Annotated in this window: 44 protein-coding genes and 4 tRNA genes (1 of these 48 running past the window's edge); 28 read left to right on the top strand and 20 right to left on the bottom strand. The window is 63.4% G+C overall.

Features of this window, described 5'->3' with window-relative positions; genetic code table 11:
• Positions 1–170: 170 nt before the first annotated feature.
• Positions 171–815, top strand: a complete 645-nt coding sequence (gene rnt / locus ACVOMB_RS08855) for a ribonuclease T (RefSeq protein ID WP_481530829.1) — start codon at positions 171–173, stop codon at positions 813–815.
• Between the two features lie 12 nt (positions 816–827).
• On the opposite strand, the gene ACVOMB_RS08860 is transcribed toward rnt, so the two are convergent.
• The 3 genes from ACVOMB_RS08860 to ACVOMB_RS08870 all read right to left on the bottom strand — a co-directional run bounded on the left by ACVOMB_RS08860 (position 828) and on the right by ACVOMB_RS08870 (position 4,154).
• On the bottom strand, positions 828–1,688 hold the full coding sequence (locus ACVOMB_RS08860; RefSeq protein ID WP_481530830.1) for a GGDEF domain-containing protein: 861 nt from the start codon (positions 1,686–1,688) through the stop codon (positions 828–830).
• Between the two features lie 343 nt (positions 1,689–2,031).
• Positions 2,032–3,432, bottom strand: coding sequence for an ATP-binding protein (locus ACVOMB_RS08865; RefSeq protein ID WP_481530831.1), 1,401 nt, complete (start codon positions 3,430–3,432; stop codon positions 2,032–2,034).
• Positions 3,429–4,154, bottom strand: a complete 726-nt coding sequence (locus ACVOMB_RS08870) for a response regulator (protein ID WP_481530832.1) — start codon at positions 4,152–4,154, stop codon at positions 3,429–3,431. Before ACVOMB_RS08870 ends, ACVOMB_RS08865 begins: the two co-directional genes overlap by 4 nt.
• Before the next feature lie 198 nt (positions 4,155–4,352).
• Between ACVOMB_RS08870 and ACVOMB_RS08875 the strand changes: the two genes are divergently transcribed.
• The 3 genes from ACVOMB_RS08875 to ACVOMB_RS08885 are packed head-to-tail and all read left to right on the top strand — an operon-like array spanning position 4,353 to position 9,084.
• A complete protein-coding gene (locus ACVOMB_RS08875; RefSeq protein ID WP_481530888.1) occupies positions 4,353–5,702 on the top strand; it encodes an efflux RND transporter periplasmic adaptor subunit in 1,350 nt (449 codons plus the stop codon).
• Positions 5,699–7,651: a MacB family efflux pump subunit gene (locus ACVOMB_RS08880; RefSeq protein WP_481530833.1), complete on the top strand. Its 1,953-nt coding sequence runs from the start codon at positions 5,699–5,701 to the stop codon at positions 7,649–7,651. The genes ACVOMB_RS08875 and ACVOMB_RS08880 overlap by 4 nt, the downstream gene beginning before the upstream one ends.
• A gap of 8 nt (positions 7,652–7,659) precedes the next feature.
• Complete coding sequence (locus ACVOMB_RS08885; RefSeq protein WP_481530834.1) at positions 7,660–9,084, top strand: efflux transporter outer membrane subunit; 1,425 nt, start codon at positions 7,660–7,662, stop codon at positions 9,082–9,084.
• Between the two features lie 352 nt (positions 9,085–9,436).
• Here the strand turns inward: ACVOMB_RS08885 and ACVOMB_RS08890 are convergent, their stop codons facing one another.
• The gene (locus ACVOMB_RS08890; protein WP_481530835.1) at positions 9,437–10,627 is read right to left on the bottom strand and encodes a DmpA family aminopeptidase; all 1,191 of its coding nucleotides are present in this window, start codon (positions 10,625–10,627) and stop codon (positions 9,437–9,439) included.
• A gap of 8 nt (positions 10,628–10,635) precedes the next feature.
• Entirely contained in the window at positions 10,636–11,379 is a 744-nt protein-coding gene (gene rlmB, locus ACVOMB_RS08895; protein WP_346499637.1) for a 23S rRNA (guanosine(2251)-2'-O)-methyltransferase RlmB, read from the bottom strand.
• Positions 11,380–11,631: 252 nt separating this feature from the next.
• On the opposite strand from rlmB, the gene ACVOMB_RS08900 reads away from it, so the two are divergent.
• Entirely contained in the window at positions 11,632–12,114 is a 483-nt protein-coding gene (locus ACVOMB_RS08900; protein ID WP_481530836.1) for an RcnB family protein, read from the top strand.
• A gap of 91 nt (positions 12,115–12,205) precedes the next feature.
• Here the strand turns inward: ACVOMB_RS08900 and rnr are convergent, their stop codons facing one another.
• Positions 12,206–14,743, bottom strand: a complete 2,538-nt coding sequence (gene rnr, locus ACVOMB_RS08905; protein WP_481530837.1) for a ribonuclease R — start codon at positions 14,741–14,743, stop codon at positions 12,206–12,208.
• A 115-nt stretch (positions 14,744–14,858) separates the two neighbouring features.
• On the opposite strand from rnr, the gene ACVOMB_RS08910 reads away from it, so the two are divergent.
• The 4 genes from ACVOMB_RS08910 (at position 14,859) to ACVOMB_RS08925 (ending at position 15,842) form a co-directional block, all read left to right on the top strand.
• Positions 14,859–14,945: transfer RNA gene (locus tag ACVOMB_RS08910), tRNA-Leu, on the top strand.
• 130 nt (positions 14,946–15,075) lie between these two features.
• Positions 15,076–15,162 (top strand) — tRNA-Leu (locus ACVOMB_RS08915).
• A gap of 253 nt (positions 15,163–15,415) precedes the next feature.
• A tRNA-Leu gene (locus tag ACVOMB_RS08920) sits at positions 15,416–15,502 on the top strand.
• A gap of 253 nt (positions 15,503–15,755) precedes the next feature.
• Positions 15,756–15,842: transfer RNA gene (locus ACVOMB_RS08925), tRNA-Leu, on the top strand.
• A gap of 263 nt (positions 15,843–16,105) precedes the next feature.
• Here the strand turns inward: ACVOMB_RS08925 and ACVOMB_RS08930 are convergent.
• From ACVOMB_RS08930 to ACVOMB_RS08945, 4 genes are read right to left on the bottom strand one after another with little or no spacing between them, the layout of a single operon-like run.
• Positions 16,106–17,668 (bottom strand): DHA2 family efflux MFS transporter permease subunit, encoded by a 1,563-nt coding sequence (locus ACVOMB_RS08930; RefSeq protein WP_481530838.1) that lies wholly within the window; start codon positions 17,666–17,668, stop codon positions 16,106–16,108.
• Between the two features lie 7 nt (positions 17,669–17,675).
• Positions 17,676–18,857, bottom strand: a complete 1,182-nt coding sequence (locus tag ACVOMB_RS08935; protein WP_481530839.1) for a multidrug transporter — start codon at positions 18,855–18,857, stop codon at positions 17,676–17,678.
• Positions 18,858–18,868: 11 nt separating this feature from the next.
• Positions 18,869–20,344, bottom strand: a complete 1,476-nt coding sequence (locus ACVOMB_RS08940; protein ID WP_481530840.1) for an efflux transporter outer membrane subunit — start codon at positions 20,342–20,344, stop codon at positions 18,869–18,871.
• Positions 20,341–20,784 carry a MarR family winged helix-turn-helix transcriptional regulator gene (locus ACVOMB_RS08945; RefSeq protein ID WP_481530841.1) on the bottom strand — a complete coding sequence of 148 codons (444 nt, stop codon included), beginning with the start codon at positions 20,782–20,784 and terminating at the stop codon, positions 20,341–20,343. Before ACVOMB_RS08945 ends, ACVOMB_RS08940 begins: the two co-directional genes overlap by 4 nt.
• Positions 20,785–20,998: 214 nt before the next feature.
• Between ACVOMB_RS08945 and parC the strand changes: the two genes are divergently transcribed.
• Together parC and ACVOMB_RS08955 are read left to right on the top strand one after the other, a co-directional pair.
• Positions 20,999–23,242 (top strand): DNA topoisomerase IV subunit A, encoded by a 2,244-nt coding sequence (parC, locus tag ACVOMB_RS08950; protein WP_481530842.1) that lies wholly within the window; start codon positions 20,999–21,001, stop codon positions 23,240–23,242.
• A 195-nt stretch (positions 23,243–23,437) separates the two neighbouring features.
• Positions 23,438–24,094, top strand: a complete 657-nt coding sequence (locus ACVOMB_RS08955; RefSeq protein WP_481530843.1) for a thiopurine S-methyltransferase — start codon at positions 23,438–23,440, stop codon at positions 24,092–24,094.
• A gap of 134 nt (positions 24,095–24,228) precedes the next feature.
• Here ACVOMB_RS08955 and ACVOMB_RS08960 read toward each other — a convergent pair whose 3' ends face one another.
• Positions 24,229–24,717 carry a bacterioferritin gene (locus ACVOMB_RS08960; RefSeq protein WP_481530844.1) on the bottom strand — a complete coding sequence of 163 codons (489 nt, stop codon included), beginning with the start codon at positions 24,715–24,717 and terminating at the stop codon, positions 24,229–24,231.
• Positions 24,718–24,866: 149 nt separating this feature from the next.
• Here ACVOMB_RS08960 and ACVOMB_RS08965 point away from each other — a divergent pair, with 149 nt between their 5' ends.
• The gene (locus ACVOMB_RS08965) at positions 24,867–27,359 is read left to right on the top strand and encodes a penicillin acylase family protein (RefSeq protein WP_481530845.1); all 2,493 of its coding nucleotides are present in this window, start codon (positions 24,867–24,869) and stop codon (positions 27,357–27,359) included.
• A 213-nt stretch (positions 27,360–27,572) separates the two neighbouring features.
• Here ACVOMB_RS08965 and ACVOMB_RS08970 read toward each other — a convergent pair whose 3' ends face one another.
• Positions 27,573–27,998 (bottom strand): RidA family protein, encoded by a 426-nt coding sequence (locus tag ACVOMB_RS08970; RefSeq protein ID WP_481530846.1) that lies wholly within the window; start codon positions 27,996–27,998, stop codon positions 27,573–27,575.
• 157 nt (positions 27,999–28,155) lie between these two features.
• Complete coding sequence (asnB, locus tag ACVOMB_RS08975; RefSeq protein ID WP_481530847.1) at positions 28,156–29,841, bottom strand: asparagine synthase B; 1,686 nt, start codon at positions 29,839–29,841, stop codon at positions 28,156–28,158.
• 358 nt (positions 29,842–30,199) lie between these two features.
• On the opposite strand from asnB, the gene ACVOMB_RS08980 reads away from it, so the two are divergent.
• Complete coding sequence (locus ACVOMB_RS08980) at positions 30,200–31,096, top strand: tetratricopeptide repeat protein (protein WP_481530848.1); 897 nt, start codon at positions 30,200–30,202, stop codon at positions 31,094–31,096.
• Between the two features lie 97 nt (positions 31,097–31,193).
• Positions 31,194–31,880: a pentapeptide repeat-containing protein gene (locus ACVOMB_RS08985; RefSeq protein ID WP_481530849.1), complete on the top strand. Its 687-nt coding sequence runs from the start codon at positions 31,194–31,196 to the stop codon at positions 31,878–31,880.
• A gap of 34 nt (positions 31,881–31,914) precedes the next feature.
• Here the strand turns inward: ACVOMB_RS08985 and ACVOMB_RS08990 are convergent, their stop codons facing one another.
• The 7 genes from ACVOMB_RS08990 to map form a co-directional block, all read right to left on the bottom strand.
• Positions 31,915–32,376 carry an N-acetyltransferase family protein gene (locus ACVOMB_RS08990; protein WP_481530850.1) on the bottom strand — a complete coding sequence of 154 codons (462 nt, stop codon included), beginning with the start codon at positions 32,374–32,376 and terminating at the stop codon, positions 31,915–31,917.
• A 298-nt stretch (positions 32,377–32,674) separates the two neighbouring features.
• Positions 32,675–35,557, bottom strand: coding sequence for a diguanylate cyclase (locus ACVOMB_RS08995; protein ID WP_481530851.1), 2,883 nt, complete (start codon positions 35,555–35,557; stop codon positions 32,675–32,677).
• Between the two features lie 56 nt (positions 35,558–35,613).
• A complete protein-coding gene (gene dapE, locus ACVOMB_RS09000; RefSeq protein WP_481530852.1) occupies positions 35,614–36,741 on the bottom strand; it encodes a succinyl-diaminopimelate desuccinylase in 1,128 nt (375 codons plus the stop codon).
• A gap of 58 nt (positions 36,742–36,799) precedes the next feature.
• Positions 36,800–37,156 carry a Spx/MgsR family RNA polymerase-binding regulatory protein gene (locus ACVOMB_RS09005; RefSeq protein ID WP_481530853.1) on the bottom strand — a complete coding sequence of 119 codons (357 nt, stop codon included), beginning with the start codon at positions 37,154–37,156 and terminating at the stop codon, positions 36,800–36,802.
• A gap of 198 nt (positions 37,157–37,354) precedes the next feature.
• Positions 37,355–38,440: a 2,3,4,5-tetrahydropyridine-2,6-dicarboxylate N-succinyltransferase gene (dapD, locus tag ACVOMB_RS09010; protein WP_481530854.1), complete on the bottom strand. Its 1,086-nt coding sequence runs from the start codon at positions 38,438–38,440 to the stop codon at positions 37,355–37,357.
• Positions 38,440–41,055 (bottom strand): [protein-PII] uridylyltransferase, encoded by a 2,616-nt coding sequence (locus ACVOMB_RS09015; RefSeq protein ID WP_481530889.1) that lies wholly within the window; start codon positions 41,053–41,055, stop codon positions 38,440–38,442. Before ACVOMB_RS09015 ends, dapD begins: the two co-directional genes overlap by 1 nt.
• 20 nt (positions 41,056–41,075) lie before the next feature.
• A complete protein-coding gene (map, locus tag ACVOMB_RS09020; RefSeq protein WP_481530855.1) occupies positions 41,076–41,852 on the bottom strand; it encodes a type I methionyl aminopeptidase in 777 nt (258 codons plus the stop codon).
• A gap of 359 nt (positions 41,853–42,211) precedes the next feature.
• Between map and ACVOMB_RS09025 the strand changes: the two genes are divergently transcribed.
• The 14 genes from ACVOMB_RS09025 to uppS all read left to right on the top strand — a co-directional run.
• Positions 42,212–42,724 (top strand): Csu type fimbrial protein, encoded by a 513-nt coding sequence (locus ACVOMB_RS09025; RefSeq protein ID WP_481530856.1) that lies wholly within the window; start codon positions 42,212–42,214, stop codon positions 42,722–42,724.
• A gap of 13 nt (positions 42,725–42,737) precedes the next feature.
• Positions 42,738–43,532, top strand: a complete 795-nt coding sequence (locus ACVOMB_RS09030; protein WP_481530857.1) for a fimbrial biogenesis chaperone — start codon at positions 42,738–42,740, stop codon at positions 43,530–43,532.
• Between the two features lie 55 nt (positions 43,533–43,587).
• A complete protein-coding gene (locus tag ACVOMB_RS09035) occupies positions 43,588–45,876 on the top strand; it encodes a fimbria/pilus outer membrane usher protein (RefSeq protein ID WP_481530858.1) in 2,289 nt (762 codons plus the stop codon).
• Positions 45,873–46,901 carry a Csu type fimbrial protein gene (locus tag ACVOMB_RS09040; RefSeq protein ID WP_481530859.1) on the top strand — a complete coding sequence of 343 codons (1,029 nt, stop codon included), beginning with the start codon at positions 45,873–45,875 and terminating at the stop codon, positions 46,899–46,901. Before ACVOMB_RS09035 ends, ACVOMB_RS09040 begins: the two co-directional genes overlap by 4 nt.
• 284 nt (positions 46,902–47,185) lie before the next feature.
• Complete coding sequence (locus ACVOMB_RS09045) at positions 47,186–47,701, top strand: Csu type fimbrial protein (protein ID WP_481530860.1); 516 nt, start codon at positions 47,186–47,188, stop codon at positions 47,699–47,701.
• 11 nt (positions 47,702–47,712) lie between these two features.
• Complete coding sequence (locus tag ACVOMB_RS09050; protein WP_481530861.1) at positions 47,713–48,504, top strand: fimbrial biogenesis chaperone; 792 nt, start codon at positions 47,713–47,715, stop codon at positions 48,502–48,504.
• 13 nt (positions 48,505–48,517) lie between these two features.
• A complete protein-coding gene (locus ACVOMB_RS09055; protein WP_481530862.1) occupies positions 48,518–50,833 on the top strand; it encodes a fimbria/pilus outer membrane usher protein in 2,316 nt (771 codons plus the stop codon).
• Entirely contained in the window at positions 50,830–51,828 is a 999-nt protein-coding gene (locus ACVOMB_RS09060; protein ID WP_481530863.1) for a Csu type fimbrial protein, read from the top strand. Before ACVOMB_RS09055 ends, ACVOMB_RS09060 begins: the two co-directional genes overlap by 4 nt.
• A gap of 303 nt (positions 51,829–52,131) precedes the next feature.
• Positions 52,132–52,941, top strand: coding sequence for a 30S ribosomal protein S2 (gene rpsB / locus ACVOMB_RS09065; RefSeq protein WP_282267380.1), 810 nt, complete (start codon positions 52,132–52,134; stop codon positions 52,939–52,941).
• 134 nt (positions 52,942–53,075) lie between these two features.
• Positions 53,076–53,954, top strand: coding sequence for a translation elongation factor Ts (gene tsf / locus ACVOMB_RS09070; protein ID WP_481530864.1), 879 nt, complete (start codon positions 53,076–53,078; stop codon positions 53,952–53,954).
• A 160-nt stretch (positions 53,955–54,114) separates the two neighbouring features.
• Positions 54,115–55,620, top strand: a complete 1,506-nt coding sequence (locus ACVOMB_RS09075; RefSeq protein WP_481530865.1) for an HDOD domain-containing protein — start codon at positions 54,115–54,117, stop codon at positions 55,618–55,620.
• A 109-nt stretch (positions 55,621–55,729) separates the two neighbouring features.
• On the top strand, positions 55,730–56,458 hold the full coding sequence (gene pyrH / locus ACVOMB_RS09080; protein WP_481530866.1) for a UMP kinase: 729 nt from the start codon (positions 55,730–55,732) through the stop codon (positions 56,456–56,458).
• Between the two features lie 75 nt (positions 56,459–56,533).
• Positions 56,534–57,091, top strand: coding sequence for a ribosome recycling factor (gene frr, locus ACVOMB_RS09085; protein ID WP_481512700.1), 558 nt, complete (start codon positions 56,534–56,536; stop codon positions 57,089–57,091).
• Between the two features lie 3 nt (positions 57,092–57,094).
• Positions 57,095–57,671 carry the 5' portion of a polyprenyl diphosphate synthase gene (gene uppS, locus ACVOMB_RS09090; protein WP_481530867.1) on the top strand. 197 nt of this gene lie beyond the right edge of the window, so the window shows 577 of its 774 coding nt (coding positions 1–577); its start codon is at positions 57,095–57,097; the stop codon falls past the right edge of the window.

Raw genomic sequence — 57,671 nt, forward strand, 5'->3', positions numbered from 1 at the left:
TGGGGGATGGGTTGGGCTTTTTGGTTTATCGGGTTCATGGCCTTGTGCCGCGGCGATTTTGGGGGATTTGGCACTCCGTTAAACCCCCATTGCGTCTTTTGGCTCGGCACTACATCGGTAAAGCCCCCTTGCTGACACGGCCACTTGACCTGCTCTGCTACCCTATTGCGATGAACGAATTTGCTGAACCCTCGGTCCCCCGCCCTGCTTTCACGCCGATGGCGCAACGCTTCCGTGGCTTCCTGCCGGTTGTGGTGGACGTGGAAACGGGCGGCTTTGACTGTAATCGCCATGCCCTGCTCGAGATTGCTGCCGTGCCGGTGGAGATGGACGAGAACGGTCAGCTCTACCCGGGCCAGACCGCCAGTGCACATGTGATCCCGGCCGAAGGCACCGAAATCGACCCCAAGTCGCTGGAAATCACCGGCATTGTGCTCGACCATCCGTTCCGCCTGGCCAAGCCTGAGCGCGACGCGCTGGAACATGTGTTCGCGCCGATCCGCGCGGCAATGAAGAAGTACAACTGCCAGCGCGCGATCCTGGTCGGCCATAACGCCCATTTCGACCTGAACTTCGTCAACGCTACCGTTGCCCGCAGCGGCCACAAGCGCAACCCCTTCCATCCCTTCAGCGTATTCGACACAGTGACGCTGGCAGGCGTGGCCTATGGGCAGACCGTACTTGCCCGCTCAGTGCAGGCGGCTGGCTTTGAATGGGACGCCAGTGAAGCGCATAGCGCGGTGTACGACACCGAGCAGACTGCGCGCCTGTTCTGCAAAATCGTCAACGCCTGGCCGACCGCGCCCGGCCACTGATCCGCACCACTTTCAGGCCGCGCAGGTCCGCGCGCGGCCTTCTTTCTTGGCCTGCGCCAGCGCGTTCTTTGCGCGCTGGTAGAACAGCACCGGCGCCTGGTCGTCTTCACCCAGCTGCACTACGCCGGCACTGAAACTCACCTTGATGTCGCCGGCCTCGTGCCCGCCCCATTCGACATACTGTCCGAACAGGCGTTGCAGCCTTTGACAGGCGATCTCGGCCTCCGGCAGCGCCGTGTCGCTCAACAACACCGCAAACTCCTTGTTGCCCAGCCGTGCCGGCATATCGGAAGCACGCAGGCTGCGCCGCATCAGATCACCTACTTCACACAACACCAGATCGCCAACCGCACGCGACCACTCGGCATTGATCTGCTTGAGGTGATCGATGCTCAGCACCACCAGGCTCAGCGAGCGACCGGTGCGCCGTGCTGCTGCCATATCGCGTGCAAGCACGTCGTCAAACGCACGACGGTTTGGCAGCCCACTGAGATCATCTTCATTGGCCAGCCGTTCGAATGCTTCGGCCTGCTCGCGCAGCCGGTGTTCAAGCTGCGCTTTTTCCAGCAAGGCCGCTTCCAGACGGGCGTTCTGTTGGTGCAGCTGATCTGATCGAGCGTGTTCCTGTGCCGCCAACTGCTGGGCGTGCCCCCGTTGTTGCTTGAGCTGTAGTGCCAACCACAGCACGGCTGCGGTCAACAACAGGCATACGCCGGCAAGCAGGCCAGGAAGCGACAGTACTGCCAGCGATTGCGAGGAACGATCCATTCCGCCCTGCGCCCAGGCAGGTACCGCAGCAACTCCAGCCAGCACGATCAGTGCTGACAGACTTCGATCTGCAAAGACCTTGGCCCTGCCCCAGATCGCGCGCATCCCCACGCTCGATCGGCTTACCGGATTATTCTCTGCTGCCATCGTTCTTGCCCCAAGCTGGTGTTGGGATACTAGCAAACAGGGACCTTGTTGTAGGGTTGTGTGAGGGTTGGCTGCAGGGATTTTCGCCGGAGTGTGATTGGCGGTGTGAAGGCCTGCAGAGGTCAAGACGCAGGAGCCGCCCCCGCTGTTGTGGGAGCGGCGTCAGCCGCGAAGCTGGTTATCTGCCAGATTCCGGTAATGGCTCCATGCGCTCGACATTCCAATGATGGTTTGCCTTCGCTTGTGCCGGATGCATCTGTGACTTCGCGGCTGACGCCGCTCCCACAAAAGTCCACCGTTGCTAGCCGTTTGTTGGCCACTGCGGTGCATCCCAACGCACGATGGCTTCCAAGCCGCCTTCTGCATGATTGCGCAGGGTAAGAGTGGCACCGTCCTTTTCGGCCAGCGCTCGGGCGATGGTCAGGCCAAGGCCGGCACCACCGGTCTCGCGTGAGCGCGAGGTCTCCAAGCGCAGGAACGGGGTGAATACCGCTTCCAGCTCATCCTCGGCAAGGCCCGGTCCGTTGTCACGCACGATTACCTCCACCGCATCACCATCGTGGCGTGCGCTGACATGCGCGGCGCGGCCGTACTTCACCGCGTTGTCGACCAGGTTGGAGAACAAGCGCCGCATCGCCAGCGGGCGCAGCATCAGCACCGTCCCACTGTCCTGCTCCAGCACTGCGTCATGACCGGATTCGGCGGCGTCCTCGACCACGCTTTCCAGCAGCGAGTCCAGATCCAGCGCAGCACGTTGCTCGGCGCTCTCGGCGCTACGAGCCAGTTCCAGTCCTTCACGAATCAAGGCCTGCATCGCGGCGAGGTCGCCGACCAGACGCTCGCGCAACTGCTCGTCCTGCACGTTTTCCAGCCGCAGTCGCAACCGCGTCGATGGCGTCTGCAGGTCATGGGTGATTGCCGCCAACATCTGCGTACGCTCACTCAAGTGCCGCTGCAGACGCTTCTGCATCGCATTGAAGGCTTCGGCAGCACGTTGCACTTCCAACGGTCCGCTGACCGGCAATGGTTCACGCTGCAGGTCGTGACCGAGCTCGGTGGCGTGGTTTGCCAAACGCTGCAGGGGCGAGCTGGCGATGCGCGCAACCACATACGCCAGCAGACCGATCGCCAATGCCAACAACGACAGGAACCACGGATCAAACGCCGACCCGCTGTGCCTTGCCACTGCCGGGTATTCCAGCGCCAGACGCAAGGGCGTGCCATCACTGAGCTTCAGTTCCACCAAACGGCAACGTGGCGGGGTGAACGCGGTATCGCGCTCACGCGTGTGCGTGGACCGCTGACCGCGCCCTGGCGGCGGCAGGAATTCCGGCAGCGGCGGCATGCAGGACCGGAAACTGGTCGCGCGCACCTGCGCATTGGCGACCGCACCACCGCGTGCGGCCAGCACCGCCATCAAGGCCTCATCTACATCGCCAACGCGGAAATCGCCCTTCACCTCGCGCACATTGGGTCCACCCACGGCCAACAAACGGCTGCGCAGCTCCGGGTTGCCGTCCAGCAGATTGACGAAGCCCTGCAGGCGGTCGGCGATACGGGCAAGGTTCTGCCGCTCGAACTCCTGCTGGCGACGGCTCTCGGCCAGCAGCGTCGCGCCTATCGCTGCCACCATCATGCCAACCAGCAGGATGACGAACAGCCGCCCGGCCATTGACGACAAGAACAAGCGCAAGCGCTTCATTCCAGCGTCACCGCGCTGGCGAATACATAACCCTCGTTGCGCACGGTCTTGATCAGACCATCGGTACCGCCATCGCCCAGCTTCTGCCGCAGGCGGCTGATCTGTAGATCGATGGCGCGATCCTGCGATTCGTAGTTACGGCCGCTGCTCAGCGACACCAGCTGCTCGCGCGTCAACACCTTGTTGGCATGCGCCACCAGCACCCGCAGCAGACGGAACTCGGCCCCCGAGAGCATCACCACGCGCTTGGCCGGATCAATCAGGTGACGTTGTTCCAGATCGAATATCCAGCCGGAGAACACCGCCCGGCGCATCGCCAACGGCTCCATGTTGGTCGGCAAGGCCTCGGTCCGGCGCAGCACGTTGCGGATGCGCGCCAACAGCTCGCGTGGCTCGAATGGCTTGGCCAGATAATCATCAGCGCCCATTTCCAATCCCAGCACGCGATCGATCGGCTCGCTGCGCGCGGTCAGCATGATCACCGGCGTGGTCGAACGCACGCGCAGCTCGCGGCATAGCGCCAGGCCGTCTTCGCGCGGCAGGTTCAAGTCCAGCACGATCAGGTCGATGTGCTCGCGCGCCAGCACCTGGCGCATCTCGTTGCCATCGGCCGCCGTGCTCACGGCATAGCCCGCCCGGCCCAATTGCTCGGCCAGCAGGCTGCGGATGTCACTGTCGTCGTCTACCACCAACAAGCGGTGCAAGGTCTGTATGTCCGTCATGGGGCAATGATCCATGCTAGCGGATCGTCGTGCGCGCCCGCATACGTATCAGCGTGTATCAACACCTGCACTTGATACACGCCGATACATGGCTGGCTGAACCTGATACACGCCGACACATACTGTGCCTTGAGGCTGAACAGGGCGCTGACCACACTGGCTTCAACGCCGCACGCTGCGGCCCAGCCTGAGTGCCTGATCACCGTGAAGCTGCTGCCCTCCTCCCGCCGCAACCGCATCCTGCTTGCCGCTGCCATCGTCGCCCTGATCGCCGGCGGCGTGTTCTGGGCCACGCGCAAGCCCGCTGCCCCTTCGATGGCCACCTCGCCGGTCAGCCGTGGCGACCTGGAACAGACCGTCGATGCCACCGGCGTGATCGATGCCTACAAGCTGGTCAGCGTCGGCGCGCAGGCCTCCGGCCAGATCAAGGTGCTGAAGGTGCAACTGGGCGATGTGGTCAAGCAAGGCGACCTGATCGCCGAGATCGACTCGGTCACCCAGGAGAACAGCCTGAAGAACGCCGAAGCGGCACTGGAAAACATCCGTGCCCAGCGTGCAGTACAGACCGCGTCGCTGAAGGAATCGGAGCTGGCCTTTGCCCGCCAGAAGGAAATGCTGGCCGCCGAAGCCACCTCGCGCGCCGACTACGAGTCGGCCGAAGCCAATCTGGCCAGCACACGTGCACAGATCCGCGCACTCGATGCACAGATCCGTCAGCGCGAAACCGAGCTCGGCACCGCCCAGGCCAACCTCGGTTATACCCGCATCACCGCGCCCATCGATGGCACCGTGGTCGCGGTGGTCGCAGAAGAAGGCCGCACCGTCAACGCCAACCAGTCGGCGCCGACCATCGTCAAACTGGCGCGGCTGGATCTGGTCACGGTGAATGCCGAGATCTCCGAAGCCGACGTGGTCAAGGTCAAACCCGGCATGCCGGTGTACTTCACCATCCTCGGCAACCCTGACCACAAGTACCAGGCCACGCTGCGCACGGTGAACCCGGCACCGGCCTCGATCAGCACCGACAGCACCAGCTCCAGCAGCTCGTCCTCGTCCAGCTCCAGCACCGCCGTGTACTACAACGCACTGTTCGACGTTGAAAACCCGGACGGCACCCTGCGCATCGACATGACCGCGCAGGTCTCGGTGATGTTGGCCCAGGCCAAGGATGCGCTGTTGATTCCCACCGTCGCGCTCGGCCCCAAGGTACCGGAAGGTGGTCGCGGCCCCGGCGCGAGTGCCGCCAATGGTGAGCAGCGCGCCGCCCGCAGCAAGCAGGAAGGTCAGCGCCAGCAACGTCGCCAGCCGGATGCCGCTGCACTGGCCAAGAGCAACAGCTACGTGGTGCGGGTGGTCAACAAGGACGGTCAACCGGAGCCGCGCACGATCAAGGTCGGCCTCAACAACGGCTCCAATGTCGAAGTACTGGAAGGCTTGACCGAGGGCGAGCTGGTCGTGGTCGGCGAAGTGACCGACGCCGACAAGGCCGGCGCGCGCAGCAACCAGCGCAGCCCGATGGCGCCGATGATGGGCGGTCCGCGCCGATGAGCCAACCACTACTGCAACTACGCGATCTGCGTCGCGAGTTCCCAGCCGGCGAGGAAACGATCGCCGTGCTCAAGGACGTCAATCTCGACATCCATGCCGGCGAGATGGTCGCCATTGTTGGCCAGTCCGGTTCGGGCAAGTCGACGCTGATGAACATCCTTGGCTGCCTGGACCGCCCCACCGTGGGTTCCTACAAAGTGGCCGGGCGCGAAACCGGGCGCATGCAACCCGATGAGCTGGCCGAACTGCGGCGCGAACATTTCGGTTTCATCTTCCAGCGCTATCACCTGCTGGGTGACCTCGACGCGCGTGGCAATGTGGAGGTGCCGGCGATCTATGCGGGTACGCCGCACGATGCGCGCCGTGAGCGTGCCGAAGCCTTGCTGGCGCGCTTGGGTTTGAGCGACCGCATGGGTCACAAGCCGGGCCAGCTTTCCGGCGGCCAGCAGCAGCGTGTCTCCATCGCGCGTGCGCTGATGAACGGTGGCGAGGTGATCCTGGCCGACGAGCCTACCGGCGCGCTGGACAGCGCTTCGGGCGAAGAAGTGATGAACATCCTCGGCGAACTGCATGCCGAAGGCCAGACCATCATCATCGTCACCCACGACATGCATGTGGCCGAACACGCCCAGCGCATCATCGAGATCCACGATGGCGTGATCGTCGCCGACCGCCGCAACGACAAGGTGCCGGCACTGCAGAAACAGCAACGCCCTGCCCCGGTGCGCACCGGCGGCAGTGCTTTCCAGGCCGCACGTGATCGCTTCATCGAAGCCTTCCGCATGGCCTTGCTGGCAATGAACGCGCACCGCCTGCGCACCTTCCTGACCATGCTCGGCATCATCATTGGCATCGCCTCGGTGGTTTCGGTGGTGGCGATGGGCAATGGCTCGCAGCAGCAGATTCTGCAGAACATCTCTTCGTTGGGCACCAATACCATCGACGTGTATCCGGGTCGTGGCTTCGGTGACATGCGCTCCGGTCGCGTGCAGACCCTGAAAAGCAGCGATGCCGAGGCACTGGCCACGCAGAGCTATATCGACAGCGTCACCCCCAGCGTATCCAGCTCGGTGACCGCGCGAGTCGGCAACAAGGCTGCCTCGGCGCAGGTTGCAGGTATTGGCGATCAGTACTTCCGGGTCAAGGGCATGACCTTGGTCAGCGGTCGCTACTTCGATGAAAGTGAAGTAAAAGGCTTGGCCCAGGTGGTGGTGATCGACGAGAACACCCGCAGCCAGCTGTTCGGCAGTGATGATCCGCTCGGCAAGGTGGTGCTGTTGGGCAATGTGCCGGCGCGGGTGATCGGTGTGGCCAAGCGCCAGTCGATGGGCTTTGGTGGCAGCACCAATCTCAGCGTCTGGGTGCCCTACACCACGGTGATGGCGCGCATGCTGGGGCAGACCTACCTGAGCAGCATCACCTTGCGGGTCAAGGACGACACGCCGATGGATGCGGCGCAATCAGCCATCACCAAACTGCTGACCTTGCGCCACGGCACCGAGGATTTCTTCCTAAGCAACACTGCCGAGATCCGCGAGACCATCGAGTCCACCACCAAGACCATGACCTTGCTGATCGGCGCGATCGCCGCGATTGCCTTGGTGGTTGGCGGCATCGGCGTGATGAACATCATGCTGGTATCGGTGACCGAGCGTACCCGCGAGATCGGCGTGCGCATGGCAGTGGGGGCGCGGCAAAGCGACATCCGCCAACAGTTCCTGATCGAAGCGGTACTGGTCTGCCTGCTTGGCGGCGTGCTCGGCATCGCGTTGGCGCTATCCATCGGCTGGGCCTTCCAGACCTTCGGTGCCAGCTTCACCCTGCTGTTCTCCACCGGCTCGATCGTTGCCGCCTTCGCCTGCTCGACCCTGATCGGCGTGGCGTTCGGCTTCCTGCCGGCCCGCAATGCCGCTCAGCTCGACCCGGTCGAGGCCTTGGCCCGCGAATGAAGATGACCATGAAATCACTGCGTCCCGTACTGCTCTCCGCCGCCTTGACTGCTGCACTGGTCGGCTGCGCCACCACACCCAGCGCCGATCCTGCCGCCGACCTGCGCGTGCCCAACGTCTACGGACGTGGCGATGCCGCTGCCAATGCACCGGTGCAAGGCGTCGCGCATGAAGTGACCGCACCGGTTACCGATGTACATGCCGATGCCTGGTGGCAGGGCTTCGCCGATCCGAACCTGGACCAGCTGATCGAGCGCGTGCTGGCCAGCAATACCGACATGACCTCGGCTGGCTTGAAGCTCGAACGCGCCCGCGCCCAAGCCGGACTGGCCAGCGCCGACCTGTGGCCGCAGGCAAACGGCTCGGTCAGCGCCAGTGGCAGCCGCAGCATCGACAGCAGCGATGACTGGTCACGCAACAACAGCGCAAGCGTATCGCTGGGCTGGGAGCTGGACCTGTGGGGCAAGCTGCGTGGTCAGCGCGATATCGCCCGATGGGAAGCGCAGGCCACCGCGCAGGATCTGCAGAGCACGGCGCTGAGCCTAGTCGGTCAAAGCACCGAGTTGTACTGGCAGTTGGGTTACCTCAACCAAGCCATCGCTACCGGCCAGGCCAATCTTGAGCGCCTGCAGCGCACTGCATCGCTGGTGCAGACCCAGTTCGATGCCGGCGGTGTATCGCGGCTGGAAGTGCGTCAGGCGCAGCAGAACATCGAAAGCCAGAAGGCTGCGCAATCACAGTTGGAACAGCAGCGGGTGGAAACCCGCAATGCACTGACGGTGCTGCTCGATGGCCAACCGTGGCCGCTGGAGAACGAACCGCAGAACCTGGATGTCGCGCAGAGCCCGTCCTTGGTCGAAGGCATGCCAGCCGAGTTGCTGGCACGCCGACCGGACCTGCGCGCTGCCGAGCTGCGCCTGCGGCAGTCGTTGAAGAGCATCAAGGTGACGGCTACCAGCTATTACCCCAGCTTGAGCTTGAGTGGCTCGGCAGGCAGTTCTGCCACTTCGCTGGGTGATGTGCTGACCAATCCGGTGGCGACCTTGGGCGCGGGCTTGAGCCTGCCGTTTTTGAAGTTCCGGCAGATGCAACTGGATATCAAGTCAGCGGATCTTTCCTACCAGATCGCCGCCAATGATTTCCGCCGCACGCTGTATACCGCACTGTCGGAAGCGGATAACGCCTTGTCCGCGCGCATGCGCCTGGCTGAGCAGGTGGCTGCGGCGCAGGCTTCGCATGACGAGGCGGTGGAGATCGCGCGTTTGTATGAGGTGCGTTATCGCGCTGGTGCTACGGATCTGCGTACATGGCTGGAAGCGGAGCAGACCCGTCGCAATGCAGAGCTGTCGCTGGCGCAGACCAAGCGCAGCCAGCTGGTGAACGATGTGACGCTTTACAAGGCGTTGGGTGGTGGGGCCCAACAGCCGCAGTGAAGCTGCTCAAGCCCCTCTCCCGTTTGTGGGGCGAAAAGAGGCGCTTGCGAACCATTGGTTCGCGACTCTTGGAGCGCCCTCGCGGCGACGCGAGGGCCGGGGCGCGGAGCGGGGGTTGGGGTGAGGGGAAGCTCCTGGCAAGAAAAAGCAGAGCAACGCGCACTTCCGCCTTTCGCACTCCCCCGCCTTCGCAGGGCAGGTTCTTGAGACACCTTTTCCCGCATGCGGGAAAAGAAACAGCCTCAAGCAAAGTCAAAAGCTCCCCTCATCCGGTGCTTCGCACCACCTTCTCCCGCTCGCGGGAGAAGGGACTTCGTCCAGCTTTGCCGCAATCTGCAACGCCCCGCGTTACCTAACGCTCCGGCGGCGCAACCCCATGCCGCTGCAGAACCTCCCGCACCTTGTCCAGCGGAATCGCCTCAACCGTCTGCCCGTTGCCACTGACCGTGGTCGCCATGAACAAGGCGTTGTAGACCGACTCCTCCACCGCATCCACGCTGGCCTGGAACACCGCGCTCATCTGCTCGTTTGCCAGCTCGGTAGTGTGCAACTGCGCCGCATCAAACCCACGCCGCACCGATTCGGCCGTCGAAAACGCCAGCACATAGTCGCCGCTGCCGTTGGATGCCGAACTACCAGTACGCCCCAAACCCATCATCCCGCGCGAGGCCAAGCGCCGCAGGTTGCGATCCGACAACGGCGCATCGGTCGCTACCACGATGATCACCGAACCATCGCCGCGATCATCGGCAAGCCCACGTACATTGCCCTGCGCAGCTACTGCATTCTGGAACGCATAACGGTCCAGCTCGCGCCCAACCGGCGCACCTTCCACCTGCAACACGCCGCCGAAGTTGGCCTGCACCAGCACGCCCACGGTCCAGCCGCCCAGGCTCTCCGGCAGCTTGCGCGATGACGTACCAATGCCGCCCTTCCAGCCGAATGCCACCGTACCGGTGCCCGCACCAACGCTGCCTTCCTGCACCGGCCCACTCTTGGCACTTTCCAATGCCCGACGCACCGCATCAGCGGTGACCGGCCGGGCGCGGATGTCATTGAGACCGCCATCGTTGGTCTCACCTACAACGACATTGAGCGAACGCACCTGCTTCATGTCCGGCTGCGCCAGCATCCACTCGGCCATCGCATCGGCCGCCTTCCACACGCATAGCGTGCAGGTCAGCAGGATCGGGGTTTCCAGTTCGCCCAATTCATTGACCTGGGTACTGCCGACAAATTTGCCGAAGCCGTTGCCCACATGCAGCGCCGCCGGCACCCGCGAACGGTAGGTATTGCCAGGATGCGGCAGGATCGCGGTAACGCCGGTGCGCACCGTGTTGCCGGTACTCAGCGTCACCTGGCCAACGCGGACGCCGGCCACGTCGGTAATCGCGTTGTTGCTGCCGGGGCTGAAGATGCCGGGCGCGACGCCCAGCTCACGCGCGCGTACGCGAGGTGCGTCCTGGGCGGCGGCGCCCAGGACGCAAAGCCCCGCCAGCGCCACAGTCAATCGGAGGAAAAGACGATGCGGCGTGCGGGGCATGGTGTTCCTTACAGGCGTTGGCGGACAGCCTCGAACAATGCCACACCCGTCGCCACGGATACATTGAGGCTCTCAATGTCGCCCGGCATCGGGATGCGCACCAGCTGGTCGCAGGTTTCGCGGGTCAGGCGGCGCATGCCGTCGGCTTCGCCGCCCATCACCAGCGCCACGTTGCCGCGCAGGTCGAGCTTGTGGATGGTGGTGTCCGACTCACCGGCCAGGCCGTACACCCATACGCCCAGCTTCTGCATGTCCTTGATGCAACGGACCAGGTTGGTCACCGACACCACCGGAATGCTGTCAGCCGCGCCGGCGCTGACCTTGCGCACGGTCGCATTGACCGGGGCGCTCTTGTCCTTGGGGATGACTACAGCGGTGACGCCAGCGGCAGCCGCGCTGCGCAGGCAGGCGCCAAGGTTGTGCGGGTCCTGCACCTCGTCCAGCACCAGCACCAGTGCCTTGCCTTCGGCCGCTTCGATCAAGCCCTTGAGCTCGTTTTCGTCCCACAGCTTGGGCGCGGCATAGCGCGCGACCACGCCCTGGTGGCGGACCTGGCCGGCCACGCCGCCCAACGCCTGGGCGTTGACCTTGCGTACGTCGATGCCCTTGCGCAGGGCTTCTTCCTCGATTTCAACGAGGCGGGGGTTCTTGGCGCCGGCCTCGATCAGGACCTCGCGGACGTTTTCCGGGTCCTTTTCAATTGACGAAGCCACGGCGTTGACGCCGACGATCCATTGGTTCTGCTTGCTCATTGCAACCGGCGTGCGGGATAGAAGACGCGCAATGGTAGTCCATCGGGCCACGCGGCATCAGTAACGCCCGCCGAAAACTGCCGGCACAGGGCCTCGAAACTGAACCCATGCCGACGCCCGTGACCAGATTAATCTTTCTTAATCAGATCCTTGGCAGCCGATAACACTCCCCCGCCTACGCTGAGCTCACTGGAGTTCAACCGACGGACACTCCGCCCGCAACGGCCCACTCCTCCTTCAGGAGAACGGATCATGATCGGCAATCGCACCCCAATCGTACTGGCCTCCGTGCTGCTGCTTGGCAGCTTGGCTGGCGCCGCCAGCGCCGAAGAGCCCCATCGCATGCAGCCCCACCAAGGCCAGTCAATGCAACGGCGGGCGCCGGAAGCCTTCCGCGCACCACGCGCCTACCGTCCGGTTTCGCCACCACAAGGCTGGGACCGCCGCCCACCCAACATCGACCGCGGCCAGTTCAACCACAACTTCCGTGCCCACCGCACCTACAGCATCGGCCCCTACCGGGCACCCCGCGGCTGGGTGGACCGCAGCTGGTACTTCGGCGACATCCTGCCTGCACCGTTCTTTGCGCCGGAATACCGCTTGGCCGACTACTGGCTGTTCGACCTGGAAACGCCACCAATCGGCTTTGAGTGGGTGCGCTATGGCCACGATGCCTTGCTGATCGACCTGGCCAGCGGTCGTGTCGAACAGACCATGTACGGCATCTTTGGCTGAGCGGTCCGTTGATGCTCGCCCTGCTGTTCGGGCATGAACAAAGAAGGCCGACGCAATGCGCCGGCCTTCTCTTCTGTGCAGCAGCGTCGGATCAATACTTCTGCTTGGTGCGTTTGGCTGGCTTGCCGCGTTCGGCCTGCGGTGCAGGTGACGGCGGCTCTACCTTGCCGTCCTTGTCCTCGACCAGGCGGAAATCGATCTTGCGCTCTTCCATGCTGGCCTTGAGTACCAGGATGCGGACCCGGTCGCCGAGACGGAATTCACTGCCACGACGGTCGCCGCTCAGCGTCTTGCGGATCGGGTCGAACTGGTAATAGTCGTGCGGCAACTGGGTCACGTGGACCAGACCATTGACCTTGGACTCGTACAGTTCGACGAACAGGCCGAAGCTGGTCACGCCGCTGATCACGCCATCGAACTGGCTGCCAACGTGCTTTTCCATCCATGCCGCGCGGAAACGCTCATCAACCTCGCGCTCGGCCTCATCGGCACGACGCTCACGCTCGGAGCACTGCAGCGACAAGGCCGCCATTTCGCGCGGGGTATAGGTGTACTTGTCGAGCGGACCGCCAGTCAGCGCGTACTTGATGGCACGGTGCACCAGCAAGTCGGGGTAGCGACGGATCGGCGAGGTGAAGTGCGCATACGCCTCCAACGCCAGACCGAAGTGACCGTTGTTGTCCGGCGAATACACCGCCAGCGACTGGCTGCGCAGCAGCACCGACTCCAGCAGGGCAGCATCCGGGCGTTCGCGTACCTTTTTCAGCAGCTTGGTGTAATCACCCGGCTGCACCTTGCTCCACGGCGGCAGACTCAGCTTGAATTCCTTGAGGAACTCCAGCAGGTCGGCGAACTTGGACTCCGGCGGCCGCTCGTGTACACGGAACGGTGCCGGCACGTGCTTGGACAGCAGGTAACGCGCGGCCTCGACGTTGGCGGCGATCATGCACTCCTCGATCAGCTTGTGGGCGTCGTTACGCACCATCATGCCGGCCTGGGTGACCTCGCCACGGTTGTCCAGCACGAAGCGCACTTCCGAGGATTCAAACTCGATGGCGCCACGGCGCTCACGCGCCTTGGACAGGATACGGTAGAGCTGGTGCAGGTTCTGGATCTGCGGCAGCAACGGGCCAATGAAGGCCTTGGTGTCCGCATCGTCCTCGCCCACCGCCGCCCACACTTGCGTGTAGGTCAGGCGGGCGTGTGAATTCATCACCGCTTCGTAGAACTTCGACTCGCTGACCTGGCCATCGCGCCCGATCTGCATGTCGCAGACGAAGCACATGCGGTCTTCCTTCGGCCGCAGCGAGCAGATGCCGTTGGACAGCGTCTCCGGCAGCATCGGCACCACAAAACCGGGGAAGTACACCGAGGTCGCGCGGCGCTGCGCTTCGTCATCCAGCGGCGTACCAGGACGCACGTAGTTGGAGACGTCGGCAATGGCGACCACCAGACGGAAACCGTCGCGGTTCGGCTCGCAATACACCGCGTCATCGAAGTCCTTGGCGTCCTCACCATCGATGGTGACCAGCGGCATCGAGCGCAGATCCACGCGCTTGCCGATCATCGACGCTTCCACCGTCAGCGGAACGGCCGTAGCTTCGTCCAGCACTTCCGGCGGGAATTCGTACGGCAGCTCATGGCCGTGGATGGCGGTTTCCACCACCAGCGACGGGGTCAGCTTGTCGCCGAGCACGGCAATGATCTTGCCGATCGGCGGGCGGCGCGAATCCGGCGCATGGGTCAGTTCGCAGACCACCAGCTGCCCGTCCTTGGCGCCTCCAGTGAGGTCGCCCGGGATCTGGATGTTGCGCTGGATGCGCTTGTCGTCCGGCACCACATAGCTGATGCCCGCTTCAACGCTGAAATGGCCGATCAGGCGATTGACGCCGCGCTCCAGCACGCGGGCGATGGCGCCCTCGCGGCGGCCACGGCGGTCGATGCCGGTGACGTTGGCCAAGGCACGATCACCGTGCATGACCTTGCGCATCTCGTACGGCGACAGGAACAGGTCATCGCCGCCCTCGTCCGGGCGCAGGAAGCCGAAGCCTTCCGGATTGGCGATGACCACGCCGGGGATCAGACTCAACTGGCTGACCGGCGCGAAACCGCCACGGCGGTTCTGCACCAGCTGGCCGTCACGCACCATCGCGCCGAGGCGCTTGGCCAGTGCATCGGCGCGATCCGGTTCGGTCAGGCCCAAAGCAGCGGCGATTTCCTCGGCGTTCTGCGGGCCTTCGCAGCGATCCAGCAGCTGCAGGATGGCCTCGCGGCTGGCAATCGGCTGCGCGTAACGCTCGGCCTCGCGCGATGCATAGGGATCATCGAAGGCCGCAGCCGGCGGACCCGGCTTGCGACGGCCACGCACGAAACTCTGCGGTGCGGCGTCCTCGGTGAATTTGCGTTTGTCGGGCTTGGCCGCGCCGGAACGGGCCGGGCCAGCCTTGCCTGGCTTGGAGCCGGCGGGCTTGGAGCCGCTGGGCTTCGCAGGTGCGGACAGACTCTCCGGCATCCATGGCGGCAGCTTGGCGGTTTTTGCTTTGGGGGCTTTGCCCGGCGCCTTGCCCGGCTTGCTGCCGGTGGCGGACTTGCGGGCCTTGTCGGCCCCAGTGGTCTTTTTGTTTTTCATCAGCCTGCATGGTACATGGACCTAGGTGTACAGGGCGCACACACGATCACTGCAGATGTTTGTGAAAAAGCGTTGACAAAGACCGCCATCCTCTGCAGAATTCGCGGCCTGAAGTGCCCAGGTGGCGGAATTGGTAGACGCACTAGCTTCAGGTGCTAGCGGGGGCAACTCCGTGGAGGTTCGAGTCCTCTTCTGGGCACCACGTTTCAAGATCAAACCCGCGAAAGCGGGTTTTTTCGTATCCGGGGTTTGGGAATTGCTGCTGGCTTGCCCGCCCTTCACAAAATTGTTGACGGCACCGGAAACGTCCTGCATAATCTCGCTCCTGAGTCGCCCGGGTGGCGGAATTGGTAGACGCACTAGCTTCAGGTGCTAGCGGGGGCAACTCCGTGGAGGTTCGAGTCCTCTCCCGGGCACCACGACTCAAACGAAACAACCCGCGAAAGCGGGTTTTTTTGTGCCCGCAATTTTTGATGTAGTGCCGAGCCATGCTCGGCAGAAGCCTTACCAGCAATCCACCCGTAGTGCCGAGCCATGCTCGGCAGAGGCTCTATCGGTAACGCCATTACCGAGCATGGTTCGGCTCTACAGTTGATTTACAGCGACGTGAAATTTCTTCACGCAAATCGTTGACAGCTTTCTTCACACTCGGCACAATTCGTCTCCTGAGTCGCCCGGGTGGCGGAATTGGTAGACGCACTAGCTTCAGGTGCTAGCGGGGGCAACTCCGTGGAGGTTCGAGTCCTCTCCCGGGCACCACGACTCAAACGAAACAACCCGCGAAAGCGGGTTTTTTTGTGCCCGCAATTTTTGATGTAGTGCCGAGCCATGCTCGGCAGAAGCCTTACCAGCAATCCACCCGTAGTGCCGAGCCATGCTCGGCAGAGGCTCTATCGGTAACGCCATTACCGAGCATGGTTCGGCTCTACAGTTGATTTACAGCGACGTGAAATTTCTTCACGCAAATCGTTGACAGCTTTCTTCACACTCGGCACAATTCGTCTCCTGAGTCGCCCGGGTGGCGGAATTGGTAGACGCACTAGCTTCAGGTGCTAGCGGGGGCAACTCCGTGGAGGTTCGAGTCCTCTCCCGGGCACCACGACTCAAACGAAACAACCCGCGAAAGCGGGTTTTTTTGTGCCTGCAGCTTGTAGTGCCGAGCCATGCTCGGCAGAAGCTTTACCGGCAATCCCAACCGTAGTGCCGAGCCATGCTCGGCAGGGGCTGTACCGGTAAGTCCATTGCCGAGCATGGCTCGACACTACACAAATGGCGAAGCCCGCAATCCACCGGATTGCGGGCTTCGCTATAGTTCCATTGGTGTCGGCTTCGCGGCTTACGCCGCTCCTACAACAACCGGGGTTAGTGCCCGCCTGCAGACGCTGCACCACCGCCTGCACCAAACGGCGGCTTGGCCAGCCACACCAGGCCGATGATCAACAGGAACACCCAGCCCAGCAGCAGGAAGATGTCGTTGAAGCCCATCTGCGATGCCTGGTGATTGATCATCTCGTTGAGCACCGCTGCGCCATGCTGCAGGTCGCCCTGCCCCATCGCTGTCACCTGATCGTGCATGCCCGGGTCGTACAGCGACACATGTTCGGTCAGATCAGCGTGATGTTGTTGGGTGCGACGCGCCCACAACCAGGTGGTCAACGATGCCGCGAAGCTGCCGCCCAAGGTCCGCAGGAAGGTGGCCAGACCTGAGCCCGCTGCAATCTCGCGGCCCTCAAGGTCGGACAGCAATATCTGCAGCACCGGCATGAAGAACAAGGCCAGACCAACACCCATCAACAACTGCACGCCAGCGACATGTTCGAAGTTGACCTGCAGGTTGAAGCCAGAGCGCATGAAACTGGTCATCGACAATACGAAGAACGCAATCGTCGCCAGATAGCGCATGTCCACCTTATTACCGAACTTGCCCAGCACCGGCGCCACCATGATCGGCAGGATGCCCAAGGGCGCAGTCGCCAGACCGGCCCAGATCGCGGTGTAACCCATGTCGCGCTGCAACCACTGCGGGATCATCAACGCCACTGAGAAGAACGCGGCATAGCCGACGATCATCGCCAGGGTGCCTGCGCGGAAGTTGCGATGCCGCAGCAGCTTCAGATCCACGATCGGATCCTTGTCGGTCAGCTCCCAGATCACGAACACCGCCAACATCACCGCGGCGATACAGGTTAGCACCACGATCTTGGTCGAGTTGAACCAGTCTTCCTCGTTACCCAGGTCCAGCATCAGCTGCAGGCAGCCGACGCCGATCACCAGGGTGACCAAGCCGACATAGTCCATCTTCGGCCGTTCGGTGGTTTCCACACGATGGCGCAGCTGGCTGCCAACCACGGCCGCCGCGATGACGCCCAGCGGTACGTTGATCAGGAAGATCCATTCCCAGCTGTAGTTGTCGGTGATCCAACCACCAAGGATGGGACCCGCGATCGGCGCCACCACGGTGATCATCGCCAGCAAGGCCAACGCCTGCCCGCGTTTCTCTCTGGGGTAGATCGACACCAGCAGCGACTGGGTGATCGGGTACATCGGCCCGGCTACAAAACCCTGCAGCGCGCGCGATACCACCAGCATGCCCATGCTCTGGGCGATGCCGCACAACAACGAGGCGATCGAGAAGGCGATCGTCGCCCACATGAACAATTTGACCTCGCCGAATCGACGGCTCAACCAGCCGGTAAGCGGCAAGGCAATCGCGGTACTCACCGCGAACGAGGTAATCACCCAGGTCGCCTGCTGCGAACTGGCGCCGAGGTTGCCGGCGATGGTCGGCAACGAGACGTTGGCGATGGTGGTATCCAGCACCTGCATGAACGAAGCCAGGGCCAGGCCGGCCGTACACAGGGCTACGTTGGCCGGCCCTGCACCAGCCGCAGGTGCGGCCGGTGCAGTGGGAGCTTGAGCGGACATGGTGACCTCAGCTGGCGCGCGCGGACGGCGGCAGGTTGTCCTGGATGATGCTGTGGATCATGGCGTCAGCATCGTGCAGCTGCTTGCTGTAAATCTCGGTGCCGTAGACCGTGCCCTTGGCTGCTTCGACCGGCAGCACCGTGCCCTTCTGGTCGTGCAGGTTGACCTCGGCCTTCATCGACAGACCAAGCCGCAGTGGGTGTTCGGCAAGCTGCTTGGCGTCGATGGTGATGCGCACCGGTACCCGCTGCACGATCTTGATCCAATTGCCACTGGCGTTCTGCGCCGGCAGCAATGAGAACGCCGAACCGGTTCCCAGACCCAGATTGGTGATGTGCCCCTTATAGGTCACATCGCCGCCGTACAGGTCCGAGCGCAGCTCAACTTCCTGGCCCAGGCGCATGTGGCGCAGCTGGGTTTCCTTGAAGTTGGCATCCACCCACATCTGCTCGGCCGGCACCACCGCCATCAAGGCAGCACCCGGCTGCACGCGCTGGCCAACCTGCACCGAGCGGCGTGCGACATAGCCCGTCACCGGTGCAACGATGCCGGCGCGGGCCTTGTTGAGGTAGGCCTGGCGCAGCTGTGCGGCCGCAGCCTGCACGTCCGGCTGGGTGGCGATGATGGTGTCATCGACCAGCGCGCGGCTGCGCTCAACGGTTTCGCGCGAACCTGCAACGGCAGCTTCGGCTGCAGCCAGCTCGTCACGGGCATGCGCCAGCTCTTCGTTCGAGATCGCACCGGTAGCCGCAAGGTCACGACGGCGGGCGAAATCTTCGCGGGCACGCTTGACGGTGATCTGACGTGCGTTCAACTCCGCCTGCGCACCTTCCACGCTGCGGTACAGGCCGCGCACCTGGCGCACGGTGCTGGCCAGGTTGGCCTGCGCCTGCTGCATGGCCACTTCGGTATCGGCCGGGTCCAGCTGCACCAGCAGCTGGCCCTGCTCCACCTTCATGCCGTCATCGGCGGCAATGGACACTACCGTGCCGGTGATCTGCGGGGTGATCTGCACCTGGTTGCCGCCGACATAGGCGTCATCGGTGTCCTCGGCCCAGCGGCCCAGGAAGTAATACCACGCAGCAAATGCCACCAACAGGATCACGATGATCAACAACAAGCCGCGCAGCAGCTTGCCGCGACGACTGGGTGCGGCAGCTGCCGCTTCAGGGGAGGAGGTCTGGCTCATGGGGAGGCGTCTCAGGAATTCGAATTGGCGTTGATGGCAACAGCAGGTTCGGCAGTGGCGTCAGGCTGGAAGCCTCCGCCCAATGCCGCGCTCAGGCGCACCGAGGACAGCAGTTGCTGTGACTGCAGATTGCTCAGCTGCTGCTGGCTGCGCAGCAACTGGTCCTGCGTGCCGAGCACATCAAGGTAATTGCCGATGCCAGCGCGGTAGCGCTGCTGGGCAAGGTCATAGGCGGCCTGCGCGGTAGCTTGCGCCTGCTGCTGGGCCTGCACCTGCTGGGCCAGCGAACGCAGTGCGGTGACCTGGTCAGCCACATCGCGCAGCGACTCGACCACGGTGTGGTTGTAGTTGGCCACTGCCAGGTCGTACTCGGCATCACTGCCGGCCAAGCCGGCACGCAGGCGGCCGCCGTCGAAGATCGGCAGGCTCAGCGCCGGTGCCAGCAAACCGAAGGTGGAGCCGCTCTGCAACAGGCTGTCCAGGTTCTTCGACACCACCCCGCCCAGTGCGGTCAGGTTGAGGCTGGGATAGAAGCGGGTTTTGGCGACCTTGATCTGCTTGTCTGCCGCTTCCACCCGCCAGCGCGCAGCGACGATGTCCGGGCGACGACCCAGCAGTTCGCTGGGTAGCACGCTTGGCAGCTGCAGGGCCAGCGGATTCAATTCTGCGGGAACCGCAATATCCAGCCCGCGATCCGGGCCCTGCCCCAGCAACGCCGCCAAGGTGTTACGGGCGGAATCGATCTGCTGCTGCGCGGCCAACTGCTGCTGACGCGCCAACGGCAACCGGGCCTGCGCCTGGGTTACCTGCAGATTGCTGTCGATTCCCGCGCGACGGCGCTGGTTGGTGAGCTCAAGCGTCTTTTCGGCGCGCGCCAGTTCGTCATTGGCAACCCGCTGCAGCTGCCCGGCGTGGGCAAGCTGCACATAGGCCTGGACGATGGCAGCCGATAGATCCAGCCGCGCGGCCTGCGCATCCACCGTCGAGGCATGGACGCTGTCCACTGCCGCTTCCCAGTTCGCGCGCTTGCCGCCCCACAGGTCTACGCCATAGCTGAAGTTGGCTACCGCCTGCACGCTACCCATGTAATCGCCGCCGAGATCACCGGCCATTGATTTGGGCAAGGTCAGCCCGGTATAGCCGGGCGACAGCGACACGTTGGGCTTGCGCTCGGCATCGGCGCCGGACGCCTGTGCCTGCGCTTGGCGCAGGCGCGCATCGGCTGCTTCCAGCGAGGGATTGCTGCGCAGACCTTCGGCGACCAACGCATCCAGCTGTGGATCGGCGAATGCACGCCACCAGTCGGCAGCCGGAAAGCCCGCGGCACTGAGCGGCGCGCCGGCCAGGCTGCGCCCGGCCTGCAGGCTGTCAGCGTCAAGCAGATGTCCCTGCGGTTGCAGGCCACGGCTGCTGGCACAGGCGCCAAGCGCCAGTACCAAAGCGCCCAGCAACAACGGGCGCGCGTAGTTCAAAGGAGAAGTTTTCATGGGGGAGAAAGGGCGTCCCGTACCCGGGTCAACAGGGAAAACAATTGGTCATGCTCAGCGGCAGTCAGGTCGCCCAGGGCCAGATCCATGATCCGGTCACCGCGCACCTTGAGTTGCTGCCACAGCGCGCGACCTTCGTCGGTCACTACGATCTGCAAGGCCCTCCTGTCCTGCGCATGCGGCTCACGCCGCACTGCACCCAACGCCTCCAGCCGGTCCAGCAGACGGGTAACCGCGCTGGGCACCTGATTGATGGCTTGGCCAAGCTCGGCGGCAGTACACGGTGCCATCTGCGAGAGCACCTTCAGCCCTACGTAATGGGTGAAGCCAATGCCCAGGCCTTCCTCGGCCATGGTCGCGTCGAGCTGGCGCACCAGCCCGTCGCCCACTTGGCGCATCAGCAGGCCAAAGCTTGGGGGTACAGGTAAAGGGGTGTTCATGCGGCAGCATTTTATTTCCAACTGGAAATATATTCCATGGAATATTTTCACCAAGAAATGAATTCACCGTTACGCATATGTAGTGAATCGATGACACCACCTTCACCAGGACAGTCGCCGCGCTTGGCATCGCCGCCGCCATCCGGATAATCGACGGATCAGGAAGCCGGCGGTCCCCGCCTTGGCCCCGCACAACAGGTAGCACCTACCCGCAATGACTGATTCTGCACGCCCCGCTTACCATGGCTTCGAACAGCAGCCACTGCGCGAATACGCTGAACGCGCCTATCTCGACTACTCCATGTACGTGGTACTGGACCGCGCCCTGCCGTTCATCGGCGACGGGCTCAAGCCAGTGCAGCGCCGCATCATCTATTCGATGAGCGAACTGGGCCTGGGCGCTGCCGCCAAGCCCAAGAAGTCCGCCCGCACTGTCGGTGACGTCATCGGTAAGTACCACCCGCACGGTGACAGCGCCTGCTACGAGGCCCTGGTGCTGATGGCGCAGCCGTTCTCGTTCCGCTATCCGCTGATCGAGGGCCAGGGCAACTTCGGCTCCAGCGACGACCCCAAGTCGTTCGCGGCCATGCGTTACACCGAATCCAAGATGACCCCGATTGCCGAGATGCTGCTCGGCGAGCTGGGCCATGGCACCACAGATTGGACCCCGAACTTCGACGGCACCCTGGAAGAGCCAACCTGGCTGCCGGCGCGCCTGCCGCACCTGCTGCTCAATGGCACCACCGGCATCGCCGTGGGCATGGCCACCGACGTGCCGCCGCACAATCTCAATGAGATCGTCAGCGCACTGGTGCGCCTGATCGACGAGCCGGACACCACCATCGCCGAGCTCTGCGAGCACGTGAAGGGCCCGGACTACCCGACCACCGCCGAGATCATCACCTCGCCGTCGGACCTGCGGAACATCTATGAGACCGGCAACGGCAGCGTGCGCGCACGCGCCACCTTCAAGAAAGAAGGCGCCAACATCGTCATCGATGCGCTGCCGCACCAGGTGTCGCCGTCCAAGGTGATCGAGCAGATTGCCGCGCAGATGCGCGCCAAGAAGCTGCCGTGGCTGGAAGACATCCGCGACGAATCCGATCATGCCAACCCGGTGCGCGTGGTGTTGATGCCGCGTTCCAACCGCGTCGATGCCGAGCAGCTGATGGGCCACCTGTTTGCCATCACCGACCTTGAGCGCAGCTACCGCGTCAACCTCAATGTCATTGGTCTGGATGGTCGTCCGCAGGTCAAGAACCTGAAGATGCTGCTCAGCGAATGGCTGCGCTTCCGCCAGGACACGGTCACCCGCCGCCTCAACCATCGCCTGCAGAAGGTTGAGCGTCGTCTGCACCTGTTGGAAGGCTTGCTGATTGCCTTCCTCAACCTGGATGAAGTGATCCGCATCATCCGCACCGAGGACGATGCCAAGGTCGCGTTGATCGCGCGCTTCGCACTGAGCGAAGACCAGGCCGATTACATTCTGGAAACCAAGCTCAAGCAGCTTGCGCGCCTGGAAGAAATGAAGATCCGCGGCGAGCAGGATGAGCTGGCCAAGGAGCGCGACAAAATCCTGTCGATCCTGCAGAGCAGCGCCAAGCTGAAGAAGCTGGTCAAGGACGAACTGCTGGCCGACGCCAAGAAGTTCGGCGACGAGCGCCGCTCGCCGTTGGTCCAGCGCGGTGCCGCCCAGGCCATCGACGAAACCGAGCTGGTGCCCAGCGAACCGATGACCGTGGTGCTGTCGGAGAAGGGCTGGGTACGTGCGGCCAAGGGCCACGACGTCGACGGCTCAACCCTGAACTACCGCGACGGCGACAGCCTGCTGGCAGTGGCGCGTACGCGCAGCACCCAGCAGGTGGCCTTCCTCGATACCGAGGGCCGCGCCTACTCCACGCCGGTGCATACCCTGCCCTCGGCACGTGGCAATGGCGAGCCGCTGACCGGCCGCTTCTCACCGGCCTCGGGCAGCAGCTTCGTCACCGTGGCCAGTGGCGACAACAACACCCGCTTCGTGCTGGCGTCCACGCACGGCTATGGTTTCGTCACCCGCTTCGAGAACCTCACCGGCCGCAACAAGGCCGGCAAGGCGATGCTCAACCTGTCCACTGGTTCGGCAGTGCTGACCCCGTCGTTGGTCGCCAACCCAGAAACCGACCGGATCGTTGCTGTCACCAGCGCCGGCAACATGCTCGCCATCCCGGCCAGCGAGCTGCCCGAGCTGGACAAGGGCAAGGGCAACAAGATCATCGAGATCCCCAAAGCCAAGCTCTCCACCGAGCGCGTGGTAGCGGTGGTCGCGGTAGGCCCGGGAAACACCCTGCAGGTACGCAGTGGCCAGCGCACCATGAACCTGTCGTTCAAGGACCTGGAAACGTATCTGGGAACACGGGCGACGCGCGGGCATCTGCTGCCGCGGGGTTGGCAGAAGGTCGAAGGCCTCGAAGTCCAGTAATCAAGAGAAGGCCGGGCATTGCCCGGCCTTCTTTTTTGCTTGTGTTTGTGGGAGCGGCGTAAGCCGCGAAGCCACAGATCCAACCAACATCAGCGACCACAAATCACCATCGATCCATTGCTATCAGCTTCGCGGCTGACACCGCTCCCACAAACAGCAAAGCAATCTGCAAAGCACACCCAACTGGAGAACCCCATGCAACCCGACTTCTGGCTGCAACGTTGGCAGAACGGTCAAATCGGTTTTCATCGCAGCGAGGTGATGCCGCTGCTGCAGAAGCACTGGCCCGAGCTTGAACTGCCGCAAGGCAGCCGCGTACTGGTACCGCTGTGCGGCAAGACCCTGGACATGCACTGGTTGGCGGCGCAGGGCCACCGCGTGCTCGGCGTTGAATTGTCACCAATGGCCATCGAGCAATTCTTCGCCGAAGCCGACATCACCCCGCAGCGCCACAGCAGCCCATACGGCGAGCACTATAGCGCCGGGCCGATTGAAATCATCTGTGGCGATGCCTTCGCGCTGGATGCGGAACTGCTGGGGGATATCGCCAGCGTCTATGACCGCGCTGCGCTGATCGCCTTGCCGCCGCACCTGCGCCAGCACTACCGCGACACCTTGTACGGGCAGTTGCCGGTAGGTTGCCAGGGTGTGCTGATCACCCTGGAATACCCGCAGGACGAGAAGCAAGGCCCGCCGTTCTCAGTGGAGGAAGCCGAAGTGCAGCGTTTGTTCGCCAGTCCGTGGCAGGCCGGCCTGCTGGAACGCCGCGACATCCTCGACCAGCAGCCGGACTTCCGCGCCGACGGCGTAAGCGCGCTATCCACCGCCGTCTACAGGCTACAACGCCTGTAACGCCGACCCATGGCCGGCACGGGCATTACCCGATAGACCCACGGTGCCGATCAAGCCCCTGTAGTGCCGACCCATGGTCGGCAAGGGCGTTACCGATAGATTCAAAATGCCGACCATGGGTCGGCACTACAAAATCAATGCGCCGCAGCGCCCTTGGCGTCCATCTTGCTCAGTTGGTACAGCTCAAGACCAATGCGCTTGATCAGGCCCAGCTGCTTCTCCAGCCACCAGGCATGGTCTTCTTCGGTGTCACGCAACTGCACAAGCAGGATGTCGCGGCTGACATAGTCGCCCTGTGCTTCGCACAGCTTCACGCCGGCAGCCAGATTGGCACGCACCTGATACTCCACCTGTAGATCCTTTTCCAGCATCTCCATCACCGTCACGCCCGGCTCGAAGCCGTGCGGACGCATGTCCGGGTTGCCGCCGAGGAACAGGATGCGACGCAGCAATGCATCAGCATGTTCGGTCTCTTCTTCCATCTCATGACCGATACGCTCGTACAGCGCCAGCAGGCCCTGATCCTCATAACGACGGGAATGGATGAAGTACTGGTCGCGCGCAGCCAGTTCGCCGCGCAGCAGCTCCTTCAGGCACTCAATAACTTCGGGTTTGCCCTGCATGGGGATGCTCCTGATGATTCGATGGTGCATAGGGTGCCCCATCTGAAAACCCAATGATCTAATCAGAATCACTTTCAGTTGCGATTCCCTCTCTTTCAGCTTCACAAGCTGTCTACAATCGCGACAGAACCGCTACCGGGGGTAGGCCTGTGCTGCGTTGGCTGCTGCGTTCGCTTTGGGTTGTATTGGGGCTGTTGCTGGTAGCGCTGCTGGTCGTCTGGGGGCTGCTGCGCGGCAGCCTGCCGCAGCTGGACGGGGAACTGGCCCTGCCCGGGCTATCCGCCCCGGTCAGCATCCAGCGCGATGCCCTGGGAGTACTCACCGTCGAGGCCGCCAACGAGACCGATATGGCCCGTGCCCTGGGCTATGTGCATGCGCAGGAACGCTTCTTCGAGATGGACCTGATGCGGCGCTCGGCCGCTGGCGAGCTATCCGAACTGTTCGGCGCCAAGGCCTTGCCGCTGGACAAGCGCATGCGCGTGCACCGGCTGCGCGCCCATACCCAGCAGAACCTGGGCGCGGCCTTGGGTGACAAGCGCGGTGTCATCGAAGCCTACCGCGACGGGGTCAATGCAGGCCTTGCCGCGCTGCCGGTGCGGCCTTGGCCCTATCTACTGCTGCGCCAGCAACCGCGTCCGTGGGAGCTGGAAGATACGGTGCTGACCGGGCTGGCGATGTACGCCGATCTGCAGGACCCGACCAACTCCCGCGAACTCGCGATGGCACGCATCCGCAGCGTGGTGCCACCGGCGCTGTATGCGCTGCTGGCGCATGACGGCAGCAGCTGGGATGCACCATTGTTCGGCGCGCCCCGTGGCGATGCGGTGTTACCGGATGCAGCAACGCTGGACCTGCGTATTGCAGGCACCACGCGGGCCCTCACTCCACCACCTGCTTCGCAAGCGGTGCCCCTCTCTCCCGCTATGCGGGAGAGAGGCGTAGGCGGGTCGCCTGCGGCGGCCGATTCTTTTATCGCGCAGGCCCTCACTCCACCGCCTGCTTCGCAAGCGGTCCCCCTCTCTCCCGCTGCGCGGGAGAGAGGCGTCGGCGGGCCGCCAGCGGCGGCCGATTCTTTTCCGGGCAGCAACAATTTCGCAGTGGCTGGAGCACTGACCGTCGACGGCCGCGCCATCATCGCCGACGACATGCACCTGGGCCTGCGCGCGCCGAATATCTGGTTCCGTGCACGCCTGCGCTATGCCGATCCGACCGCACCGGAAGGCAAGGTCGATGTCACCGGATTTACCCTGCCCGGCCTGCCGGCGGTCATCGTCGGCAGCAATACGCGGGTGGCCTGGGCCTTCACCAACAGCTACATCGATACCGCCGACTACACCAGCGTGCCAGCCGATGCGCCGCTACGTACCTACAACGAAGCCATTGGCGTTGCCGGTGCCCGCCCGGAAATGCTGCTGGTGCGCGAAAGCAATTGGGGCCCAATCCTGCATGACGAGCCCGACGGACACCTGTTGGCATTACGCTGGGTAGGCCAGCAAGCAGGTGCCGTCCATCTGGGTTTCATCGACATGGCCAAGGCGGCCGATCTGGATGCCGCATTTGCGGTGGCCGATCGTTCCGGCGTCCCCGCGCAGAACCTGCTGCTTGCCGACCGCAGCGGTCGAATCGCTTGGCGTCTGATCGGTGCAAGACCAGCGCGCGACCCGGCCTGCCAAGCTGATGCTGTCGCACAGTCCACTTGCCTGCCTTGGTCTATCCGCACCGACCAGGCACCCTCGCTGATTGACCCGCCCGATCACCGCCTGTGGACGGCCAATGCTCGTGTGCTCGACGGTGCCGCCCTGGCCGAAGCCGGTGACGGTGGCTACGATTTCGGCGCACGTGCCAAGCAGATCCGCGACGGACTGTTTGCCCACGAAAGCTTCAACGAGCGCGACTTGCTGGCCATCCAGCTCGACGACCGCGCCCTGCTGATGGAACGCTGGTGGAAGCTGCTACGGCAGACCATCGAGCACAGCGATGATCCCGCGCTGAAGCGACTGGAAGCCGCCAGCCGCCAATGGCAGGGCCGCGCCTCCACCGATTCGGTCAGCTACCGCATGGCACGCGGATTCCGCGGCATCCTGATGGACAACATGGAGGGTGCGTTGCTGGCACCTGCAAAGGCACAGTTGGGCGAGCGCTACATCGCGCCCAAACTTGCCCAGTTCGAAGGCGTGCTGTGGCCCTTGCTCAGCCAACGGCCGGCGAATCTACTACCAGCGCCATACCAAAGCTGGGATGCGCTGCTGGCTGACAGCGCCCGTCAGCTTGAAAGCGACCTTGCCGCGCAAGGTCCAGACCTGGCCGAGCGCAGTTGGGGCGAGCGCAACACCGCCGCTATCTGCCACCCGGTCTCGGCAGCCTTGCCAGGCCTGTTCAAACGCTGGCTGTGCATGCCGGCCCAGCCTTTGGCTGGCGACGCCGATATGCCACGGGTAGTCGGGCCCAAGTTCGGCGCATCCGAGCGCATGGTGGTGTCACCCGGCCACGAAGCCGATGGCATCGTGCATATGCCCGGCGGCCAGAGCGGCCATCCATTGTCACCGTTCTGGGGCGCTGGCCACGACGACTGGGTGGAAGGCAGGCCGACCCCATTCCTGCCAGGTCAGCCCGCGCACAATTTGAGCTTGAGCCCGCGCTGAGGCAGCAAACGTTTGTACGCAGAGATCAGGAGTGTTCCATATTTATGCCAGCATTCCCGGGGCACTTCGCTTGCCCCGGCTGGCATCTGAGTGTGGGAGCGGCGTAAGCCACGAAGCTGGATCTGCTCGAGCCCTTGATGCATGTGCAATCTGATGGAGTTCCTGCTTCGCGGCTTACGCCGCTCCCACAAACGACGGGTCTGGGTTCCGGCCTTACTTCAACCGCACCGTCCACTCCACTTCAAGCTTGGCCTCGGCGTCGAACAGGCGGCTGATCTGCACCCAGCTCGCCGCTGGATACTTGCCGTCGGCAAAGAAGGTCTTGCGGTCGGGGATGGCCTTGATCAAGCCGTCCATATCGGTGGTGAACACGGTTTCCTTCACCACCTGGCTGCTGTCAGCATCAAACTGCAGCAGGATCTTCGTCAGCTTGCCGTAGCAGTCCCGCACCGCGGCCTGCATGTCCGCGCCTCTGCAGGGCACACCGGAAACATGCAAAGTGTCGCCGTCGCGCACCACCCCGGTATAGCCGATATCTGCTTCCCAGGTACCCAATTGATGGCGCTCCAAAGGAACGTCACTGGCATGGGCGAACGAACTGCAAAGCAGGCCAAACATCAATAACGAACAAGCACGCATCGAAAATCCCTTTGACTGAGTACCGAGGAAGTAGCTGCAATTTCGTAGTCACATGCAGCGGTTTTTGCGGTGTGAGAAGCGGCCCCTCTCCCCACCCCTCTCCCGCAGGGGGAGAGGGGCTTTGAAGGCCAATGCAGGCCGATCTTCTGCTGAGCTGTCAGCCTGCCAGCGCCTGCTCGTGCACACCGGCTACGGCACGACCCGACGGATCGGCCATGCTGGCGAAGCTGGCATCCCAGGCAATCGCCGCCGGTGACGAGCAGGCGATCGACTTGCCGCCCGGCACCGTTTCCGATGCCGCATGGCTGGGGAAGAACTGCTCGAACACGTGACGGTAGTAATACGCTTCCTTGGTTTGCGGCGGGTTGTACGGGAAGCGCTTGTCGGCCGCTGCCAGCACGCGGTCACTGACCTGCGCCTCGGCGTGCGCCTTCAGTCCGTCGATCCAGCCATAGCCGACACCATCGCTGAACTGCTCCTTCTGCCGCCATAGGATTTCCTTGGGCAGATAGCCTTCGAAGGCTTCGCGCAGCACCGCCTTCTCGATGCGGCCGCTGGCCTTGTCGATCATCTTGTGGCTCGCGTCCATCTTCATCGCCACGTCGAGGAACTCGCGGTCCAGGAACGGTACGCGCGGCTCCACGCCCCAGGCCATCATCGACTTGTTTGCGCGCAGGCAATCGTAGTTGTTCAGCGCATCGAGCTTGCGCACCAGCTCTTCGTGGAATTCCAGCGCGTTCGGCGCCTTATGGAAGTACAGGTAGCCGCCGAAGATCTCGTCGCTGCCTTCGCCGGACAGCACCATCTTCACGCCCATTGCCTTGATCCGGCGCGCCAGCAGGAACATCGGGGTCGAGGCGCGGATGGTGGTGACGTCATAGGTTTCTACGTGGCGGATCACTTCCGGCACCGCGTCCAGGCCTTCTTCGAAGGTGTACTCGAAGCCGTGATGCACGGTCCCCAGCGCAGCTGCGGCCACTTCGGCGGCGGCCAGATCCGGCGAGCCCTTCAGACCAATCGCGAAGCTGTGCAGGCGTGGCCACCAGGCTTCACTCTGGCCACCGTCTTCGATGCGGTTGCGCGCATAACGTGCCGCAACTGCAGCGACCAAGGACGAATCTAGACCGCCGGACAGCAGCACGCCATACGGCACATCGGTCATCAGCTGGCGGTGCACGGCACGCTCGAAGGCCTCGCGCAGCTCAACCAGCGACACGTCTACACCCTGGACTGCAGCGTAGTCGCGCCACGGGCGCTGGTAGTACTTGCTCAGCGTATCGGTACTGCTGTCATACCAATGGCCGGGCGGGAACTGCGCCACATCGGCACAGGTGTCGGACAACGACTTCATCTCCGAAGCCACGCACAGCCGGCCCTGCTTGTCGTGGCCCCAGTACAGCGGCACCACACCGATCGGGTCACGGGCGATGATCACGCGCTGCTTTTCGCGATCCCACAGCGCGAACGCGAAGATGCCGTTGAGCCTGTTCAAGTAGGACGCCGGCTCGTCTTCACGGTACAGCGCATTGATCACTTCGCAATCCGAGCCGGTCTGGAAGGCGTAGGGCTGGGTCAGTTCCTTCTTCAGCTCCTGGTGGTTGTAGATCTCACCGTTCACCGCCAGCGCCAGCTGGCCGTCATCGGATAACAGCGGCTGCGAGCCGCCAGCCGGGTCGACAATGGCCAGGCGCTCATGCACGAGGATTGCGCCCTCGTCTACGTAAACACCGCTCCAGTCCGGGCCGCGATGCCGCTGGCGCTGGGATTGTTCAAGCGCCTGCCGACGCAGCGCCTGCAGGTCGTCACCGGGTTGCAGGCCAAAAATGCCGAAGATGGAACACATGGGAAAGCTCCTGGGTTGTGTGGGGACAAACATTGGAAGCAACGGCTTGAAGACCTGCAGCCGCTCGGTGTTCCCGCCCCGGCCACAAAAAAACCCGCATCGGCCGATGCGGGTTTTCTGGTGTCCTGAGCGTGTTGCCTGTTCTAGCTCTGGTCGCAGTCCCGCAGTGGCCGCGCACGATTATTCGCGCGCAGATTATTGCGGTTGTTATTGTTGACGGCGGTGGCCAGGAACGAGGACATGGCGCTGACCGTATCCCGCTTTCGACGCCCGCGCAACTGTTGCTTTGGCAACCGATTCAGCGCCCGGGCCGGCGCACTCCGCGATAATCGCCCGCCGCCTTGCCCGGACCTGCTGGATGCCCCGTCCCACGCCCCGCGTGCTGCTGTACGCCCTGTCCCTGTTCACCTTGCTCGGTTGCGCGACAACGCCCAACACCCGCCCGCCCAGCGACACCGAACGCGATGCGCTGTCCGCAGCCGCTGACGGCCAGTTCGATTCCGCCCTACGGGTCGCCAAGATGTACCAGGCCTGGAATGACCCGCGCGCACTGGACTGGTATGCACGCGCAGCGGCGACGACGCCACGTAGCCACCGCAGCACCGGCGCCGAAGAGCAACTGGGCAGTATCCTTGAGCGCGGCCGCCTGGACAGCGGTGACGAACCGCAGAAGCCCGAGGACGTTCGCTTCAAACCATCGCCACGCAAGGCATTGCGCTGGTACCACAGCGCCGCCTACCACGGCTCGCCGTATGCCATGCACGACCTGGCGCGCTTGTACGAACGCCAGGGTGACATGACCGGCGCCCTGCGCTGGCGGCTGCGCTCGGCGGTGTATATGCGTGAGTTGTACAAGTTGGACGCGTTGCGCAAGGCAACCCGAAGCTCAACCGATGCTGCACGTCTCGCCGCAGACCAGCCCTCCACCAATACAGCCATCGCCCGCATCCAACGGCAGGCCGCACGTGGCGATGCCGAGGCCCAGGTCGATCTCGGCGCCTTGCACGAAGCTGGCATTGGCATGCCCGAGGATATGAACGAGGCGCTGCGCTGGTACCAGCGCGCTGGCGAGCAAGGCAATGTCTACGGCCAATACTTCAGCGGGCTGGCGCTGGGTCGCGGCAGCAAGGGCCTGCAGAAGGATGAAACAGCAGCGGCAGCATGGTTCGCGCGCGCCAAGGCACAGGAGTTCTATCTGGCTGATGAGTCGTATTGGCGCCGGGCCATCGCGCCGCCATTCTTCATCTTCGAGTAGATCGACCAGGTCTGTACACACAACATCCGGCGCGACAAGACTGCCTCAGTAGATCGATGTCGCGCAGAATGACCCACTGGCACCAGCAGAATTGAACATGACGAGCACTCCGGTTTTCCGCGAAGAAACCATCGACCGCGCACGCATGCAGCAGATCATCCGTGCGCATCCGCGTGCAGCGGTGTTCGAATCCTGCACGCTGGATGACGGCGATTTCTCGCGCCTGGATATGGATGGCTACCAGTTCAAACAGTGCTCGCTGAGCAAGGCAAACTGGCTGGCCGCATCACTGGAAGAAAGCCAGTGGCAGAAATGCCGCGGCAGCCAATGCGACTTCAGTTCCGCCCAAGTCAGTGACTCGCGCTTCGATCACTGCGACCTCAACAACAGCTTCTGGCGCCGCGCCACGTTGTCGTCGGTGCAATTCAAGGACTGCAAGCTGACCGGCGCCCACCTGCAGGAAGTAAGCGGCTGGGCGCTGGAGTTCCGCGACTGTCTGCTGGTCAGCGCCGACCTGCGTGGAATGTCGTTCCGCAAGGCAGAACTGGAAGGCATGGATTTCTCCGACGCCGACCTGTCCGGCTGCGACTTCCGCGACGCCGTGTTCACTGGTGGCAGCCTGCGCAACGCACAGACCCGACTGACCCGCTTCGAAGGCGCCGACCTGCGCAATACCGATATCAGCGGGCTCAACGTGATGGATACGAAATACTTCAAGAAAGCGGTGATCTCACAGCGGCAGGCTGCGGCGGCGTTGGCTGCGTTTGGATTGATTGTTGATTGACTCCAGAGCCGTCGGTCGGACGGCATTACTGGACTTACAGCGAGAGGCTGTAAGCATGAAAGTCGGTATCAAGCACCCAGCCCTCGGATACATACAGCGCCTGTGCGGATTCATTGCTGACAGCCGTGGACAGCGAAAGCCGTATCGCACCAACCGCACGCCCATAGTCTGCCGCAGCCCCCAACAGCTGGGCAGCGACCCCGGTACGCCGCGCCTCAGGAACTACAAACAGATCGTTGAGGATGAAGCTGCGGGCCGCGGAAACGGACGAAAAACTGGGATAAAGCTGTGTGAATCCGACTGCAGCACCGCTGTCCCGGAGCGCAAGAAAGATCACGGACTGGTTGTGCTGGAAGCGCTCCAGCAGGAACGTGCGCGCCAGCACCAGATCGCTGGGCTTGCCATAAAAGACCCGATAGGCGTCAAAGAGCGCAACCAGCGTCCCGATATCCGCAACGCTGGCTTGCCTTGTCTGAAAACGCTGTATGTGACTCATGTCTTCCTTGGACCAGGGTCTGAGTTAAGCCGATGTGGCGGAGCAACGCCACGCTTGTGCAAGCAACGCAGGATTCTTCAGCTCGCATCGCCCCTCTGGACCGTGAGCGACTTTCATCCAGCCAAACTGAAAGCGATGTCCAACACCGGCACTATAGCCATATTGCGCTGCTCTGGCGGAAGATTTGCTTCCGACATGCACGCGCGACGCAGCGCCGGCACCCACCTCAGCCCGCAGACCACGCTACGCGTGCAGTGTGACAAACGGCCGAATTGATATTGCCTGCAGCCACCATCGGCTAGGCATCTTCTTGAAGGCTGGCAACATCCACCCGATTCCGCCCCTCACGCTTGCCCCGGTACAGCGCTTGATCGGCGCAGCGCACCAATGCCATCGGGTCTCCCTCAGATACCGGGGTGCAAACCGCCACACCGACACTGATCGTCACCCGCTGACCTGCCGCACCAGTCACCTGCTCCACCGCACTGCGAAGCCGTTCACCGCGCGCCAATGCCATCTGCTCGTCGCAACCCGGCAGGATCAGCACGAACTCCTCTCCGCCGTAGCGCGCGACCAGCTCTTCGGCACCGGTCACCTGCGCGGCCAGCGTCTGCGCCACGCGACGCAACTGCAGGTCGCCAATATGATGGCCGTGGGTGTCGTTGAACTGCTTGAAGTGATCCACGTCGATCATCATCACCGCCAACGGTTCCTGCCGCTCCGAGCAGCGCTGCCAGGCACGCGGCAAGGCCTTCTCCATCGCGTGGCGGTTGGCGATACCGGTGAGCCCGTCGGTCACGGCCAAAGCCGATAGCCGGGAGTTGGCACGTTGCAGCTCGGCCGTGCGTTCGCTGATCTTCTGTTCCAGCAAGCGGTTGCGTTCGTTGATGGCGCGCGTACGTAAACGCACCACCATCACAATGAGCAACAAGCCGGCTACAGCAAAGGCAACCCGCACCCACGGTCGCTGATACCAGAACGGCGCAATCTGCAGCCGGTAGCGCATCGTCTCGGTCGGCGCGCCACCCATCATCCGCGCCTGCAACTGGAAGGCGTACGCCCCAGCCGGCAAGCGCTGGTAGGTCAGCTCGCGTCCGGCCGCCCACGGCGACCATTCGTCGTGGTACCCCTCCATCCGATAGCGGAACTCGACCTCCGGCTCCATGCCCTGTACGCCGAAGCGCAAGGCCAAGCCCGCGCCGGCTGGCAGGTGCGGCACCGTATGCGGCGACAACGGCAGCAACACTGGCGGGTGATTCGGGCCTTGCAGTTCGACGCGGTCAAGCCGCGCCTGCGGTGCTGCTGCGGTGGATTCAACCGCAGCAGGATCCAGCTGCAGCACGCTGTCGCGGGTAACCACGCGCAGTTGCCCATCGCTGTGCAGGGCGACTGTCATGAAGCCGGGGACGCGGCTGTCGCTGACCTGCTGTAGCTTGAACGTACTGGCACCTGGCTTGCGCCACCACAACTGCCGTGCCGTCCAAGCGAAGCTTCCCTTGGTATTGTCCCTGCCTTCCAATTCCATCGGCGCCTGTAGCCCCGGCAGCACGGGCAACGCAGCGGCAACGAACTGCTCGCCCTGCAATTGATGCACCTGCTTGCCGGAGATCGCATACAGCACGCCATCACTACGGAATAAACGGGTGCCTTGCCCCGCCGCGACAGGCAGACCCTGCGCCGCCCCAAAACGCTGTTCCGCGAGCAACCGGCCACTATCCGCCGCAAAACGCCAACGCCTCGCGCCACCGCCGGCGTCACCAGCCCACAACTCGCCAGCGGCGACTTCATATAGCCCGTCAGCCGCCCGGCCACCGATCTTCCATTGCGCCTGCAGCTGCCAGCGCCCGTCGCGTTGGCCAAGCACGATGACTCTGCTGTTGCTCACCGCGAACATGCGCTTGCCGTCGTACACCGAGGGCACCAGCTTGCTGACGCTGTCACCCAGCATCGAGGGCAGCAGCCGCCGTGGTTGCGTTTGCCCGGGATCGAGCACCGCCAGACCGTAGCGATCCCCGATCAGGAGCCCAGCGCTTGTTCCTTCCAGCGCGAAGGTTTCCAGATCCCGGCGCGACCACTGCAGTTGCGAGAACATCGGCGTACCGGCCGCAGAGGGCTGCGCGCTCCACACACCCGTGCTCGCCACCCATAGGCGACCGTCGTACCAGGTGCTGTCGAAGATGCGTCCGCTCAGCCCCTGCAGGCGCCCATAGCGCGTCCAAGGCAGCGACCAGCGCAGGCGTGCGATTCCATTTTCGCCGGAGATCCATACCGCACCTTCGCGATCTTCCTCCAGATCGTGCATCTCGCCCGCACAGGCAGCGAAACTATCGAGCAGGCGCAAGCCAGGCGAGAAGCGCATGATGGTGCCGTCGAAACTACCTATCGCGAAGCCTCCATCGGCCAAGGCAATGCCGGTATACGGCTCATGCAGACGGAACGCGGCATCAGCCTCGGTATCGAGCTTGCGCAGATGCTTGCCATCACTGAAATGGAAACCATCGGCAGCGGCAAACAACAAGCCGCCGCGATACGCCCAGGCGGCGGGGACACGCAATTTTGCCAGTGAATCCATGCCCTCGACACGAACCATTGCGACCCCGTCCACGCGGTATAGGCCTTCCCCGGGAACCCGGAAATAGACCACATCGCCTGCCACCAGCGGGCGCGCACGCGCACCGGCTGGAAATTGTAGCCGCGTAGTGCTGCCATCCTTTTCGAGCACGAACAATGCCCCGGCGCTAACCGCATGAATGCCACGGGACGTTTCTCCCAGTGAATAGACCTCCACTGGACTCTGCACCAAGCCAGCATTGGCCAAGCGTGGCAACAGGTCGATGAATCTGTGCGTGCCGTCTGGCAGACGTCGCAGTTGCCCGAACACACCCGCACCGGCGGCATAGATGCTGCCATCGCGCGCCAGCATGATCGAGTACACCGGCGCTTCGCCAGCAGCCTCCAGCAGCTCCCATACACCGCTGCGGAAGATCATCACCCCTTCGCCACTGGCGGCGTAAAGATTACCTGCGCGGTCAACCACCACGTCTGGATAGGTCGGCGACCCCGGCAGTTGGCTGGCGGCGAACTGCCGTAGCAATGGCAAGCCATGCATCGTGGTGCTGGCGTGCGCGAACGGCGGCACGCATACCAGCACAAGGGCCATCAGCCCAATACGGAACCACATTTGAACCCTGTCCATCTCGCCCCCCCGGCAAGATTGTGCACCTGCACCGTAACAGTTCAGTCCAGCAGTTTTTCGATCAGCTTCCGGTACAGGTCAGGCAGCGCTTCCAGGTCGGCCACGCGCACGTTCTCATCGACCTGGTGGATGCTGGCATTCACCGGTCCCACCTCGATGCATTGCGCGCCCAAGGGAGCGATGAAACGGGCGTCGGAGGTCCCACCGCCGGTGCTTTCTTCCGGCGCGGCACCGGCGAACTCGGCCAGTACGTCACGCGCAACGCTGCGCAGACGGCCTTCCGGGGTATAGAACGGTTCACCGCTACGGTGCCAATGCAGGTCGTAATCCAAGCCATGACGGTCCAACAGCGCACCTATCTCTGTTTCCAGCTTGTCCGCACTCCAATACGGGTTGTAGCGCAGATTGAACATCACCTGCAGCTCGCCAGGGATCACGTTGTTGGCGCCGGTGCCGGCGTTGATATTGGAGATCTGCAGGCTGGTGGACGGGAAGCTTTCATAGCCGTCGTCCCAATGGCGGGCGGTGAGCTCGGCCAGGGCCGGTGCGGCCAGATGGATCGGGTTCTTTGCCTTGTCCGGATAGGCGACATGGCCCTGCACGCCCTTGATGCGCAGCTTGGCCGAGAGGCTGCCGCGACGGCCGACACGCAGCAGGTCACCGAGCTTGGCGGTGGATGACGGCTCACCTGTAATGCACCAGTCGATGCCCTGCCCACGCTCGACGAATAGTCTGGCGACGTGGCGCACGCCATCGATGGCGTCGCCTTCCTCATCGCTGGTCAGCAGCACTGCCAGCGTGCCGGGGTGGTTCGGGTGTGCGGCAACAAACTGTTCGGCAGCCACCACGAAGGCGGCGACGCTGCCCTTCATATCGGCAGTGCCACGCCCGTACAGCACGCCGTCGCGAACTTCCGGCTTGAACGGGTCGCTGCTCCAGGCCTCGACCGGGCCTGTCGGCACCACGTCGGTGTGGCCGAGCAGTACCAATACCGGCGCGCCGCTGCCGTGGGTGGCCCAGAGGTTGTCGACTTCGCCCAGACGCAGGTGCTCGCAGTTGAAGCCGGCAGCGTTGAGGCGGCCGGCGACCAACTGCTGGCAGCCTGCGTCTTCCGGGGTTACCGAGGGGCGTGCGATCAGGTCGCAGGTCAGGGCTAGTACGTCGTTCATGGCGGCCTTATGGATCGGTGGCTTCGCGGCTTACGCCGCTCCTACGTGCGGTGGCGGATCAGGCGATGTTGAAGCGGGCTTTGAAGCCGTTGTCGCTGAAGCCCTGGCTCAGGTTGTCGTCGTCGGTGATGACCAGCGGGCGTTTGATCAGCTGCGGGTATTCGCGCAGCAGCAGCTTCCACTCGGCATCGGACTCGGGCGACTTGCGGTTGTCCGGCAGCTGCCGCCAGGTGGTTGAGGATCTGTTGATCATCGCGGCGAAGCCACCAGCCTTGCCGGCCCATTCGAGCAGGGTTTCCGGGCTGGGCTTGTTGTCGCGGTAATCGACGAAGGTGTAAGCGACGTTGAAGCGGTCCAGCCACTTGGTGGCTTTCTTGCAGGTGTCGCAGTTTTTTAATCCGTAGATCGTGGTCATTCTGAAATCCAAAGCCCGCATGACAAAGCCCCTCTCCCGCTTGCGGGAGAGGGGTTGGGGTGAGGGGAAGCTTCTAGCTCATTGGCCAAGCTTCTAGCCCTCAGAATAAGAGCGAAGCAAAAGCTCCCCTCATCCGCCCCTTCGGGGCACCTTCTCCCGCTCGCGGGAGAAGGGACGGCGCTGCGCCTCCGGCGAGGCTTAGTCCGCCAACCCACGCAGCAGATCATTGACGCTGGTCTTGCTGCGGGTCTTGGCGTCCACCTGCTTGACGATCACCGCGCAATACAGCGAATGCGTGCCGTCCTTGGACGGCAGCGAGCCGCTGACCACCACGCTGTACGGCGGTACATAGCCATACGTCACTTCGCCAGTGGCGCGGTTGTAGATGCGGGTGCTCTGGCTCAGGAACACGCCCATGCCGATCACGCTGTGGTGGCCGACAACCACGCCTTCCACTACTTCCGAACGCGCGCCGATGAAGCAATGGTCTTCGATGATGGTCGGGCTGGCCTGCAGCGGCTCCAACACGCCGCCAATACCGGCGCCGCCGGATAGATGGCAATGCTTGCCGATCTGCGCGCACGAACCCACCGTGGCCCAGGTATCAACCATGGTGCCCTCACCGACGTGACCGCCGATATTGGTGAAGCTCGGCATCAGCACCACGTCCTTGCCGAAGTGCGTTCCGCGGCGAGCGATCGCACCCGGCACCACGCGCACGCCGGCCTGGCGGAAGGCGGCCTCGTCGTAGCCTTCAAAGCGCGACTCGACCTTGTCCCAGAACGGTGCCGGGGCACCGTCCATCACCGCCATGTCGTTGACACGGAAGTACAGCAATACAGCCTTCTTCAACCACTCGTTGACCTTCCAGCCACCGTTGCCATCGGGTTCGGCGACGCGGAATTCACCGGACTCCAGGCCGTCGATCACGCGGTTGACCAGCGCACGGGTCGAACCTTCGATCTCGTCCATGGTCAGCATGGTGCGGCGCTCGAATGCGCTTTCAATACCGAACTTCAGCTCGGCCACGCCCGGCGCCGGCGGCTTGCGCAGGCTGCGTGGGCCTACCGACGGCGTCACCGGCTTGGCCGACTTCGGCTTGGCAGCGGCAACCTTTTTTACCGGTGCCTTGACCGTCTTCGCAACAGGCTTGGCGGCCGTTTTGGTCGCTGCTGCGGCCTTTTTCTTCGGCGCTACGGCCTTGCTCGGCGCGGCCTTTGCAGGCGCAGCCTTCTTGGCGGTCTTCTTGGTCACGGTCTTCTTGGTTGCGGGCTTGCTTGCCATCAGTGGGGGTCTCCTGGCTTGTTGTCGGGATCCAGGCAGGCCAGCAATGCGTCACGCAAAGCCTGCATGGAGGTTTCGGTAAGGGGGTGATCGTGGCGATCGGTAAGTTGGAACTGATCCTCGGCGCGCTCGCCGAAGGTGGCGATGCGTGCATCCTGCACACGCAGGCGCTGGTCACGCAGCACATGCGCCACATCGGCGAGCAGGCCGGGGCGATCCGGCGCCACCAGGTTCAAGACAGTCCGGCCTTCATGACTGGCGTCGAGAAACTCGATACGCGGGGCGAAGCGGAAGTGCTTGAGCTGGCGCGGCATCACCCGCCGCGAGGGGCGCAGGATCAGGATATTACCGGCCAGCGCCTTGCGCAGCACGGATTCCAGGCGCGCAGCGTCACCATCGGCAAAGCTGCCCGCAGGCGTGACTTCGAAGGTATCGAAAATGGTGTCGTCGGGGCCGTCGAGCACGCGGGCGCGGTGAATGCCGTAGCCGGCCCGGTCCAGGGTCATGACGATGGCGGCGAACATGCCGTCGCGATCCGGCGAGTGTACGAACACTTCCAGCGCATCACTCTCGGGCGTGATCCGCCGTACCTTGACCAAGGTGCCGCCCCTGTGGATTTCCACCAGGGACGCAGCCTGCCAGACCAGCTGTTCGGGGCGGAAGCGCACGAAGCTTTCATCCGGCATGGCCGCGAACTGGCGATCGATCACCGCATCCTCATGGCCAAGCAGACGCATCTGTTCGCGCACGTTGTCGCGCGCTTCCTGCACCCGTTCCGCTTCCGGCAAGGGATGCTCCAAGCCCTCGCGCAGCGCGCGGCGGGTGGCGAAGTACAGGTCGGCCAGCAGCCGGTCCTTCCACGCGTTCCACATCTTGGGGCTGGTGCCGGCGATGTCGGCGCAGGTCAGCAGATACAGGTAATCGAGACGGTCACGGTCGCCGACCAGACCGGCAAAACGGTGGATCACCTCGGGATCGGTGATGTCCTGCTTCTGCGCGGTGATCGACATGCGCAGATGCTGTTCGACCAGCCACGCCACCAGCTCGGTATCAGAACTGCTCAAGCCATGTGCGCTGCAGAACTCGCGTGCGTCCACCGCGCCCAGTTCGGAATGGTCACCGCCACGGCCCTTGGCGATGTCATGGAACAGGCCGGCCAGCAGCAGCAATTCCGGCTTGCGCAGGCGCGGCCAGACTTCGTGCGCGATGGAGAAACGCTCGTCGGCACGACCGCTGGCAAACAAGGCCATGTTCCGCAGCACCATCAAGGTGTGCTGGTCCACCGTGTAGACATGGAACAGGTCGAACTGCATGCGCCCGGACACCGCGGCGAATGCAGGAATCCACTGGCCGAGCACGCCCAGGCGTGCCATCCGTGCCAGCGTGTCGACCGCGCGTGGCCCACGCAGCAAGCCCATGAACTGCTCGCGGACGGTCTCGTCCACGGCGGTGTAGGCAGGAATTTCGTCCAGCATCTCGGCCAGACCGCGTGCGGTCATCGAGTGCAGGCCGCGCACATCGGCGGTGCGCGCCCAACAGGCGAACAAGGCAAAAATGCTGCGGATGTCGCCATGCGGCCAGAACGGATCATCAGCAGACAGATATCCACGACGCAGCGAGAAACCCTCGCCTACCGGCAGCGGCGTGGCTTCGCCGTCAAACTGTTCTTCAAAGCGCTGCAGCAGACGATCGCTGATGCGGCGGATCACCGTCGCACTGCGATAGAAGCCCTGCATCATTTTTTCCACGCCCAGGCTCTCGGCGTCATCACCAAAGCCCATGCGTGCGGCCAAGGTCTTCTGGTAATCGAAGCGCAGCCGTTCTTCCGGACGCTGCGCCACCAGGTGCAGGCCGAAGCGCAGCCGCGCCAATACCTGGCGTTCGCGCTTCAGCGCGGCGGCCTCGTCCAGGCCCAGATGGCCCAGCCCGACCAGCGCATCGATATTGCTGACGCCAAAGGCGCGCAGCGCCATCCAGCCCAGCGTATTGAGATCGCGCAGGCCGCCCGGGCCATCCTTGATATCCGGCTCGAGGTTGTCGGCGGTGTCACCGAAACGCTGGTGGCGTGCCAGCAGTTCTTCGCGTTTGGCCAGGAAATACTCGCGCGGCGGCCATACCAGACTCGGCGCGATCGCCCGCGCCAGTCCATGCTGGGCGGTTGCATCAGCAACCAGCGGGCGCGCCTCGATCAAGGCGGTCAGCACCGTCTGATCAGCCGCGGCGTGTACACACTGGGTTGCCGAGCGCACCGCATGGCTGGCCGGTAAGCCGGCATCCCACAACAAGGCGAACAAACGTGCCAGTGCGGCTTCGTGGCGCTGCTGCACTTCGGTTTCGGCCAGCGCCAGCAGGTCGATGTCCGAGCGCGGGAACAACTCGCCACGGCCGTAGCCGCCAACCGCGAACAGGGCCAAGCCTGCCGCCGCAGGAATGCAGCGCTGCCAGGCTTCAATGATCAGTTGATCGACCGCGCGCGTGCGCAGGCCGGGCAGACGTTCGACATTGTCGGTCTGCTCGAAGCGTTTGCCCAGGCGGGCATCGGTATGGGCAAGTGACTGCCGTGCATCGGCAGCCCATTGCGCGTCACCGGCAGGATCTGCCGGCGTGTCCAGAATCGGGCCCGCCGGCAGTGAGGTCATGCCTGCGCGGATTCCGCCGGCGACAACGTCAATACCTCAACGCCATCCTCGGTCACCACAATGGTGTGTTCCCACTGCGCCGAGAGCTTGCGGTCCTTGGTCACCACGGTCCAGCCATCCGGCAGTACCTTGGTGTAACGGGTGCCTTCATTGATCATCGGCTCGATGGTGAAGGTCATGCCCTGCTTGAGCACCAGGCCCTGGCCCGGACGGCCGTAATGCAGCACCTGCGGTTCGTCGTGGTAGACCTTGCCGATACCGTGGCCGCAGTACTCACGTACCACGCTGAAGCGCTCGCCTTCGGCGAACTCCTGGATTGCATGACCCACATCGCCCAGGGTCGCGCCCGGCTTGACCGCACGGATGCCGCGCCACATTGCTTCCTTGGTGGTTTCCACCAGGCGCTTGGCCATCACCGACGGCGTGCCGACGTAGTACATGCGACTGGTATCACCGTGCCAGCCATCCTTGATGACGGTCACGTCGATATTGACGATGTCGCCGTCCTTGAGCACCTTGGCTTCACTGGGAATGCCGTGGCAGATGACGTTGTTCACCGAGGTGCACACGGTCTTAGGGAATCCGCGGTAGCCCACATTGGCCGGGATGGTGCCCTGCACATTGATGATGTGGTTGTTGCAGATGCGATCCAGCTCTTCGGTGGTGACACCGGGCTTGACGTGCGGGGTGATGATGTCGAGCACCTCAGCCGCCAGACGGCCGGCGATGCGCATCTTCTCGATTTCTTCGGGGGTTTTCAGTTGGATTGCCATGTGCCGATTATCCCCCATTTGGGCTATTTCGCTAAGTATTTCACATTAATGAACGCGTAATCAGGGAACCGGCCGGGGGCCAAACCGGGCTTCCCTGACTGGGCACACCCGGCCGACGGCCGACCTTCCATACTCATGCGAATCGTCCCAATCGAATGCCTCGCACCGGCCCAAACCCCGCTGGAACGGGGCTGATTACACGCACGCGCATCACAGAAATTCCTGCCTTGGGACATATCTCATACCCCTCACGGGCAACCTGGGAACAGACTCAATCCGCACCTGCTGCACCGCGACAGGCCCGTAAACCGGCCTGCGCAGAGCACGACAGCTGCGTTGTCTTTTCTCCAAGGATCACCATGAAGCTCCGCAACGCCCCCCTGTTCGCCTGTATCGCCGTCGCTGCCGCAACCGGTGCCGCCCACGCAGCAACAGACACCACGCAGTTCCAGGTCAAGATCACCATTACCGAGTCCTGCGACGTGCACACGGTCAGCGCCACCAATATCGACTTCGGTACCCACGTCCGCTCTACCGACGCCACCCCGATCGACAACCAGGGCGCGTTGCAGCTCAACTGCAGCAAAGGTACGCCTTACCAGATCGCACTGGACCCAGGCCTCAACTCCAGCAGCGCCACCGCCGCCGCCGACAACCGACGCATGATCAGCGCCGACAACAACTTCGTGCCCTACGGCCTGTACCGGGATGCGGCCCGCACCCAGTTCTGGGGCCGGGTGCTGGGCACCAACACCGTCGCCGGCATCGGCAGCGCGGCGCCGCAATCGATACCGGTATTTGGCCGGGTGCCTGCGACCAACGTGCCCGCAGGTGTGTACCTGGACACCATCACCGCCACTGTCACCTACTGAGCAGGCCAGCCGCGTGAACAATCGCCACCCGCCCCGGATGCGGGTGGCGAGCCTGACACGGCTCGCCACCATCCTTGTACTTGCACTGCTGCCGCTGCTGCCGGGCAGCGCCGGCAATCTGCAGGTTGCCCCCATCCTGCTGGAATTCGGTAACGCACAGGCCTCGCAGACGCTCTGGCTGACCAACTCGGGCAGCGAGCCCTTGCGTGCACAGGTCCGGGTGCAGCACTGGACCCAGGATGGCGGGCAGGAACTGCTGCAACCCACCGATGCTCTGCTCGCCAGTCCACCACTGGTCGATATCGATACCGGCCACAGCCAATTGGTGCGGATGCTGCAAGCGCATCCCGGCAGCCAGGTGGGTGAAAGCGCCTTCCGACTCATCGTTGATGAATTGCCCGGTAGCGCCAGCAGCGCAAGCTCCAGCCTGCAGTTTCTACTGCGCTACTCCATTCCTGTGTTTGTGCTGCCGGAGGGCGTGACGCCACGATTGGAACGCAGCGGCAAACACACTCCCACCGACGCCAGCCAGTTACAGGGTGATTGGCAGGTCCGCGATGGCACCGCCACCTTCTCTCTGCACAACCGCGGCACGCAGCGCATCCGCATCAGTCAGCTGAGCTGGACGCCCGCTTCCGGATCACCCATCGACATCACCCCTGGCCTGCTTGGTTATGTGCTGGCGGGCCGGCAGATGCGCTGGACGCTCCCCTTGCCGACCCCACTGCCAGTCAACGGCACCCTCCACGCCAAACTCAATGACGATGCCGACCCCCAACCTCTGCCGCAGGTCGTTATTGGCCGTTAGCGTCGGGCTTGCGATTGCCGCTGCCTCCGCAGCCGCGCTCGCTGAGGGAACCGGCATGGCAATACCTGCACGCTTGGACGATAGCGGAGAGTACGAGTTGCACTTGCAAGTCAGCGTCAACCAGATCGACATCAGCGGCTTGACCCGTTTCGTGCTCCGCCAGGACACCTTGTTCGCCAGCCACACCCAACTGCTCATGTTGGGACTCAAACTGCCTGCCGCGGCCAGCGGGCAGGGATTGATCCCGTTGGCGTCGCTGCCCGGCGTCAGACTCCACTACGACGTTCAACTGCAACGCATCGATCTGCAGGTACCGGTGGACATGCTCGACCATCCGCCAACCCTTGTGGATCTGCGCCAGATTGATCACCCTCGTCCCGATCCCGAGCAGCGCGCCGCCGGCGGCGTACTCAACTACGACCTGTATGGCCAACACAGCGACAGCGCGGGCAGCTTGAGCAGCTACAGCGAGCTGCGCCTGTTTGGCATCGGCGCCGGTATCTGGAGCAATGCGCTGGCCCATGGTTTCAGCAGCAATGGTGGGCATGGCCGAGCCCGCACCAGCAGCACGCGCATGGACAGCAGCTGGCAGCTGGATTTTCCCGAGGCAATGCTCAGCCTGAGTATTGGCGACAGCCTGTCCGCCGCACATGACTGGTCACGCGCACTGCGTTTTGGTGGCATACGTCTGTCGCGCAATTTCTCGTTGCAGCCCTATCGCATCACCACCCCACCCGCCTCATTTGCCGGCGAGGCAATCCTGCCTTCGACGGTGGATCTGTACATCGACGGCATCCGCAAATCCAGCCAACAACTGCCACCTGGGCGTTTCCAGCTCGACAGCAGCCCCTCGCTCAACGGCGCCGGCCAAGCCACGCTGGTCATCACCGATATCAACGGACAGAGCCGGACGCTGGGCTTCTCACTCTATGGAACGCCCGAACTGCTGCAGGCAGGGCTCTCGGATTGGTCCGTTGAACTGGGAACAATCCGTCGTGACTACGGCCTGCGCTCATTCGCGTATGCCAACAAGCCCCTTGCCAGCGCCAGCCTCCGCCATGGATTCAGCGACAGCCTGACCTTGCAGTGGCATGCCGAAGGCAGCCAGAGCATTCATCAGGCCGGGCTGGGCGCGGTGATGCTGCTTGGCCGGCGCGGCGGCGTGCTCAGCGGATCATTGGCCGGCAGCCGCGCGGGGCTCCGCAGCGGACGCCAGCAGGGCCTTGGCTACCAATGGAGTTCACGTCAGCTCACGTTGTCCGCCAGTACGTTGCGACGCACCGCCGGTTACCGTGACGTCGCCGCGGTACAAGAGCAGGCCACCCTGCCACGCCGCAGCGAGCAGGCGTTTGCCGGGATCAGCACGCCGCTTGGCCAACTCGGCCTCAGCTATGTAGCGCAGCAACACCTCGAACTACCGCGCAGCCGCTACGCCAGCCTGAACTGGTCGCATACGCTGTCCAACAACAGCCAGCTCAACCTCAGCTTCAACCGCGACCTGAGCGACAAGCGCGGCGACAGCGCGTTCGCCTATTGGTCACAGCCACTGGATCGCCACACCACCCGCGCAGCGTCACTTCGACATGGTCGGCACGGCAATCTACTGTCATTGGAAGCCAACCATTCCGCCGTCCAGCAAGGCGCACTGGACTGGCGCGCACAGCTCAGCGCCGACGGTGACCTGCGCGGCGTGCGTGGCGAAATCGCCCGTCGTGGGCAGCATGGCCAATGGACAGTCGGCCTGGACCAAGACGACACACAGCGCAGCGCCACGCAACTCCATGCCAGCGCAAACGGCGCGCTGGCGTGGCTTGGCGGCCATGCGCATGCATTGCCACGTATTGACGACGCCTTCGCGCTGATTTCGACCGCCGGCGTGGCCGACGTACCGGTGCAGCTGGACAACCGCAGCGTCGGCCGCACCAACAAGCACGGGCAACTGCTGGTCTCACAACTCAGCGCCTGGCAGCGCAATCAGCTGTCCATCGATCCGCAGCACCTGCCAGCCGACATGCAGCTGGATAACACCAGCAAAGAGGTTGTTCCGGAAACCCGCCGCGGCGTGCTGGTGCCCTTCGCCATGCGCCGTACGCTGGCGTTGCATGTAGGCATACGTGATCGCAATGGTCGGTGGCTGCCTGCCGGCAGCCAGATCACCCTCGAAGCGCCAGACCTGCCAGCGGCAACCCACCATATCGGCCATGAAGGCAAAATCTATCTACTCAATCCGCCCGCGCAGGCGCAACTGCGATTCGGTACCGGCAGCGGCGGCTGCAGCGTCACGTTGCCCGCACTTCCAGCACTGGAAGGCCGCATCGACCTGGAGGATGTGATGTGCGAATGATGCTGCAACCGCGCCCGACAACACCGTCCCCGCTTCGCCGCAGCTGGGCACGGACCTACCCACTGTTGCTGGTCACTGCGCTGCATCTGCCAGCAATGCATGTATTGGCCGCACCGTATTGCTCCACATCGAATTCGCCGACCCTCAACTTCGGCGCGGTAACGGGCACCAGCTATCAGGACACCCAGACCTCGTTGACACTGAACTGCTACGGCGGCACAGCCACCCTGTTGACCGCAGCCCTGGTCAGGGTCTGCCTGTTTGTCGGCACCGGTACGGCGGGCGCGGTTGCACCGCGATTGATGTCCAACGGGAACGGCGCCTTCATGCGCTACGACATGTACGCCGACGCCGCGCGCAGCCAATTGATAGGACCGCACTCCAGCGGCTACCCGCTGTACAGCCTCAGCTTCCGGATTGCTCCCCGCGAAAACCTGAGCATCCGGATCCCGATCTACGGGCGCGTGCCTGGCGGCCAGAATCTGCCAGGCAACCTTCCTTATCGGGACACCCCGTACAACGCCTACATCCGTTACAGCTATGGCTACATTTATGCCCCTTTGGAAAGCGACTGCCGCGACCGCATTCCCGGGCACCTCGGTGGCGCAGACGACATCAGCTTCAACTGGAGTGGCGTGCATGCAACCGTACCGCGCAGCTGCCGCATCAGCGCACTAGCCAATATCAATTTCGGCACAACGTCCGCACTCAAGTCGGCGCGTGCGCAGACCACCACCGTTCAACTCAAGTGCACCCCCGAGGTGGCCTGGCAGGCCACGCTGGACGATGGCCTGCATGCCCAATCGGGCAAACGATTCATGGCAGCAGCGGACGAGCGCATTGGCTACGACCTCTACAGCGATGCTACCCACCTGAGCCGCTGGGGCAACACCCAGATCAACAGCGTCAGTGGCGTCGGCACCGGTGCAATACAGGACCTGACGGTATATGGCCAGGTACCGGCCCAGCCAAGCGCAGCGCCAGGAAGCTACCAGGATACGGTCACCCTGACCCTGACCTACTGAGCACTGCAACCACAATCACAGCAAATCTGACGCAATGGCGTCAGAGAGCATCCCTCACTGCATGCCCCAGCTTGCCCGGCGCGCACTGACAGCACAACAGCACACAGCCGTGCCAGCCAAAGCAGACACGAAGCCAATTGACTGAACTTAGCAAGATCACCCGTTCAGGCGCGCAACTCGCCGTGAATGCGTGTCAACGCCACCTTGGCGTGCTTAGCTTTGCTCGCATGCCAGCGACATACCCACTGGCATCGCAACCGCCGCCAATCGCCGGGAGAATCAACATGCTCACCCGCACACTTCTCATTGCAACCGCCAGCATCATTGCGTTGACAGTATTTGCCGGCATCACCCAAGCAGCAACCCAGACTGCGCAGTTCCAAGTGCGTATTGTCATCACCGAGTCCTGCGACATCCAGACCGTCGCCGCTGGTGACATCGACTTTGGCACCCTGGCCCGCGCTACCGGCACTCCCGCCGACGCCCAAGGCAACCTGGAGGTGAACTGCACCAACGGCACCCCTTACACCATCGGCATGAACCCCGGCGCCAACGCCACCAGCACTACCGCCGCCGCCAACAACCGACGCATGAGTGACGGTGCCAACAATTTCGTGGCCTATGGCCTGTACCGCGATGCCGGGCGTCAGAACTTCTGGGGTGAAGTGATCGGTACCGATACCTTGGCCGGCACCGGCAACGCCAGTGCGCAGACCATCCCGGTCTATGGCCGCGTGCCGTCCACCGATGCGCCCGCCGGCAGCTATGGCGACACGGTGATAGCGACCATCACCTATTGAGCGCCAAGCCAATGCCCTCCTTGCGCAGGCCGACGCCCAGCACCGCCCCCCGAACGCTGCGCCGCGGCGCATTGGCATTGGCCTTGCTGTTGATCACGGCCCTGGCCAGCGGCGGCAACCTGCAGGTTGCCCCCATCCTGCTGGAGTTCAGTGATTCACAGCAGGCACAGGCGCTGTGGCTGGAGAACACCGGCGACCAAGCCCTGCATGCTCAGGTGCGCGTGCAACGTTGGACCCAAACCAATTCCACCGATGTGCTCGAACCCTCCGAGATGCTGTTGGCCAGCCCGGCCATCGTCCAGATCGGCGCAGGGCAACGCCAACTGGTGCGTGTGGTCAGGCCCCCGCCACTGCCATCGGGCGCCCCCCAAGAGCAGGCCTACCGGCTATTGGTGGATGAACTTCCCAGCGCCCATGGCACAACCCCGCAAGGCCTGCAGTTCCTGCTGCGCTATTCCATACCGGTCTTCGTTTTGCCCACGGGCGCATCACTACGCGAACTCGGCAACACAGCGCCCGTCGACCAACACCGGCTACAGGCTACTTGGCAGGTAGAGGCCGGCCAATTGAGCCTGACCCTGCGCAACACCGGCGCTCAGCGGATTCGCTTGAGTCAGCTGCGCTGGCTGCCTGAGGTCGGCCCGGCAATCGATCTGACACCAGGTCTGCTGGGCTATGTATTGGCCGGCCAACAGATGCACTGGACGCTGCCATTTCCCTCCACCCTCCCTCCCACCGGCACCTTGCAGGCCAGGCTGAACGATGCCTCCCTCCCGCAGCCGCTGCACTTTACTGGCCGTTGATCTGGCAATGCTCATGGCGAGTGGATCTCTCTTTTCTTCTGCGGCGTTGGCGCGCGCTGATGGCACGCACGCTGGCGCTGCACAGCCGCTGTATCTGGAGGTACGCATCAACCGCAGTAACGTTGCCAGGCTGGCGCGGTTTGAGCTTTCGGAGCAGACCCTGTCAGCCAGCATAGCGACCCTGCGTGAGCTTGGCCTGCGCTTGCCGGCTGACATCGCCAACGGCGAGCAGAACATCGCACTGACCCAATTGCCGGGCGCAGTGATCGACTACGACGCAGGCAATCAACGGCTGGCACTGCAGGTGCCGCTGGAACTGATTGATCACCCACGCACCCATCTGCAACTATCCAACGCACCGGAACTGCTGCCGGTCAGCGACAGCAGCCCGGGCGTGCTGCTCAATTACGACCTCCACGCCCAGCAACTGGGTCGATACCGCAACGCAAGCAGCTACACGGAACTGCGCGTGTTCGGGCTAGGCCCTGGCGTATGGAGCAGCAGCCAAACCAGCCGCGTGGCTGGCAACCGCGGCAGCTGGCAAGCAGGCAGCACCCGGCTGGACAGCCGTTGGCAGCTGGACCTGCCCGGCCCGATGCTCAGCCTCAGCCTGGGCGACGCGGTAACTGGCGCGCTGGAGTGGTCACGCGCCAGCCGCATCGGTGGCATGCACCTGTCGCGTAACTTTTCCCTGCAGCCCTATCGGGTGACCACCCCACTGGCCTCGTTCGCCGGTGAAGCAGTACTACCGTCCACCGTTGACCTGTACATAAACGGCATCCGCCAAGCCAGCCGCAGCGTGCAGCCTGGGCAATTCCAACTGGACACCGCGGCCGCGCTCAACGGCAGCGGCCAGGCACAGTTGCTGGTGACCGATATCAACGGCCAAAGCCGCATGCTGGAATTTTCGCTGTACGGCACACCCAAGCTGCTGCAGACCGGACTGACCGACTGGTCGCTGGATGTTGGTGTGCTGCGCCAGGACTATGGCCAACGTTCGTTCGCGTACGACCACAGACCCATGGCCAGCGGTAGCGTTCGCCATGGGCTGTACGAACAACTGACCATCGAAGGCCATGCCGAGCTCAGCGCGGAGCTGCGCTTGGCCGGCATCGGCGCGGTCGCCCTGCTGGGAAAGCGCGCTGGAATGCTCAGCAGTTCGTTCACAAGCAGTCGCGCCGGCGCGCTGCTAGGGCATCAGCAAACACTTGCCTATCAATGGAGCTCGCGCGGCTTCAATGTTTCTGCCAGCAGCCAGCGCCGCAGTGCCGACTTCCGCGATGCGGCGGCGTTGCTCGCCGATGCACTGTTGCCGCGGCGCACCGACCAGTTATTCCTGGGTGTTGGCAACGCGCGCAGCGGCCAGTTCAGCCTCAGCTACGTTTCCCAGAGCTATCCCGGCAACCCACGCACACGCCTGGCCGGGCTGGGTTGGTCGCGCAGCCTCGGTGGCGGCACTTGGCTCAGTGCGCAGTTTCATCACGATCTCGGCAACCTGGGGATGGACAGTGCCAACTTCTATTTCTCTATGCCGCTGGACCGTCGGACCCAGTTCTCCAGCAACCTGCGGCATGGTGCTGGCGGCAACGAGCTGTCGCTGCAGGCCAATCGCAGCCTGCCGACCGATGCCGGCGGTTGGGGCTGGCGCGCGCAGGCCAGCCTGGGTGACCAACGCGGCGGCAGTGCCGAGCTCAGCCACCTGAGCGAAGCCAGCCAGTGGCGGATCGGTGCAGACCACAGCGGCGGCATCGGCACCCTGGGCTATGCCGATGCCGTCGGCAGCCTCGCCTGGTTCGGCAATGACCTGCATACACTGCGCCGCGTCGATGATGCATTCGCGCTGGTGTCCACCAACGGCGTGGCCGATGTCCCCGTGCGGCTGGAGAACCGCTTGGTCGGCCAGACCAATGCGGATGGGCAACTGCTGGTCACCCCCCTGCGCGCTTGGCAGCGCAACCAGATCAGCATTGACACCCTGGGCTTGCCCATGGACATGCTGCTGGACTCGCCACAGCGGCAGGTGGTGCCTGCATCCGGCAGCGGTGCAAGGGTGGATTTCAAGCTGCAACCCAGCCATCCGATGCGCCTGCAGCTGCGCGGCATGGATGGGCAGTGGCTCGCCACTGGCAGCCAGGTGGCGGTCGAACTGGCAGGCGAGACCGTGGCAACTACCGTCGTTGGTCATGATGGCGCGGTGTACCTGGCGGACCCACCCGTCGGCGCACGCCTGCTCATCACCATTGAGCAAGGCACTGCCTGCATGCTGCCGCTGCCAACAACGGCACAGTATGCCGAGGACTACGCCACACCGCTGCAGTGCCAACCATGATCAGCGCAGCGCAGCGACGCCCACACCTCGGCGCGCGCCTCTTCATGCAGCTGGCACTGGCGTACCTGCCGTGCTCAGCTTTGGCGCAAAGCTGTCAGGTAACCCGCACCCCGAACATTGATTTCGGCGAAATCCGCGGCACGGCCACCACCGATGCAGCAGCCACCCTCGTCGTAAGTTGCCAAGGTTCACCGCCGTTCGGCAACCAGATAACCGCCTGCATTTTTCCTGGCGAAGGCATGCCCAGTGGGGTGGCACCGCGCCGCATGACAAACGACGCAGGCGCCATGATGAACTACGATTTCTATTCAAACCCGGCACAGACACAGCTGCTCGGCGCATTTGGTGGCAGCCAACCGGTCTATGCCATCTCGGTTCAGGCAAGTGCATTGAGCCCGCAGCAGATCCCGTTCAACATCTATGCCCGCGTTCCGGGTGGCCAGGCACTGCCAGCGGCGTACCTGTACGAAGGCAGCCCAGGACCTTCCATCCTCAGATACAGCTATGGCCCGCCACTGCTGGCACCACCCACCGCAGCGAACTGTCGCGACGGAACGTTTCCATTGCTGGGAGGTGCTGGCCAATCCGAATTTTTTTTTGGCACTGTCAGCGCACAAGTAGCCAGCGCATGCCTGATCAGCATCGCCACCGACCTGGACTTCGGCAGCACCACCCGCCTTGATACCCCGCGCAACCAGACATCGTTGATACGCATGCGCTGTGCCACCGATGTCGCATGGACGATGACGCTGAACAACGGCAGCAACCCGGACAACGGGCAACGCCGGATGGCGTCCAATGGCAACTTCCTGCCCTACGAGCTGTACCGCGACCCGGCGCTGCTCATCCCCTGGGGTGATGCCCCGGCCACCGGGGCAAGCGATGTGGGTGAAAATCAAGACGCATCGTTCACGGTCTACGGGCGGGTATTCCCGCACCCCGCCCCCGTTCCGGGCAGCTACAGCGACACGATCACGATCACGCTTACTTATTAAGGCAGTCAGAACCGCCCGCCAGCCCAGCAAATTGCGTCCGGCCAAGCCAGGGGCTATACTTCGTCGGCTTTTTCGGGCTCACGGCCCTTGCAGCACGCTGACACCGGGCGTCAACCGGTGAATCCTCACCTGTCGCCCCCATCCGTGCCGGGGTGCCCTGTTCTTCAGGGTTCGGCCACGGAGGCGCCAGGGAAGCCCAACCCCGGAACTGTTTGCGCGCTCCATATAAGAAGCCGCGCATCGCAGCACGACTCCAACAAACCGGTCGCGCGCGGTGTCAGTTCCACCATCAGGAGTTTTGCAATGCCCCAGATCACCATGCGTCAGATGTTGGAAGCCGGCGTCCACTTCGGCCACCAGACCCGTTACTGGAACCCGAAGATGGGCCAGTACATCTTTGGCGCCCGCGGCAAGATCCACATCATCAACCTGGAAAAGACCGTTCCGCTGTTCAACGATGCGATGAACTTCATCTCCTCGGTTGCCCAGAAGCGCGGCACCATCCTGTTCCTGGGCACCAAGCGCAGCGCACGCGAATCCATCAAGGAAGAAGCAGAGCGTTGCGGCATGCCGTTCATGAACCAGCGTTGGCTGGGCGGCACCCTGACCAACTTCGCTACCGTGAAGAAGTCGGTTGCCCGTCTGAAGGAACTGGAAGCCGGTGAAACCGACGGCAGCTTCGACAAGCTGGTCAAGCACGAAGTGCTGGGCCTGCGCCGTGAGCGCGACAAGCTGGAAGCCTCGCTGGGCGGCATCAAGGAAATGAACCGCCTGCCCGACGCCATCTTCGTCATCGACATCGGTCACGAAGACATCGCCATCAAGGAAGCCAAGAAGCTCGGCATCCCGGTGATCGCCGTGGTTGACACCAACTACAACCCGGAACTGGTCGATTACGCCATCCCGGGTAACGACGACGCCATCCGTGCCGTGCAGCTGTACGCTCGCGCCGCTGCCGACGCCGTGCTGGAAGGCAAGGCCGCTGCTCCGAACGCCGCCACCGTGCGCGAAGAAGAGTTCAGCGAAGCCGCTGCTGGCGAAGAAGCCAAGCCGGCCCGCCGCGCTCCGGCCAAGAAGGCTCCGGCCAAGAAGGGTGACGAGGCTTCGGCCTGATCCCCACCGGCGGGCGCAGCCATTGCGCCCGCTTCCCCTGTGCCGGCACCAATGGCGCCGAGCACTGACAGGGCTGCGTAACAACGGCCGGCCATCATGGCCGGCCTACCCCTTTCTATTGATGAGGTAATTCCATGGAAATCACTGCTTCCCTGGTCAAGGAACTGCGCGAGCGCACTGGCGCCGGCATGATGGAGTGCAAGCGCGCTCTGTCCGAGACCAATGGCGACATCGACGCAGCGGCTGAAGCCCTGCGCAAGTCCGGCGCTGCCAAGGCTGACAAGAAGTCCGACCGCGTCACCGCTGAAGGCCGCGTTGGCGTTGCCAGCGAAGGCGGCAAGGCCGTGCTGGTCGAAGTGAACTCGGAAACCGACTTCGTTGCCAACGACGTCAACTTCAAGGCGTTCGTCGACGCCGTCGCCGCTGCCGCCCTGGCTTCTGGCGCCGCCGACGTTGAAGCCCTGAAGTCGGTCAAGCTGGCCAGCGGCGAAACCGTTGAAGAAACCCGCGCCACCGCGATCCAGAAGCTGGGTGAAAACATCCAGATCCGTCGCCTGGTCAAGATCGACGGCACCAACACCGTTGGCACCTACGTGCACAGCAACGGCAAGATCGGCGTGCTGGTCGAACTGGCTGGCGGCAACGCCGAGCTGGCTTCGGGCCTGGCAATGCACGTGGCCGCGATGAACCCGCCGCACAACAAGGCTGCCGACGTTCCGGCCGACTTCGTTGCAAAGGAAAAGGAAATCGAGCTGGCCAAGATGAGCGAAAAGGAAAAGGCCAAGCCGGCTGAAATCCTTGAGAAGATCATCAGCGGCAAGATCAACAAGATCATCAGCGAAGTGACCCTGTACGGCCAGAACTACGTTCTGGACGGCGACAAGACCGTTGAGCAGGCCGTCAAGGCCGCTGGCGGCGACGTCGTCGGCTTCCAGCGCCTGGCTGTTGGCGAAGGCATCGAGAAGGTGGTGGAAGACTACGCCGCCGAAGTTGCCAAGGCGATGCAGGTCTAAGCACCCGCTGCCCGCAACATCTGAAAAAGCCGCGGATTTCCGCGGCTTTTTCTTTGCCGCAAAGTACCCGCGACACCACACTCCCGGCACTGGACCGCAATACCCCGTCTTTGCTTAAGGCATCCTGTATGCTTGAACCACTGCCGCCTGCTTCTTCGACATGTCCCCCGAGCTTACTGCAGCCCTGTCCCTCTGCCGCAACCTGCCCTCGCCACCGGCCATCGCTGTCCGTTTGATCGAGCTTGCGCAGGATCCGGAAACCGACATCGCCAGCGCCGCTGACGTGATAGCACTGGATATGGGTTTGAGCGCACGCATGATGCGCATCGCCAATTCACCGCTGTACGCCAGCCGCCGCCGCATTGAAAACCTGGGCCAGGCACTGACCATGCTCGGCCTCAACGCCACCTTGCAGCTGGCCCTGGGCTTCAGCCTGTCCCGCGCCCTGCGCGAAGACGAAGGCCACGCCCAGCTGCTGCAAGCCGTCTGGCGACGCAGCATCCTCAGCGCTCTGGCCGCCCGCTATCTTGGCCTGGCACGCAATGTACGCCGCGTGGAAGAACTGATGCTGGCCGGCCTGTTGCAGGACATCGGCATCCTTGCCCTGCTACAGCTGCGTAGCGACAACTACCCCGACCTGCTTGCCGGTGCCGGCAGCAACGAGGAACTCCTGGCTCACGAGCGCACCATCCTCGACTGCAGCCACGCCGACGTCGGCGCCGAGTTGTGTGAGCAATGGGGCCTGCCGCCTTATCTGGTTGACGCTATCAGGCACAGTGAAGCACCGGCCGAACCGACCGACCTGTTCGGCCGCTGCGTCGCCCTGTCTGGAAGCATTGCCGAGATCTGGCTGAGCAAGGATACCGATCAGGCCCGCGACAGCGCCCTGCGCCTGGTACATGCACAGCTGGAAATGGACAGCAGCCAATTCGAACTGGTGCTGCAGCAGGTCAGCCAGATGCTGCCCGAGATCAGCGCGCTGTTCGACGTACCAGTGCCCTCGCCAGCGCGCATCACCTATCTGCTCGATCACGCCAGCGAACTGATGGCCCTGCGCAACCTGCGCGAACTGCAGGATGCCAGCGCCGCCAAGCGTCGTGCCGACGATTTCGAACAACAGGCACGCCGGCTGACCGAACAGGCACACCTGGACGCATTGACCGGGCTGTTGAACCGACGCCAGCTGGAAGTGGTGCTGGCGCAGGAATTCGACCGCGCCGGCCGTGCCGACCGACCGTTGTCGGTAGCCTTCATCGACCTGGACGACTTCAAGAAGATCAACGACCAGCACGGCCACCTGGTCGGCGACCAGGTATTGCAGGCCTTCGCCAGCCAGCTGCAGGGTCAGCTGCGCGGCAGCGATACCGTGGCCCGCTTCGGCGGCGAGGAGTTCGTGGTGCTGTTCCCCGGCACCAACGAGCAGACCGCACTGGAAGTGATCCGCCGCGTACTTGGCGCCATCACCCAAGCCCCGATCGTCACCGTGGCCGACACCCCACTGCATGTGACCTTCTCGGCCGGCGTGGCCACCCATGGCGCATATGAGCGCTTCACCGATATGCGCGACCTGCTCAAGGCCGCCGATGACGTGTTGTACCGCTCCAAAAACCTCGGCCGCAACCGGGTAATTGCCCGCGCACCGGATCCCCACCCCACCGCCTGCTGAACCAGATTGCGATTGACCTGCATTTTGTCGCTGCGCTGCAACAATAGATGTCACCTGAAACTGCGGCATCCGTTAGAATTCCCGCGTTTTCCAGCCATCTGAGGTCACCATGTCCAAACCCGCCTACCGCCGCATCCTGTTGAAACTTTCCGGGGAGGCGCTGATGGGGGATGAGGACTACGGCATCGACCCCAAGGTCATCAACCGTCTGGCCCATGAAGTCATCGAGGCCCAGAACGCCGGCGTTGAAATCGCACTGGTGGTTGGCGGCGGCAACATCTTCCGCGGCGCCGGCCTGGCCGCAGGCGGCATGGACCGCGTCACCGGCGACCACATGGGCATGCTGGCCACGGTCATCAATGCGCTGGCCATGCAGGATGCGCTTGAGAAAGCCGGCGGCAAGGCCCGGGTGATGAGCGCCATCAAGATAAACGACGTGTGCGAGGACTACATCCGCCGCCGCGCCATCCGCCACCTGGAAAAGGGCCGTCTGGTGATCTTCGCCGCCGGCACCGGCAATCCGTTCTTCACCACCGATTCGGGCGCCGCACTGCGCGCGATCGAGATCGGCGCCGACCTGCTGCTCAAGGCCACCAAGGTTGACGGCGTCTACGACAAGGACCCGAACAAGCACGCCGATGCGGTCCGTTACGAGAGCCTGAGCTACGACCAGGTCATCAACCAGGGGTTGGAAGTCATGGACACGGCCGCCTTTGCCCTGGCCCGTGACAGCGACCTGCCGCTGCGCGTTTTCGACATGAGCCAGCCCGGCGAACTGCTGAAAATCCTGCACGGCGAGCACATCGGCACCCTGGTACACGGCCGCGACGCACACTAACCCACGCCACCGGCGCGGTGGGCAGGGGTAATCGCCTATAATCGGCCGGTTCTAGAAACATCCAGGATTCGGCCGATGATCAACGATATCAAGCAAGATGCGCAGGCGCGCATGACCAAGAGCATTGATGCTCTGCGCCATACCCTCACCACCATCCGCACGGGCCGCGCTTCGCCGGCCCTGCTGGAAGGCATCAAGGTCAAGGCTTACGGCACCGACACCCCCCTGAATCAGGTGGCCAGCATCAGCGTGTCCGAAGGCCGCTCGCTGGTGATCACCCTGTTCGACAAGAACATGATCAAGGAAGTGGAAAAGGCCATTTACGCCTCCGACATCGGCATCACCCCCACCACCATGGGCACCGTGATCCGCCTGAACCTGCCGCCGCTCACCGAAGAGCGCCGCAAGGAACTGGCCAAGTCGGTCAGCAAGGAAGGTGAAGAAACCAAGATCGCCATCCGCAACATCCGCCGTGATGCCAACCAGGAAGTAGCCAAGCTGCTCAAGGACAAGGCGATCACCGAGGATGACGACCGCCGCAGCCAGGAAGACATCCAGAAGCTGACCGACAAGGCGATCAAGGACGTCGACGAAGTGGTCAAGCTCAAAGAACAGGAACTGATGGCGGTCTGAGGCGTGTCCTCCGTCCCGCATAGCGACACAGCCACCGCAGCCGTGCCGGGGCACATTGCCATCATCATGGATGGCAATGGCCGCTGGGCACAGCAACGGCGGCGACCGCGCATGATCGGCCACCGTGCCGGTGCGCGCGCGGTCAACCGCACCATCGACTTCTGCCTTGAACGTGGCGTCGGCGCACTGACCCTGTTCGCGTTTTCCAGTGAAAACTGGGGCCGTCCGCAGGAAGAAGTCGATTCACTGATGAAGCTGTTCCTCGGCGCACTGGACCGCGAGGTGGATGAACTCCACCGCCGTGGCGTGCGCGTGCGCTTCATCGGCGACCGCAACCGTTTTGCCGGCAGCATCGCCCTGCGCATGGACAAAGCCGAGCAGCGCACCATCGGCAATACCGCAATGACCCTGAGCATTGCCGCCAGCTATGGTGGCCGCCAGGACATCGCGCTGGCTGCGCGCGCCCTTGCCGAACAGGTTGCCGCCGGCACCTTGTTGCCCGAGCAGATCGACGAGCAGGCCTTGGGCCAGCACGTAGCGCTGGCCGACATGGCGCCGCCAGACCTGTTCATCCGCACCG

It is taken from the genome of Stenotrophomonas sp. STEN018, from assembly GCF_056760235.1.

Coding starts and splice junctions, on each gene's coding strand:
- rnt (WP_481530829.1), top strand. CDS start 171: ATGAACGAATTTGCTGAACCCTCGGTCCCCCGCCCTGCTTTCACGCCG.
- ACVOMB_RS08860 (WP_481530830.1), bottom strand. CDS start 1,688: ATGCGCGCGATCTGGGGCAGGGCCAAGGTCTTTGCAGATCGAAGTCTG.
- ACVOMB_RS08865 (WP_481530831.1), bottom strand. CDS start 3,432: ATGAAGCGCTTGCGCTTGTTCTTGTCGTCAATGGCCGGGCGGCTGTTC.
- ACVOMB_RS08870 (WP_481530832.1), bottom strand. CDS start 4,154: ATGACGGACATACAGACCTTGCACCGCTTGTTGGTGGTAGACGACGAC.
- ACVOMB_RS08880 (WP_481530833.1), top strand. CDS start 5,699: ATGAGCCAACCACTACTGCAACTACGCGATCTGCGTCGCGAGTTCCCA.
- ACVOMB_RS08885 (WP_481530834.1), top strand. CDS start 7,660: ATGAAATCACTGCGTCCCGTACTGCTCTCCGCCGCCTTGACTGCTGCA.
- ACVOMB_RS08890 (WP_481530835.1), bottom strand. CDS start 10,627: ATGCCCCGCACGCCGCATCGTCTTTTCCTCCGATTGACTGTGGCGCTG.
- rlmB (WP_346499637.1), bottom strand. CDS start 11,379: ATGAGCAAGCAGAACCAATGGATCGTCGGCGTCAACGCCGTGGCTTCG.
- ACVOMB_RS08900 (WP_481530836.1), top strand. CDS start 11,632: ATGATCGGCAATCGCACCCCAATCGTACTGGCCTCCGTGCTGCTGCTT.
- rnr (WP_481530837.1), bottom strand. CDS start 14,743: ATGAAAAACAAAAAGACCACTGGGGCCGACAAGGCCCGCAAGTCCGCC.
- ACVOMB_RS08930 (WP_481530838.1), bottom strand. CDS start 17,668: ATGTCCGCTCAAGCTCCCACTGCACCGGCCGCACCTGCGGCTGGTGCA.
- ACVOMB_RS08935 (WP_481530839.1), bottom strand. CDS start 18,857: ATGAGCCAGACCTCCTCCCCTGAAGCGGCAGCTGCCGCACCCAGTCGT.
- ACVOMB_RS08940 (WP_481530840.1), bottom strand. CDS start 20,344: ATGAAAACTTCTCCTTTGAACTACGCGCGCCCGTTGTTGCTGGGCGCT.
- ACVOMB_RS08945 (WP_481530841.1), bottom strand. CDS start 20,784: ATGAACACCCCTTTACCTGTACCCCCAAGCTTTGGCCTGCTGATGCGC.
- parC (WP_481530842.1), top strand. CDS start 20,999: ATGACTGATTCTGCACGCCCCGCTTACCATGGCTTCGAACAGCAGCCA.
- ACVOMB_RS08955 (WP_481530843.1), top strand. CDS start 23,438: ATGCAACCCGACTTCTGGCTGCAACGTTGGCAGAACGGTCAAATCGGT.
- ACVOMB_RS08960 (WP_481530844.1), bottom strand. CDS start 24,717: ATGCAGGGCAAACCCGAAGTTATTGAGTGCCTGAAGGAGCTGCTGCGC.
- ACVOMB_RS08970 (WP_481530846.1), bottom strand. CDS start 27,998: ATGCGTGCTTGTTCGTTATTGATGTTTGGCCTGCTTTGCAGTTCGTTC.
- asnB (WP_481530847.1), bottom strand. CDS start 29,841: ATGTGTTCCATCTTCGGCATTTTTGGCCTGCAACCCGGTGACGACCTG.
- ACVOMB_RS08980 (WP_481530848.1), top strand. CDS start 30,200: ATGCCCCGTCCCACGCCCCGCGTGCTGCTGTACGCCCTGTCCCTGTTC.
- ACVOMB_RS08985 (WP_481530849.1), top strand. CDS start 31,194: ATGACGAGCACTCCGGTTTTCCGCGAAGAAACCATCGACCGCGCACGC.
- ACVOMB_RS08990 (WP_481530850.1), bottom strand. CDS start 32,376: ATGAGTCACATACAGCGTTTTCAGACAAGGCAAGCCAGCGTTGCGGAT.
- ACVOMB_RS08995 (WP_481530851.1), bottom strand. CDS start 35,557: ATGTGGTTCCGTATTGGGCTGATGGCCCTTGTGCTGGTATGCGTGCCG.
- dapE (WP_481530852.1), bottom strand. CDS start 36,741: ATGAACGACGTACTAGCCCTGACCTGCGACCTGATCGCACGCCCCTCG.
- ACVOMB_RS09005 (WP_481530853.1), bottom strand. CDS start 37,156: ATGACCACGATCTACGGATTAAAAAACTGCGACACCTGCAAGAAAGCC.
- dapD (WP_481530854.1), bottom strand. CDS start 38,440: ATGGCAAGCAAGCCCGCAACCAAGAAGACCGTGACCAAGAAGACCGCC.
- map (WP_481530855.1), bottom strand. CDS start 41,852: ATGGCAATCCAACTGAAAACCCCCGAAGAAATCGAGAAGATGCGCATC.
- ACVOMB_RS09025 (WP_481530856.1), top strand. CDS start 42,212: ATGAAGCTCCGCAACGCCCCCCTGTTCGCCTGTATCGCCGTCGCTGCC.
- ACVOMB_RS09035 (WP_481530858.1), top strand. CDS start 43,588: ATGGCAATACCTGCACGCTTGGACGATAGCGGAGAGTACGAGTTGCAC.
- ACVOMB_RS09040 (WP_481530859.1), top strand. CDS start 45,873: ATGATGCTGCAACCGCGCCCGACAACACCGTCCCCGCTTCGCCGCAGC.
- ACVOMB_RS09045 (WP_481530860.1), top strand. CDS start 47,186: ATGCTCACCCGCACACTTCTCATTGCAACCGCCAGCATCATTGCGTTG.
- ACVOMB_RS09050 (WP_481530861.1), top strand. CDS start 47,713: ATGCCCTCCTTGCGCAGGCCGACGCCCAGCACCGCCCCCCGAACGCTG.
- ACVOMB_RS09055 (WP_481530862.1), top strand. CDS start 48,518: ATGGCGAGTGGATCTCTCTTTTCTTCTGCGGCGTTGGCGCGCGCTGAT.
- ACVOMB_RS09060 (WP_481530863.1), top strand. CDS start 50,830: ATGATCAGCGCAGCGCAGCGACGCCCACACCTCGGCGCGCGCCTCTTC.
- rpsB (WP_282267380.1), top strand. CDS start 52,132: ATGCCCCAGATCACCATGCGTCAGATGTTGGAAGCCGGCGTCCACTTC.
- tsf (WP_481530864.1), top strand. CDS start 53,076: ATGGAAATCACTGCTTCCCTGGTCAAGGAACTGCGCGAGCGCACTGGC.
- ACVOMB_RS09075 (WP_481530865.1), top strand. CDS start 54,115: ATGTCCCCCGAGCTTACTGCAGCCCTGTCCCTCTGCCGCAACCTGCCC.
- pyrH (WP_481530866.1), top strand. CDS start 55,730: ATGTCCAAACCCGCCTACCGCCGCATCCTGTTGAAACTTTCCGGGGAG.
- frr (WP_481512700.1), top strand. CDS start 56,534: ATGATCAACGATATCAAGCAAGATGCGCAGGCGCGCATGACCAAGAGC.